Annotated in this window: 45 protein-coding genes and 2 pseudogenes; 22 read left to right on the plus strand and 25 right to left on the minus strand. The window is 71.1% G+C overall.

Going from position 1 to position 57671, the window contains the following annotated elements; all coding sequences use genetic code 11:
• A partial coding sequence (locus ACFV6V_RS23555) for a WD40 repeat domain-containing protein (protein ID WP_385568268.1) occupies window positions 1-1932 on the plus strand: 1932 nt, incomplete at its 5' end.
• A 316-nt stretch (window positions 1933-2248) separates the two neighbouring features.
• Window positions 2249-3133 carry a C40 family peptidase gene (locus ACFV6V_RS23560; RefSeq protein ID WP_385568270.1) on the plus strand — a complete coding sequence of 295 codons (885 nt, stop codon included), beginning with the start codon at window positions 2249-2251 and terminating at the stop codon, window positions 3131-3133.
• A gap of 43 nt (window positions 3134-3176) precedes the next feature.
• On the opposite strand, the gene ACFV6V_RS23565 is transcribed toward ACFV6V_RS23560, so the two are convergent.
• The 3 genes from ACFV6V_RS23565 to ACFV6V_RS23575 are packed head-to-tail and all read right to left on the minus strand — an operon-like array spanning window position 3177 to window position 6373.
• The gene (locus ACFV6V_RS23565; protein ID WP_385568273.1) at window positions 3177-4445 is read right to left on the minus strand and encodes a sugar ABC transporter permease; all 1269 of its coding nucleotides are present in this window, start codon (window positions 4443-4445) and stop codon (window positions 3177-3179) included.
• On the minus strand, window positions 4442-5227 hold the full coding sequence (locus tag ACFV6V_RS23570; RefSeq protein WP_385568275.1) for an ATP-binding cassette domain-containing protein: 786 nt from the start codon (window positions 5225-5227) through the stop codon (window positions 4442-4444). The genes ACFV6V_RS23565 and ACFV6V_RS23570 overlap by 4 nt, the downstream gene beginning before the upstream one ends.
• Before the next feature lie 36 nt (window positions 5228-5263).
• Entirely contained in the window at window positions 5264-6373 is a 1110-nt protein-coding gene (locus ACFV6V_RS23575; RefSeq protein WP_385568278.1) for a substrate-binding domain-containing protein, read from the minus strand.
• 196 nt (window positions 6374-6569) lie between these two features.
• Between ACFV6V_RS23575 and ACFV6V_RS23580 the strand changes: the two genes are divergently transcribed.
• On the plus strand, window positions 6570-6740 hold the full coding sequence (locus ACFV6V_RS23580; RefSeq protein ID WP_385568386.1) for a hydrophobic protein: 171 nt from the start codon (window positions 6570-6572) through the stop codon (window positions 6738-6740).
• A gap of 192 nt (window positions 6741-6932) precedes the next feature.
• Here ACFV6V_RS23580 and ACFV6V_RS23585 read toward each other — a convergent pair whose 3' ends face one another.
• Entirely contained in the window at window positions 6933-7370 is a 438-nt protein-coding gene (locus tag ACFV6V_RS23585) for a hypothetical protein (protein WP_385568280.1), read from the minus strand.
• Between the two features lie 424 nt (window positions 7371-7794).
• Here ACFV6V_RS23585 and ACFV6V_RS23590 point away from each other — a divergent pair, with 424 nt between their 5' ends.
• The 3 genes from ACFV6V_RS23590 (at window position 7795) to ACFV6V_RS23600 (ending at window position 14387) form a co-directional block, all read left to right on the plus strand.
• The gene (locus tag ACFV6V_RS23590; protein WP_385568282.1) at window positions 7795-10611 is read left to right on the plus strand and encodes an alpha/beta hydrolase family protein; all 2817 of its coding nucleotides are present in this window, start codon (window positions 7795-7797) and stop codon (window positions 10609-10611) included.
• 338 nt (window positions 10612-10949) lie between these two features.
• Window positions 10950-12221 carry a hypothetical protein gene (locus tag ACFV6V_RS23595; RefSeq protein ID WP_385568285.1) on the plus strand — a complete coding sequence of 424 codons (1272 nt, stop codon included), beginning with the start codon at window positions 10950-10952 and terminating at the stop codon, window positions 12219-12221.
• Window positions 12222-12260: 39 nt separating this feature from the next.
• The gene (locus ACFV6V_RS23600) at window positions 12261-14387 is read left to right on the plus strand and encodes a tetratricopeptide repeat protein (protein ID WP_385568288.1); all 2127 of its coding nucleotides are present in this window, start codon (window positions 12261-12263) and stop codon (window positions 14385-14387) included.
• A gap of 48 nt (window positions 14388-14435) precedes the next feature.
• Here ACFV6V_RS23600 and ACFV6V_RS23605 read toward each other — a convergent pair whose 3' ends face one another.
• Window positions 14436-15314, minus strand: coding sequence for a BTAD domain-containing putative transcriptional regulator (locus ACFV6V_RS23605; RefSeq protein WP_385568290.1), 879 nt, complete (start codon window positions 15312-15314; stop codon window positions 14436-14438).
• Window positions 15315-15597: 283 nt separating this feature from the next.
• The gene (locus tag ACFV6V_RS23610) at window positions 15598-17652 is read right to left on the minus strand and encodes a phosphocholine-specific phospholipase C (protein ID WP_385568293.1); all 2055 of its coding nucleotides are present in this window, start codon (window positions 17650-17652) and stop codon (window positions 15598-15600) included.
• A gap of 197 nt (window positions 17653-17849) precedes the next feature.
• On the opposite strand from ACFV6V_RS23610, the gene ACFV6V_RS23615 reads away from it, so the two are divergent.
• Window positions 17850-18977 carry a PP2C family protein-serine/threonine phosphatase gene (locus ACFV6V_RS23615; RefSeq protein WP_385568296.1) on the plus strand — a complete coding sequence of 376 codons (1128 nt, stop codon included), beginning with the start codon at window positions 17850-17852 and terminating at the stop codon, window positions 18975-18977.
• Between the two features lie 41 nt (window positions 18978-19018).
• On the opposite strand, the pseudogene ACFV6V_RS23620 reads toward ACFV6V_RS23615, so the two are convergent.
• The 4 genes and pseudogenes from ACFV6V_RS23620 to ACFV6V_RS23635 all read right to left on the minus strand — a co-directional run bounded on the left by ACFV6V_RS23620 (window position 19019) and on the right by ACFV6V_RS23635 (window position 21691).
• Window positions 19019-19697 (minus strand): annotated as a pseudogene (locus tag ACFV6V_RS23620) (class I SAM-dependent methyltransferase).
• A gap of 171 nt (window positions 19698-19868) precedes the next feature.
• Window positions 19869-20330 (minus strand): STAS domain-containing protein, encoded by a 462-nt coding sequence (locus tag ACFV6V_RS23625; RefSeq protein ID WP_385568298.1) that lies wholly within the window; start codon window positions 20328-20330, stop codon window positions 19869-19871.
• A 156-nt stretch (window positions 20331-20486) separates the two neighbouring features.
• Window positions 20487-20942 carry an ATP-binding protein gene (locus ACFV6V_RS23630; protein ID WP_385568301.1) on the minus strand — a complete coding sequence of 152 codons (456 nt, stop codon included), beginning with the start codon at window positions 20940-20942 and terminating at the stop codon, window positions 20487-20489.
• A 209-nt stretch (window positions 20943-21151) separates the two neighbouring features.
• A complete protein-coding gene (locus ACFV6V_RS23635; RefSeq protein ID WP_385568304.1) occupies window positions 21152-21691 on the minus strand; it encodes a hypothetical protein in 540 nt (179 codons plus the stop codon).
• 392 nt (window positions 21692-22083) lie between these two features.
• Between ACFV6V_RS23635 and ACFV6V_RS23640 the strand changes: the two genes are divergently transcribed.
• The 3 genes from ACFV6V_RS23640 to ACFV6V_RS23650 are packed head-to-tail and all read left to right on the plus strand — an operon-like array spanning window position 22084 to window position 25423.
• Window positions 22084-23286, plus strand: coding sequence for a PP2C family protein-serine/threonine phosphatase (locus tag ACFV6V_RS23640; RefSeq protein WP_385568389.1), 1203 nt, complete (start codon window positions 22084-22086; stop codon window positions 23284-23286).
• A complete protein-coding gene (locus ACFV6V_RS23645) occupies window positions 23268-24986 on the plus strand; it encodes an ATP-binding protein (RefSeq protein WP_385568307.1) in 1719 nt (572 codons plus the stop codon). Before ACFV6V_RS23640 ends, ACFV6V_RS23645 begins: the two co-directional genes overlap by 19 nt.
• Window positions 24983-25423 carry a response regulator gene (locus tag ACFV6V_RS23650; RefSeq protein ID WP_385568310.1) on the plus strand — a complete coding sequence of 147 codons (441 nt, stop codon included), beginning with the start codon at window positions 24983-24985 and terminating at the stop codon, window positions 25421-25423. Before ACFV6V_RS23645 ends, ACFV6V_RS23650 begins: the two co-directional genes overlap by 4 nt.
• Here ACFV6V_RS23650 and ACFV6V_RS23655 read toward each other — a convergent pair.
• The 4 genes from ACFV6V_RS23655 to ACFV6V_RS23670 all read right to left on the minus strand — a co-directional run bounded on the left by ACFV6V_RS23655 (window position 25395) and on the right by ACFV6V_RS23670 (window position 29787).
• Window positions 25395-25919, minus strand: coding sequence for a MarR family winged helix-turn-helix transcriptional regulator (locus ACFV6V_RS23655; RefSeq protein WP_385568311.1), 525 nt, complete (start codon window positions 25917-25919; stop codon window positions 25395-25397). The genes ACFV6V_RS23650 and ACFV6V_RS23655 overlap by 29 nt on opposite strands.
• 117 nt (window positions 25920-26036) lie before the next feature.
• The gene (locus ACFV6V_RS23660; protein WP_385568314.1) at window positions 26037-26933 is read right to left on the minus strand and encodes an RNA polymerase sigma factor SigF; all 897 of its coding nucleotides are present in this window, start codon (window positions 26931-26933) and stop codon (window positions 26037-26039) included.
• Window positions 26934-26976: 43 nt separating this feature from the next.
• Window positions 26977-27672: a TetR/AcrR family transcriptional regulator gene (locus tag ACFV6V_RS23665; protein WP_385568316.1), complete on the minus strand. Its 696-nt coding sequence runs from the start codon at window positions 27670-27672 to the stop codon at window positions 26977-26979.
• 57 nt (window positions 27673-27729) lie between these two features.
• The gene (locus tag ACFV6V_RS23670; RefSeq protein ID WP_385568318.1) at window positions 27730-29787 is read right to left on the minus strand and encodes a discoidin domain-containing protein; all 2058 of its coding nucleotides are present in this window, start codon (window positions 29785-29787) and stop codon (window positions 27730-27732) included.
• Between the two features lie 356 nt (window positions 29788-30143).
• Here ACFV6V_RS23670 and ACFV6V_RS23675 point away from each other — a divergent pair, with 356 nt between their 5' ends.
• Complete coding sequence (locus ACFV6V_RS23675; RefSeq protein ID WP_385568321.1) at window positions 30144-32222, plus strand: SpoIIE family protein phosphatase; 2079 nt, start codon at window positions 30144-30146, stop codon at window positions 32220-32222.
• Window positions 32223-32256: 34 nt separating this feature from the next.
• On the opposite strand, the gene ACFV6V_RS23680 is transcribed toward ACFV6V_RS23675, so the two are convergent.
• Entirely contained in the window at window positions 32257-33471 is a 1215-nt protein-coding gene (locus ACFV6V_RS23680; protein WP_385568323.1) for a globin domain-containing protein, read from the minus strand.
• 73 nt (window positions 33472-33544) lie between these two features.
• Complete coding sequence (locus tag ACFV6V_RS23685) at window positions 33545-33988, minus strand: RrF2 family transcriptional regulator (RefSeq protein ID WP_385568326.1); 444 nt, start codon at window positions 33986-33988, stop codon at window positions 33545-33547.
• 134 nt (window positions 33989-34122) lie between these two features.
• On the opposite strand from ACFV6V_RS23685, the gene ACFV6V_RS23690 reads away from it, so the two are divergent.
• A complete protein-coding gene (locus tag ACFV6V_RS23690; protein WP_361282445.1) occupies window positions 34123-34365 on the plus strand; it encodes a DUF6158 family protein in 243 nt (80 codons plus the stop codon).
• A 325-nt stretch (window positions 34366-34690) separates the two neighbouring features.
• A complete protein-coding gene (locus ACFV6V_RS23695) occupies window positions 34691-35332 on the plus strand; it encodes a cyclase (RefSeq protein WP_385568330.1) in 642 nt (213 codons plus the stop codon).
• Window positions 35333-35429: 97 nt separating this feature from the next.
• Here ACFV6V_RS23695 and ACFV6V_RS23700 read toward each other — a convergent pair whose 3' ends face one another.
• Window positions 35430-35600 (minus strand): CsbD family protein, encoded by a 171-nt coding sequence (locus ACFV6V_RS23700; protein WP_385568332.1) that lies wholly within the window; start codon window positions 35598-35600, stop codon window positions 35430-35432.
• Between the two features lie 281 nt (window positions 35601-35881).
• On the opposite strand from ACFV6V_RS23700, the gene ACFV6V_RS23705 reads away from it, so the two are divergent.
• Both ACFV6V_RS23705 and ACFV6V_RS23710 read left to right on the plus strand, forming a co-directional pair.
• On the plus strand, window positions 35882-36613 hold the full coding sequence (locus tag ACFV6V_RS23705; protein ID WP_385568335.1) for a VOC family protein: 732 nt from the start codon (window positions 35882-35884) through the stop codon (window positions 36611-36613).
• Between the two features lie 165 nt (window positions 36614-36778).
• Window positions 36779-38845 carry a SpoIIE family protein phosphatase gene (locus ACFV6V_RS23710; RefSeq protein ID WP_385568338.1) on the plus strand — a complete coding sequence of 689 codons (2067 nt, stop codon included), beginning with the start codon at window positions 36779-36781 and terminating at the stop codon, window positions 38843-38845.
• Window positions 38846-38973: 128 nt separating this feature from the next.
• Here ACFV6V_RS23710 and ACFV6V_RS23715 read toward each other — a convergent pair whose 3' ends face one another.
• Entirely contained in the window at window positions 38974-40086 is a 1113-nt protein-coding gene (locus tag ACFV6V_RS23715; protein ID WP_385568341.1) for a glycosyltransferase, read from the minus strand.
• A 199-nt stretch (window positions 40087-40285) separates the two neighbouring features.
• On the opposite strand from ACFV6V_RS23715, the gene ACFV6V_RS23720 reads away from it, so the two are divergent.
• From ACFV6V_RS23720 to ACFV6V_RS23745, 6 genes are all read left to right on the plus strand, one after another.
• Window positions 40286-41083, plus strand: a complete 798-nt coding sequence (locus ACFV6V_RS23720) for an SDR family NAD(P)-dependent oxidoreductase (RefSeq protein WP_385568343.1) — start codon at window positions 40286-40288, stop codon at window positions 41081-41083.
• A gap of 141 nt (window positions 41084-41224) precedes the next feature.
• Complete coding sequence (locus tag ACFV6V_RS23725) at window positions 41225-42013, plus strand: polysaccharide deacetylase family protein (RefSeq protein ID WP_385568346.1); 789 nt, start codon at window positions 41225-41227, stop codon at window positions 42011-42013.
• On the plus strand, window positions 42010-42774 hold the full coding sequence (locus tag ACFV6V_RS23730) for a YqjF family protein (protein ID WP_385568348.1): 765 nt from the start codon (window positions 42010-42012) through the stop codon (window positions 42772-42774). Before ACFV6V_RS23725 ends, ACFV6V_RS23730 begins: the two co-directional genes overlap by 4 nt.
• 162 nt (window positions 42775-42936) lie before the next feature.
• A complete protein-coding gene (locus ACFV6V_RS23735; RefSeq protein ID WP_385568351.1) occupies window positions 42937-43497 on the plus strand; it encodes a hypothetical protein in 561 nt (186 codons plus the stop codon).
• 96 nt (window positions 43498-43593) lie between these two features.
• Window positions 43594-45366, plus strand: coding sequence for a protein kinase (locus ACFV6V_RS23740; protein WP_385568353.1), 1773 nt, complete (start codon window positions 43594-43596; stop codon window positions 45364-45366).
• A 146-nt stretch (window positions 45367-45512) separates the two neighbouring features.
• Window positions 45513-45812 carry a hypothetical protein gene (locus ACFV6V_RS23745; protein ID WP_385568356.1) on the plus strand — a complete coding sequence of 100 codons (300 nt, stop codon included), beginning with the start codon at window positions 45513-45515 and terminating at the stop codon, window positions 45810-45812.
• Between the two features lie 26 nt (window positions 45813-45838).
• Here ACFV6V_RS23745 and ACFV6V_RS23750 read toward each other — a convergent pair whose 3' ends face one another.
• Genes ACFV6V_RS23750 through ACFV6V_RS23765 form a run of 4 tightly spaced genes read right to left on the minus strand, consistent with a single transcriptional unit; the run spans window position 45839 to window position 51844 of the window.
• On the minus strand, window positions 45839-47047 hold the full coding sequence (locus tag ACFV6V_RS23750; RefSeq protein ID WP_385568359.1) for a type III PLP-dependent enzyme: 1209 nt from the start codon (window positions 47045-47047) through the stop codon (window positions 45839-45841).
• Window positions 47044-48855 carry an IucA/IucC family protein gene (locus ACFV6V_RS23755; protein WP_385568361.1) on the minus strand — a complete coding sequence of 604 codons (1812 nt, stop codon included), beginning with the start codon at window positions 48853-48855 and terminating at the stop codon, window positions 47044-47046. Before ACFV6V_RS23755 ends, ACFV6V_RS23750 begins: the two co-directional genes overlap by 4 nt.
• A gap of 5 nt (window positions 48856-48860) precedes the next feature.
• Window positions 48861-50624, minus strand: a complete 1764-nt coding sequence (locus tag ACFV6V_RS23760; RefSeq protein WP_385568392.1) for an IucA/IucC family protein — start codon at window positions 50622-50624, stop codon at window positions 48861-48863.
• A gap of 26 nt (window positions 50625-50650) precedes the next feature.
• Complete coding sequence (locus ACFV6V_RS23765) at window positions 50651-51844, minus strand: acetyl-CoA carboxylase biotin carboxylase subunit family protein (RefSeq protein ID WP_385568364.1); 1194 nt, start codon at window positions 51842-51844, stop codon at window positions 50651-50653.
• 223 nt (window positions 51845-52067) lie between these two features.
• Between ACFV6V_RS23765 and ACFV6V_RS23770 the strand changes: the two genes are divergently transcribed.
• A complete protein-coding gene (locus tag ACFV6V_RS23770; RefSeq protein WP_385568367.1) occupies window positions 52068-52934 on the plus strand; it encodes a (2Fe-2S)-binding protein in 867 nt (288 codons plus the stop codon).
• A 22-nt stretch (window positions 52935-52956) separates the two neighbouring features.
• Here ACFV6V_RS23770 and ACFV6V_RS23775 read toward each other — a convergent pair whose 3' ends face one another.
• From ACFV6V_RS23775 to ACFV6V_RS23785, 3 genes and pseudogenes are all read right to left on the minus strand, one after another.
• Window positions 52957-54357: an MFS transporter gene (locus tag ACFV6V_RS23775; protein WP_385568370.1), complete on the minus strand. Its 1401-nt coding sequence runs from the start codon at window positions 54355-54357 to the stop codon at window positions 52957-52959.
• A complete protein-coding gene (locus ACFV6V_RS23780; protein ID WP_385568372.1) occupies window positions 54354-54971 on the minus strand; it encodes a TetR/AcrR family transcriptional regulator in 618 nt (205 codons plus the stop codon). The genes ACFV6V_RS23775 and ACFV6V_RS23780 overlap by 4 nt, the downstream gene beginning before the upstream one ends.
• Before the next feature lie 33 nt (window positions 54972-55004).
• Window positions 55005-57473, minus strand: a pseudogene (locus ACFV6V_RS23785) (SpoIIE family protein phosphatase); the annotation flags it as partial.
• Window positions 57474-57671 lie beyond the last annotated feature (198 nt).

Consider the following 57671-nt stretch of genomic DNA (forward strand, 5'->3'; position numbering starts at 1 on the left):
GAGGCCAGAGGAGCCCTGCTGAGCACCCAGTCCCAGCCCTTCGCCGCAAGGCTCGGGGACCATGGGGGGCCGGTGAACGCCGTCGCCTTCGCACCCGGCGGCGGTACCCTGGCGACCGCCAGTTCAGATGGCTCGGTGACCCTGCGGCGGCCGTCCGACCACCGTAGGATCGCCGCCTTCACCATGCCCGGACGGGTACGGTCGGTCGCCTTCAGCCCCGACGGCCGTACGCTCGCGGCGACTTCCACCGACGCACCGGTGCATCTGTGGGGTACCACCGGTCACCACGCGCAGGAGCGGCTCGACATCCGCACCAAGGGCGCCCGCGCCGTGGCGTTCGACCCCCAGGGCCGTACGATCGCCACTGCGGATGCGGACGGCACGATCCGGCTGTGGGACAGCGCCCCTGGCCACCGTCCCTTCGCGACGCTCACCGGCCACTCCGGGACGGTCAACGCGCTGGCGTACGCGCCCGACGGCCGGACACTGGTCTCGGCAGGTTCCGACCGGACCGTTCGTCTCTGGGATCTGGCAGGGGCCCGTTCCCTCGCCGTGCTCAGGGGGCATACGGGCGAGTTGCTGGGCGCGGCGTTCGCGCCCGACGGGCGGACGGTGGCCACCGGAGGCGTCGACCGGACCGTGCGGCTGTGGGACGTGTCCCGGCGCCGTCCGGTGGCCACCCTCTCCGGGCACAGCGACGACGTCAACGCGGTCGCCTACACACCCGACGGCACCACGGTCGTCAGCGCCGGAGGCGACGGCACGACCCGACTCTGGGACGTACGCGGCGGCAGGCTCACGGCGACCCTCGCCGGTCACACCGACTATGTGATGGGTGTGGCCGTCGACTCCCGTGGCACGACCCTCGCCACCGCGGGCTTCGACCAGTCCGTGGTGCTCTGGGACCTGCGGGCCTCGGCTCTGACGGCACGTCCGTTCACCGAGATCTGGCAGGCCGCGTACAGCCCGGACGGGCGGACGCTGGCCACGGCCGACGCGGACCACACCGTACGCCTGTGGGACGTCAGGGCCGGCCGGATCCTGGCGACGTTCACCGGGCACCGCGAGACGGTGCTCGCGGTGGCGTTCTCGCCGGACGGCCGTACGCTCGCCTCCGCGGGCTCCGACGGCACGATCAGGCTGTGGGACGTCGTGGGACGCAGCGCCCTCGCCGCACTGGACACGGGCCCCGACGGCCTGGAAGGCGATGTGTTCGCGGTGGCCTTCTCGCCGGACGGCCGGATCCTCGCCTCCGCGGGCTCCGACCGCATGATCCGGCTGTGGGACGTGGCCGGACGCAGTCTGCTCGCCCGCCTCACCGGTCACACCGACTTCGCCAACGACGTGGCGTTCAGCCCCGATGGCCGCACTCTGGCCAGCGCGGGTGACGACCTGACCGTACGTCTGTGGGACGTCCCGGCACGCAGTCCGCTCGCCACCTTCACCGGCCACACCGGTGCGGTGCGGGGCGTGGCCTTCAGCCCGGACGGGCGGACCGTGGCGAGCAGCGGCAACGACGGCACCGTACGTCTGTGGGACGTCCCGGCACGCAGTCCGCTCGCCACCCTCACCGGCCACACGGGTTCTGTGCGGGGCATCGCGTTCTCTCCCGACGGCCGCACTCTGGCGAGCAGCGGCAACGACCGCACGGTCCGGCTGTGGGACGTGGCCGGACGTCGGCTCTGGGCGGCCCTGACGGGCCATACGAACGCGGTGTGGGACGTCGACTTCGCACCCGACGGGCGGACGGTCGCCAGTAGCAGCAACGACGGCACCGTACGGCTCTGGAACCTGGACGTCGGGGCCCGGCTGGCGGAGATCAGCCGGCTGCGCGAAGGGCTCGCCCCGAAGGAACGGGAGGCCCTGCTGCGCGGCAGCCCGGTGTCACTCGCGTCCGGCGGCGGCGCACGCAGTCTGTCACCGAGTCGCTGACCGGACGACGGCAGACACCGAAATGGCCGCGACGAGTGCCGGGCGGCGCGGCTGCCGGCCCGGTGGTTCGCTCGTTCACCGATCCTCCGGAGCCTTCGGAAGCGCCGTGCCCGGTGGGGGTTTCCCGGGGTTTCCCGTTGCCCGTTCGCGTAGGGCGGCGCGGCGCTCTCGACCCGGTGTCGTCGCGGTCCGCAGGCTGTTGGCTGCGCAGGGAACCGGTCCTGACCCTCCGAACCGGTCCGGGCCGGTCTCTGCGCTGACATCGCACGACGCAACGGCACACGGCACAAAGGCACAACAGAACGGGGCAAGTTCCATGGATCGTCGTACCAGTCTCACCAGCGCACTCATCGGCTTACTGGCCGCCGCCCTCTGCTGGGCGTCGTCACCCGCGACTGCCGCAGCCGCTCATCCGACGAAAGCCGTTCAGTCCTCAGCACAGGACGGCGACTGCCGCGTCTTGGCGCCCGGCGCCTCCGACGCCGCCGAACGGGCGATCGCCACCGCCTGCCGGCAGGTGGCCGCGGGCGTCTGGTACACCTGGGGCGGTGGCCACGGTGCCCGTCCCGGGCCCACCTACGGGCAGGTGGACCCCACCGACCCGGCGAGCGAACACGACCCCGAGCGACTCGGGTTCGACTGTTCGGGTCTGGTCCGCTACGCCTACGCCGAGGCCACCGGCGAGGACCTGCTCGACGGTGTGGCCAGCGCCCAGTACTTCACACACCGCGCGGCCGGCCGTTTCAGCGCCGCTGATGGTCTCGCCCCGCTGCTTCCCGGCGACCTGCTGGTCTGGGGCACCTCACAGCACCTGCACCACATCGCCATCTACCTCGGCGCGGGCCGGATGGTGGAGGCCAGGCAGTCCGGTACCAAGCTCATGGTCAGCGATGTCCGGCTCACCGGGGCGTACTACGGGGCCGTCCGCATCGACCCCGGCCCGGTGACCGGCCACGTCTTCCAGACCTGGGGCACCGGTGTGTGGACCAAGGCGGCCCCGTCGACCAGGGCGGCGCGTGTCTACGCCTTCCCCGACTCGACCACGATCCGCGTCGCGTGCCAGAAGCACGCGGAGCTGGTCACCGCCGACGGCTACACCAACGACGCATGGTCCTACCTGCCCGACTACAAGGCCTGGGTCAGCAATATCTACATCAAGGGGCCCGCATGGCTGGAGGGGGTGCCGACCTGCACTTTCTGAGGCCGGGGGCCCATGGCCGGAGCCTGACCGCGCCGCCGCACGGTCAGCCCCTGCCGTGGGCCTTCTGCGAGTGCCGCGACAGCGAGTCGAGGGTCACGGCGGCGAGCAGCACACCGCCCGTGATCACGTACTGCATCGGTGTCGGGATACCGGCGAGGACCATGCCCGACGCGATCGACTGGATGACGAGCATGCCCAGCAGCACGGACCAGGTGGTGCCACGGCCGCCGAACAGGCTGACGCCACCGATCACAGCTGCGGCGATGGCGTTGATCAGCAGGATGCTGGAGCCCGAGGTCTGGCCCACCGCGGCGACCCTGGAGGCCAGGAACAGGCCGCCGACGGCGGCCAGCGTGCCGGACACCATGAAGGCCGAGATCCGCAGCCACACCACATTCAGCCCGGCGCGGCGGGCTGCCTCGGCTCCGCCGCCGATCGACACGATCCGCCGCCCGTAGAACGTACGGCGGAGCACGAAGTCGAGGCCGACGACGAAGACGAGGAACACCAGCAGGGCGAGTGGCAGGCCCTCGAAGCGGTTCAGCACATAGGCGGCGCCGAACGCCACCAGCGCCACGGCCGTGGTCCGTACGACGATCACGATGACCGGCCGGGACAGCACGCCCACGGCCCTGCGGCGGCGTGCGCCCCGGTAGGACGCGAGGAGGAACGCCGCCACGGTGAGTGCCGCGAGCCCGTAGGCGACGGCCGGATCGTGGAAATAGTAGCTGGTCAGCGCGTGGACCAGACCCTCATCAGGGAGGTTGATGGTGCCGCTCGCGCCGAGGGTGTACAGCATCAGCCCGTTCCAGGCCAGCAGCCCCGCCAGGGTGACGACGAACGCCGGCACGCCGATCCGGGCCGCGAAGAACCCCTGGAACGCACCGATCGCCGCCCCGACCACCAGGGCCGCGAGAATCGCCAGCCACTCCGGAAGGCCCTGGTGGACGTTCAGTACGGCGAACACGGCCGCGGTGAGCCCGCTGACCGAGCCGACCGACAGGTCCACCTCACCGAGCAGCAGCACGAAGACGATGCCCAGCGCGATCATGCCCGTGCCGACGATGTCCACGCTGAGGTTGGACAGGTTGCGCGGCGACAGGAACTGCGGCTGGAGGCTCTGGAAGATGATCCAGAGCACGATCACACCGGCGATGCCGGGAAGCGCTCCGAGTTCTCCGCTGCGCAGCTTGCGGGCGAAGTGTTCGAGGTAGCTCCGGAAGCCTCCGTCGCCCACAGTGGGGCGCGTGTCGGCGGGTGCGGAGCCGGGCTTGGCGGAGCCGGTGCGCCCGGTAGGTTCTGGCCTCTTCACCGGCCTCCTTCCCACGCCCGGGCATCGCGGTGAGTGACGGCGTTGTTGGTGGCGCCGGTGATGCAGGAGACGATCTGTTCCTGGGACGTGGTCGGCACGCTCAGAAAACCATTGTTGCGACCGAGGTGGAGCACCGCGACCTGATCGGCGACCGCCTTGACATCGCCCAGGTTGTGGCTGACGAGCAACACGCCGATCCCGCGCTCCCGCAGCCGGTCGATGAGATCGAGGAAGTGGGCGGACTGCTGGACGCCCAGCGAGGCCGTGGGCTCGTCCAGGACGAGCAGCCTGGGTTCGCTGATGAGGGCGCGTGCGATCGCGACGGTCTTGCGCTGACCGGCGGACAGGGAGGCCACCGGTACGCGCACGCTGGGGATCCCGATCGACAGGGTGTCCAACAGCTCGAGCTCGCAGGCCCGGCGCTCCATGGACACCTCGTCGAGGATGCCGGTGCCGCCGAGCTCATGGCCGAGGAAGAGGTTGCCGACGACATCGAGGGTTTCGCACAGGGCGAGGTCCTGGTAGACGCTGGCAATGCCCAGGCTCTGGGCGTCGCGGGGCCTGGCGATCCGTACGGTGCGGCCGTCCCACTCGATCGTTCCCTCGTCGGCCGGCTCGGCGCCGGTGATCACCTTGACGAGGGTGGACTTTCCCGCGCCGTTGTCGCCGACCAGTGCGACGACCTCGCCGGCGTGGATCTCCAGCTCGACGTCCGTGAGCGCCGAGACGGCGCCGTACCGTTTGCAGATACCACGCAGCGCCAGCAGGGGAGTGCTCCGCATGTCGGACACCTCCTTCGCCCGGCCGGCGCGGGGCCGTCACCCGGTGAGCCCGGCCTCGCGGCAGGCGGCACGGATCGCGGCAGTGCAGATCTGGTCGACCGTGTACAGACCGTTCTTGATGACCGTGTCCTCGACCGTCTCGGCCGTCACGGGGGTGAGCGGGCCCAGCACGGCCGGGATGTCCTCGTCGGTGTCATTGCTGACGCGGTCCTTGGCGACGTCGTCGAGCTTCTCACCGCGGCCCAGTGCGATGGCCATCCTGGCCGCGGCGTCGGCCTCCGCCTCGAAGGACTTGTACACGGTGACGTACTGCTCGCCCTTGACGACCCGCCGGACGGCCGCGAGGTCCGCGTCCTGGCCGGTGACGGGCGGCAGCGGCGATACGTCGGCGGCCTTGAGCGCGGCGATGCTGCTTCCCGCGATCCCGTCGTTGGCCGACAGCACTCCGTCGATATTGCCGGGGCCGAGCTCGGAGATCGCCGCCGACATGTTCTTGTACGCGTTCTCCGGGATCCAGCCGGCGGTGTAGTACGACCTGCCGATCTTGACCTTGCCCTTGAGGACGGAGAGGGCACCGTCCATCAGGTCCCTGGTGTTGGGGTCGGTCGGGTCGCCGTTCATCATCACGATCTGTCCGCCGTCGGCTTTCGGACCCATTGCCTTCAGCAGTTGCTGGGCCTGGATCCGGCCGATCTCCTTCGAGTCGTAGCTGGAGTAGGCCGCGATGGGGCCCTCGGCGAGGCGGTCGTAGGAGACCACGGGCACATGCGCGTCACGGGCTCTGGCGATCGAGGAGCGCAGGGCCTTGTCGTCCACCGGATCGAGGATCAGGACCTTGGCCCCGTTCGCGATCATGGATTCCATCTGCTGCTGCTGGGTGGCCACGTCCGCGGAGGCTTGGGCGCTGATCACCCGGCAGTCGGGACACAGATCCTTGACCCTGCGCTCGATCAGGGGCTTGTCCTTGGTCGCCCAGCGGGCTGTGTGGGTGTCCGGGAAGAGCGCCCCGACGGTGAAGCCGCCCTTGCCGGTCGTGTCAGCGGGTGTGCCGGGGCCGTCGTCGCCGTTCGACCCGCAGGCGGCGAGCGCGGGGAGTACGGACAGGGCCAGTGCTGCGGCGACAGCACGACCCGGACGGACCTTCATCCGAGGACCCTTCTACCGCATATGGAACGTCTGCGCACAGTCTGGAGTGTAATGCGAATTTCTTTCAGTATGTTTCCAATATAGGAGAAATCTCCATGCGGGGTGTCCGGTCCCGCTCATGGCGCGACGCCACCCATGACTGATGGAGTGTGAGACTCCGGGTCGGGGGCAAGCGGAGGTCCGGAGGTGCATGAACATGGTTCCCCTGCTGCTCGTTCTGATCCTGGCCGTCCTGCTCTTCGGTGCGGGCTTCGCCGTCGAGGCGCTGTGGTGGATAGCCGCCGTCGTCCTCGTGCTGTGGCTGCTCGGTTTCGTGGTGCGTCCGGCGGGTTCCGGTGGCCCACGAGGACGCTGGTATCGCTGGTGACCGCTTCACCGGGCGCCTAGGCCGTGTGTGAGAGCTCCCGCCTGGCTCGCGACGCCTGGCACGCACCGGACGCCGCGCGCCCCGCCCTTCGGGCGGACGACGCCAGTGCTCAAACACGGCCTGGCCGCATGTCACGGCCCGTCACTTCGTCTGCGAGTGACGGGCCGTGATGCGGGTTTGCGCGGTCGTCGTTCAGCCCCAGAGGGCGTAGGTCATTTCCTGCTGTGTGTGCGCGGGGCGGTCACCGGTGTAGGTGAGCTGCATCCGGGTGAAGTGCTTCAGCTCAGGGTGCTTCTGCCAGGTCTCCGGCCGGTCGAGTTTCACGGTCACGGGATAGGCGCGGAATTTGCCCGCCGCGCAATAGGGCTGACAGTCGTTCACCATGTCGATCCCGCTGCCGACGGCGGAGTTCGGTCCCCAGGTGGCCCACTTCAGATCGACGAGCCGGTTGTTGCCGTCCCCGCAGGCGAGCAGGAAGTCGCCGGGACGGGTCTGCGGGTTGGAGGAGCAGTCGACGGCCACCAGAGGCGAGGCCGTGGGCGCAGCCGTGGAAGCCGATGCCGGTACCACTGCTGTGAGGACCGCGGCAGCACACAGCATGAGTGATGTCGCGAGCTTGTGATTCACCATTGCGGCTCCCGATGGGCGGCGGACTCCAGCGGTTGTTCCAGGATCGCGATTGCTCCTGACTCGACGGTACGACCGCGCCCAGGGATGCACCACCCAAACGGGTGATAAGCCCATGAAACGCCGGCGGCGAGTCGTCCGTATCGGCGCCGGCCGCCAGCGATGACACGGCGACCGTCTCCCTGTGATTATGCACGGTCACGGTCGGTGCCGACTGAAGTGCTCGCGGTGTGTACCGGTGTCTGCGGGACGCGGAGCCGGTGCACACGGGTGGCGTGCCGGGACGCGTCGTCCGCCGGTCCGGACGGATCGAAGTCGCTTTTGCGACAACGTGCCCCTCAACAGGCAACCCGTGTCGAACAGTTGTCGTCCTCACGGAACGAAGAAGGCCCCAGGAATCCCCTGAGGTGCCCCGACGGAACCGATGATGAGGAAGACCACTGTGATACGTGTCGTACGCGTGGTGGCCGCGGCGGGCGCGATACTCGCGCTCACCGCTGGGGTGCCGGGGCCGGCGCAGGCTCAGACGCTCGCCGGCTCCCGGGCGGAGGTGCCACCGGGGTGGGCGGACGAGGACCTGCCGAAGGGATGGCGGTTCACCGGCACAGGTACGGAGAGGCAGCTGGTCTGGAACTCGCCCGGCCGGGTACCCATGGGCGACGCGCGGGTCGAGTTCTACGCCGGGGACCGCCTGCTCGGCGCACCGGTGCCGGCACGGGACGGGCGCTCGTTCCGGCTACGGCTCGACGGCGCCCGGATCGGCCCGGAAGCGGAGCTGCGCGTGCTGGCAGGCGGGCGCCGACTGGACATCGCGGGCAACACGCCCGGCGCGCCCGCTCGGCGGCTTCCCGCGCCGACCACGCCGGCACCGCGTGAGGCCGAGCCGGCCGCGAACGCCGTGGACCCCGGAACGCCGGGACCCTACCGCGCCGCAAGCGGCGAATACGCGCTGACGTCCGTGCGGCTGCCCGGCTTCCCCGAACCGGTGGAGATGCGCGCCACGGTGGTAGGGCCGGCCGACGCCCCGGGAAAGCGCCCCGTGGCGCTGTTTCTGCACGGTCGCCACGCCACCTGCTACAACACCAAGGGTGAGGCGACCGGCGGCTGGCCCTGCACGGACGGCACCAAGCCGATACCCAGCCACCAGGGCTATCTGCGGGCCCAGAAGCTGCTGGCCTCCCAGGGGTATGTGACGCTGTCCATCTCCGCCAACGGCATCAACGGGCAGGACCACCTCGCCGAAGACGGGGGCGCGCAGGCCCGTTCCTCCCTGGTGCGACTGCACCTGGCCCGCTGGGCCGACTGGGCTGCCGACCGGTCCGGCGCACCGGCCGCCGCCCGCGCCGTGGCACCTGCCGACCTGTCCCGCGTGCTGCTGGTCGGCCACTCCCGGGGCGGCGAAGGCGTCAACCGTGCCGCGCTCGACAGCCTTTCCCGGCCGCCCGCCGACCAGGACGGGCACAAGGGCCCGGTGCGCTGGAAGATCAGGGGCAACGTGCTGATCGGCCCCACCATCTTCGGGCAGAACCCGGCCGCCGACGTGCCCTCCGCGACCATCCTGCCGGGCTGTGACGGCGATGTCTCGGACCTCCAGGGCGAGATCTACGTCGACGGCACCCGCGGCGTCAGCAACGGCAGCGCACTCCACAGCGCCGTGTACATGGTCGGCGCCAACCACAACTACTTCAACAGCGAGTGGACCCCGGGCCAGGCGCAGGCACCGGCGGACGACGACTTCGGGTACGGCGACGACACACCCGATCCGGTGTGCGCTCCGGGCACGAAGACCCGTCTGACAGCCACCCAGCAGCAGGCCGCGGGGGCCACCTACGTCGCCGCCGCGGCCCGGCTGTTCGTCGCGGGCGACGACAAGGTGCGTCCGCTCCTGGACGGCACCGGCCGCCGCGCGCCGTCCGCCGGCCCCGCCCGGGTGCTCACCCACGCCGTCGGCGGCAACCGGACCACGGCCTTCCTACCCGGCCCGTCGACGACCGTCACCGGCTCCGGGCGGCTGTGCACACCGAGCGGTTCGGCCGCCACCAAGGGCTGCCTGCCGGCCACCGCGAGCGGCGGGTCGCCGCACTTCGCGTCCTGGGAGGTGCCGTCGGAGCCCGGCCGGGAGGCGGTCGCGATCCGCTGGTCGAGCCCTGGTGCCACGGTGGCCGTGCGGCCCGCCCGTCCGGTCTCCCTGGCGGGCGCCGACGCACTGGCCCTGCGCGTGATGGTGCCGCCCAACAGCAGCGGCACCCAGCTGGACGTGGCCGTGGTCGACAGCAACGGCCGGCGCGCGAACCTCGGCCGGTCGCGGATCGACGGTCTGCCGGGCAGCGAGCGTACGACCTCCTACTGGGGGCGCGAGATCCGCGTACCGCTGGCCGCTGCGTCGAAGGCCCGGCTGGACCTCAAGCACATCAAGACACTCGAACTGAAGCCCCGCAGCCGCTCCGGGCAGGCCTGGCTGATCGACGCCTGGGGATGGCGACCCGGAACACCCGCGGTCCGCGCCACCGGGATGCCGCGCGTGGACATCGGCCGGCTCACCGTCAAGGAGGGCGACTCCGGGGAGCGCACCTACCGTGTCCCGGTCCGGGTCTCCGGGCAGGGCAGCGGCCGGATCCGGGTGTTCGTCCCCAAGCCGGACACCGGCGAGTTCACCTACCGCACGGTGACGGTACGCCCCGGCAGCCAGGACATCGGCGTGCCGTTCACGGTGCGCGGCAACACCCGCTACGGCTATGACCTCATGCAGGACATGCTGGTGAAGTCGGTGCACGGCGCGGTGGTCGGTTCGTACCGGGGCGGTGTCACCGCGCGGAACGACGATCCGATGCCCAAGATCACGGTGAAGCCGGTCGCGGCCGATGTCACCGAGGGCAGGGCCCTGACCTGGCGGGTCTCGCTGTCGAAGGCCGCCGACGCCGACATCATGGGCGAGTTCTCCCTGCTCCCGGTGACCCGCGGTACGGAGCTGTCCACGACGGACGTCGACCCGCGCTGGCTCCAGGACACGCTCGGCATCAGCCCGCAGCCCTCCCGTCCTCTGTCCGCGATGTCGGATGTCACCCCGTCGCTGCCGGTGAGCGTGGACGCGGGCAAACTGAGCACCGAGGTGAAGGTGCCGACCGTCGCGGACGGGCTGCGCGAGCCGGTGGAATCCCTGCGGGCCCAGCTGGTCACCTGGGACCAGTCGTGGGAACCGGTGAAGGGGCCGGTGATCGCCGGCACGGTCCGGGACGCTTCCTAGCGCGGACGCCACGCACTCACTGAGCACGCGGCACCGGCCCCCGTACTGCGCGGGGCCGGTGCCGCGTGCTTTCCCGTACGTGAAGAGGGTTTGGCGGAGTTATGGAGAAACTATGGCGGCGATCTCCAGGATGAGTGATGCCCGAAGTTCCCGCTGGAGTGAAGGAGGTGCCCTCATGAAGAAGATCCAGATTCGCAAGGCCGGTCCGGTCCGTCTGACGTCCTCGGCTTGCAGCGTGTACACGAACCCCAACTGATCACCGATCAGCTGAGTTCCGGGCACCGGTGCACGGGGCCCCGACGCCGTCGTGTCCGACGCACCGCCCGCACGACCCGGGCATGCAGGACACGACGGCGCCGCCGTACCTGAAGCCTGAGGAGAACTCCATGGCGGAGCACGGCATCCGCGGCAACTCTGACACCCCGCTGGAGCTCCACCCGCTGGTCTACCTGGAAGACGGCGACGAGGTCACCATCGGGCGCCCCGACACCGACTCCTACGCGATCTTCCCGCCCGACGGCGCACAGCTCGTACGCCGCCTGGAGGGGGGTGCCACCCCGGCACAGGTCTCCGACTGGTATGCCGCAGAGTACGGCGAGCGGGCCGACGTGGACGATGTCATCGACGCCCTGCGCGAGTTGGGTTTCGTCAGGGGAGCCGACGAGCAGCCGGTCGCGGTGGAGCCGGTGCGCTGGCAGCGGTTGGGCCGGGCGCTGTTCTCGCCGTTCGCATGGGTCTGCTACGCGGCGATCGTGCTCTGGGCCGTGCTGCGGATGTCCATGTCCCCCGATCTCGTCCCCACGCCCCAGGACCTGCTGTTCAGCGACTACTACGCGGTGATCGGCATCGTGCTGCTGGTCGCCGCCGTTCCGCTCATCGCGATCCACGAGGCCTTCCACGCTCTGGCCGCACGTCGCCTGGGCGTCCGCTCGCGCACCCGGATGTCGTACCGTTTCTACTTCCTGGTGGTGGAGACCGCGCTGGACGGCCTGGTCGCCGTCGAACGCAGGAAGCGCTATCTGCCGATCGTCGCCGGCATGGTCGCCGACTGCGTACTGCTCGGGCTGCTGATCGCCGTGGCCGACGCGGCCCGCGCACCGGACGGTGCGCTGAGCCTCACCAGCCGGGTGTGCCTCGGCCTCGCCTTCGCGGCGCTGCTGCGCCTGCTCTGGCAGTTCTTCCTCTATCTGCGCACCGACGTCTATGTGCTGATCACCACGATGCTCGGCTGCGTGGACCTGCACACCACGTCCGTCCGCCTGCTGCGCAACCGCTTCCTGCGCCTGCTCGGACGCACGGACAAGCTGGCGGACGAGTCCCCGTGGCATCCGGTGGACCGCCGGGTGGCACGGTGGTACTCGTGGCTGATCGTCGTCGGTTACACGGTCAGCCTGGGCACCTTCGTGCTGGCGCTCGCCCCCGTGCTGGTCCGGATGGTGTCGGGAGCGGTGGACCGCTACGGCTCGGGCGGCCAGGCCGGGTGGGTCGAACTCGTCGACTCCTCGGTCTTCCTGCTGCTGACCTTCGGACAGCTGGCCCTCACCCTCTGGATCGCCGCCAGGGAACGCACGCGCGCCCGGCGCTCCCGCACCCACCACGTCATCGCCTGATACGGCTGCCCCAACGGCCCCTCTGTGAAAGGCGGGTTCATGACCGGCCACTATTGGATCTCGGCGTCCCTGAGCCATCAGCGTGACCGGCTGCGGGCCGGACTCGAAACGCACTCCCCGATCGTGGTGGTGGACGCGCACCGGCGGCTTCGCGGTCCCTATACGGCGGCAGGCGAGCTGCTGCGGCTCGTGGCCCCGCGAGCACTGCGACGAAACCCGGAGCTCGCCGCCCGGCACTACATCGAGCTCCAGGAAAGCACACCGGAGTTGACGCCACTGGTGCCTCCGATCGTGAGAGTCCTGGAGCAGAACGCCAAGGCACCGGGGGAAGCCAGCCGCTACCCGGCCCGGCTGCACTCGCTGCGAGTCGCGCACGGCCTGGTCGACTTCCTGCTGGCCGCCCTGCCCGACGGCGACGGGAACCCGCGCACCCTGGTCGTGGAGAACGTCCAGCACGCCGATGTCACGGACCGGGAGTTCCTGTCAGCGGCGCTGCGCCGGATCCCCGCCGAACTTCTCACGCTCGTCGTGTGCACGGACACCGACGCCCTGGTCGATCCGCCCGGGATGCTCTCGGTCTCGCTGCCCGCCGAACTGACCGCACACACCACCCGGATCTTCCTGCCGGCACACGGCACGGGCCCGCAGCAGGGGAGTGCCGGACCGCAGGACGCACCGAAGGCCGCCGCCCGCTATGTCGAGGGCGATTGTGTCGACGACGATCCCGAACTGATCGCCGCGTACGGGGCTCTCGCCCCCGAGGAGCGCACCGCCCTGCACGACCGCAGGGCCGAGGACCTGGCCGCGCGGGCGGAGGCGGAACCGTCATTGGCGCTCGGCGCCCTGCCGTACCACCTGCTGCACGGCAGCGACCCCGGCGGCGCGGGCCTCGAGGCCCTGCGCCGGGCCCAGGCCCGCTGCAAGTACCTGGGCTTCTACCACATCGCGGCGGAGATGGGTGACGACGGCAGGCACCGCGTGGACTTCGCCGAACGCCCCGACCTGTGGTGGACCTTCACCCGGGAGACGGGCGTGTGCCTGGCGGCTGCGGGCCGCCCCGAGGAGTCGGCCGCGGTGCAGGAGCAGGCGCGCACCGAGACCACCACACCGATGCACCACATGAGCCTGGCCTACGAGACCGGGATGCTCTACGCCCGCCACTTCCCGCCGGAACTGCGCGACGAGCACCGGGCCAGGGCCTGGGTCAACCAGGCCATCGCGATCTCGGACCTGCTGCCCGACCCCAAGGAGCGTGCCTTCTACTCGGTGTTCAACCGCAACGGCCTCGCCCTCGTGGAGGTCAGGGCCGGGCGGACCGACGAGGCACTGCGGCTGCTGGACGAGGGCATGGCACGGCTGGACCGCGAACTGGGCATCGGCGAGCGCACCTGGCACCGCGTCGGACTGCGCTACAACCGAGCACAGGTGAACGGGATGAGCGGTCGGCTGGAAGAGGCGCTCGCGGACTACGCCGGGATCATCGACGCCGACAGCGACTTCGCCGACCACCACTTCAACCGCGGCAGCATCCTGCGCAAACTCGGCCGGATCGAGGAGGCCATCGCCGACTACGAGCGCGCGCTCGCCCTCGAACCGCCCTTTCCGGAGGCCTACTACAACCGAGGAGACGCCCGGCTCGAACTCGGCGACGCCGAGGGCGCGCTGGCCGACTTCGACCGCACCCTGGAACTGGAGCCGGACCATCTCGAGGCACAGCTCGCCCGTGCCGGGCTGCTGGCCGACCTCGGGGACGCCGGGGCGGCGCTGGAGAGCGCGGACACCGGGCTGCGGCAGGATCCCGAACACGCCCATCTGCTCTGCCTGCGCGGCCGGCTCCTGAGCGAGGCGGGGCGCGCGGCCGAAGCGCGCGAGGCGCTGGCGGCAGCGCTCCGCAGCGAACCGAAGCTCGCGGAGGCCTGGGCGGTGCGGGCTGAACTCGCCTACACCGACGGCGACCTGACGGCCGCGCTGGCCGACTTCGACCGGGCGGTGGAACTGGGCGACCGACCGGAGTTCCGGTTCAACCGGGGAGTGGTCCACGAAGCGGCAGGCAGGTTCAGCGAGGCGGTGGCCGACTTCGACGCGGTGCTCGCCGTCACCGACGACGCCGACGCACGCGCCCACAAGGAGTCCTGCCTCCGCGCGGCCGACCGCACCCACGCATAGTTCCTGGTCGGAGGGGGCACCGCCGCGCGAGGCGGTGGCTCCCTCCCTTCACGCCTGGATCGCCCCGGCCGGGCGGCATCGCTCGTGACCGGCGTTTCCCGGTCGATCGCCGCTCAGTAACGCCTGCTGTGTGCCACGCAGGCCGGGCCCGGGCTCGATGCCGGTGTTCTCCACCACGGTGCGCCGGGCCCGGGCATAGGTGTCCAGGGCCTCGGCGCGTCGGCCGGTCTCGGCCAGGGCCACCATGAGCTGCTCGTGGAAGCCCTCCCGCAGCGGATGGCGGGCGCAGAGTTCCGCCAGCTCACCGACCACCTCGCGAGCCCGGCCACGGCAGATGTCCGCGGCGATCCGGTCGTGGACCAGGGCCAGCCGCTCCTCTTCGAGCCGCACCGCGTAGTGGTCGGGCAGACAGCTCTGCCCGAGGTCGCCCAGTGGGGTGCCCCGCCACAGCGACAGCGCCCGGCGAAACGCGTCGGCGGCGGCAGTGCAGTCCCGCGCGGCCATCAGCTCGTGTCCCCATGCCGCTGACCCGCGGAAGCGGTCCAGATCCAGTTCGCCGGGGCGCACCTGGAGCAGATAGCCGGACCCCGAGGTACGCAACAGGGGATGCGTGCGGGCGTCGTGGCCCTCGCGGCTGTGGCCCGGTTCCAGCGTCCTGCGCAGTCCTGACACGTACATCTGCAGGGCCGAGACCGCGGACCTGGGCGGACTTCCGCCCCACAGCTCGTCGATCAGCGTGTACATCGGGAACGGCCGGTTGGCGTGCAGCAGCAGGAGGACGAGCAGAGCCCGCTGCTTGAGGGCGGTGGGCGTGCAGAGCCTCCCTGCACGCCAGACCTCCAGCGGCCCCAGCACCAGATACGTCGCCTCGCCAGGCGGTTGCGTGCCGCTGCCTTCCGCCGTGCTTCTCTCCCGCGTGACCCGCACTGTTCCGTCACCCCCGGTACGGCGCCCGGGGGCGCGCTGTCTGATGCTCGGAGCGGCGCGCCGGTGATGTTGTGGTGATCTGCTGCGCGCATGCCATAGATAAGCGGCTGACCCAGCAGGTGTCACCGGTGCGAACAGGCCAACCGCAAGCGGAATGCCGTGGTCACGCCTTGCGCGCCGCTCCGGGCATCCGGCGATGCCGGAGCGGCGCGTGAGGTGCCCGCCGGTTGGCCGGATCAGGCGGTGGGCCGGGCACCGTGCACACAGGGGTTCAGGCAGTGATTCAGACAGTGAGGATGCCGGGGTCCGAGAGACCCGCCGAGCCGGTCTCGACATGGCCAGCGAGGCGGCGCAGGAAGTCGGCCTGACCCGCGGCGGTGACCGTCACGTCGTACCAGTTGCGGCAGCGGCTCAGATCGACACTGTGCCGCACGGCCGAGCCCGCGCGCACCGTGAGGGTGCGCGAGACGCCGTCGTAGGCGTTGGTGATCGTCAGACGGGCGTCCGAGACAGCGGAGTTGGTGAGGGTCAGTTCGAGGTTGCCGGTGGTGTTGTGCCGGGCGGTCACCTCGGGCCCCGCGCTCTTGCCGGGGTTGCGGAAGCGGCGCAGGAAGCCGTTCGGGCCGTGCACGGTCAGGTCGGTGACGCCCTTCGAGTAGCGCGTGTTCCACCTGTCGGCGACCGACTTCCCGGCTTCGGCGGTGTACGTCCAGGGCGCGTCGGTGCGGTTGGCGGAGGTGACGTGGAACTGGGCTCCCGCGGCCGGCCCGCCGCTGAAGGTGAGCCGGTACGTGCCCGCTGCGGTGTCCGCGGCACCGTCCACGTACGGCGCGTACCTCAGCGGACGGGTGGGCTTGCTGCCCCGCTCCTGGCGGGGCATGGTGCCGACGGCCGGAGCGGTGGGGCGGTAGTCGGAGTGGCGCTCGCGGTCGGGTGGGAAGTAGGCGTCGGTCGGGGGCAGTTCAGCCGGACCGGTCTCCGTGCGTGCGAAGTCGAAGGCGGACGTCAGATCGCCGCAGACGGCACGCCGCCAGGGGGAGATGTTGGGCTCGCGCACCCCGAAGCGGCGCTCCATGAAGCGGATGACGGAGGTGTGGTCGAAGGTCTCGGAGCAGGTGAAGCCGCCGGTGCTCCAGGGGGAGACGACCAGCATCGGCACCCGGGGGCCGAGCCCGTACGGTCCGGCGGTGAATCCGGAGCCGCCGGGGTGGTGGTCGAGCGCCGTCGGTGTGGTGGACAGTCCCTGGTCGGGCCCGGAGGGCGCGTACGGCGGCACGACGTGGTCGAAGAAGCCGTCGTTCTCGTCGTAGGTGATGAACAGGGCGGTACGCGCCCATACGTCGGGGTTCGAGGTCAGCGCGTCCAGGACCTGCGAGATGTACCAGGCGCCGTAGTTGGACGGCCAGTTGGAGTGCTCGGAGAAGGCCTCGGGGGCCGCGATCCAGGAGACCTCGGGCAGCCGGCCCGCCTGGACGTCGGCGCGCAGGAGGTCGAAGTACCCGTCGCCGTTCTTGGCGTCGGTGCCGGTGCGTGCCTTGTCGTACAGCGGGTCACCGGGCCGTGCGTTGCGGTACGAGTTGAAGTACAGCAGGGAGTTGTCGCCGTAGTTGCCGCGGTAGGCGTCCTCGATCCAGCCCCAGGACCCCGCGGCGTCCAGACCGTCGCCGGTGTCCTGGTAGATCCTCCAGGAGACTCCGGCCGCCTCCAGGCGCTCGGGGTACGTGGTCCAGCCGTATCCGGCCTCGGCGTTGTTGAGGACCGGACCGCCTCCGGTGCCGTCGTTGCCGGTGTGGCCCGTCCACAGGTAGTAGCGGTTCGGGTCCGTGGAACCGATGACGGAGCAGTGGTACGCGTCGCAGAGGGTGAAGGCATCGGCGAGCGCGTAGTGGAAGGGGATGTCCTCACGGGTCAGATACGCCATGGTGGTGGCGGTCTTCGCCGGCACCCACTGGTCGTAGCGGCCCTTGTTGAAGGCCTTCTGGCCGCCTTCCCAGTCGTGGTTGAGCCCCTGGAGGAACTCCATGCCGAGGTCGTCCCCGGGAGGACGGAAGGGCAGGGTCTCCTTCTTGCCGTCCGACTGGTGCCAGACCGGCTTTCCGTTCGGCAGGGTGACCGGGCGGGGGTCGCCGAAGCCCCGGACGCCCCTCATCGCTCCGAAGTAGTGATCGAAGGAACGATTCTCTTGCATGAGCACCACGATGTGCTCGACATCCTGGATGGTGCCCGTGCCTCCCTGGGCGGGGATGGCGGCTGCCCGGGCGATGCTCTGGGAGAGCAAGGTGACGGCGGCGGTGCCACCGGCGAGCTGGAAGAAGCGACGGCGGTTGAGATCGGCCATGGGGGATTGACCTCCGCTGGTGAGGGGCCCGGAATCTGCGCCCCCCAGGACAGCGGCTGCGGGGCACCGGGCGGCGGACGCCGGATGGCCGACCGGGGTACGGCGGGCGAATGCCTCGTGCGATGGGTGACGAGCGCTCGCGTCCGCTGTGACCGCGAGGAGTGGAAGTGTGCGCCCGGAGCAGGCAGGCTGATGGCATGCGGTCGGTCTTCCGCTCATCCGTGCGACCAGATGCGGGCGGTCACCACCGGGTCGTCTGGGTGCTCGCGCAGTGTCTGCCCTTCGCGATCGCGGTCCTGGTGGTGGTCATCGAGCTCACGCCCCTGCATGTCGTGTACACGGGCCCCCTGCTCACCGCGACACCGGCACTGGCAGCGGTGACGATGGGCCCCAGGGGCACCATGGCGGCGGCGGGCTTCGCCCTGGTCGTCAGCGTGATCACCGCCACCTACAACCAGGCCTGGGGCACGCAGCAGGTCTACACCAACATCCTCGCGCTGCTGCTGGTGTCCGTGGCCAGCATCACGACCAGCAGAGCCGCGCGTACACGTAGCGAGAACGCACTCAACCAGATCCGCAGGATCGCCGTCGCCGCACAGGAGGTGCTGCTGCGACCGGTACCCGCCCGGATCGGTCCGCTGCGCGCGAGCAGCATGTATCTCGCCGCCGAGACCGGGGCGCAGATCGGCGGGGATCTCTACGAGGCCGTGGAGACCCGCTACGGGGTAAGGCTGATCGTCGGTGACGTCCGAGGCAAGGGCCTTCCCGCTGTCCGCGCCGCCGCGGCCGTGCTGGGTGCCTTCCGGGAGGCGGTCCACTACCAGGAGGACCTGGTGGACGTCATGGACCACTGCGCGGCGGCCCTGGAACGGGAGCGCTGGTCGCCGGGCGTGGACCCGGACGCCCGGGTGGAGGGGTTTGTCACGGCACTGGTGGTCCAGGTCCCACGGGAGTCGGTGATCGAGGTCGTCAACCGGGGCCATCCGCCCCCGCTGGTGCTGCACCACGGCAGGGCGGAGGCCCTGATGCCGGCGAGCCCCCTCCCGCCACTCGGTCTCGAGGAGCTCATGACCCGTCCCTCGAAGGGCAAGGCGGAGTCCTATCCGTTCAGCCCCGGAGACCGTCTGCTGCTGCACACCGATGGAGTGATCGAGGCCCGCAACAGCGACGACGACTTCTTCGTGCTGCCCGATGCCATGGAAGCGGTGCGGGGCAGCAGTCCCGAGGAGTTTCTGGAGGAGCTCCACCAGGCGCTGCTGCGACACACCTCGGGCTGCCTCGCCGACGATGTCGCGATGGTGATCATCGAGAGGGTCGAGCGCTGAGAACGACCGGTCCCGGCGGGGAGTCCACCCTCGCGGGCGTGTCAGTCCTTGCTGAACAGCGCGGTCCACAGGAAGGCCTCGCCCAAGTACCGGGACCCGGCAGGCTCGTGACACATGCGGCGCAGCTCCACCTCGGTGAGCCCGGAGAAGATCCCGCGCAGTGACGCCGGTGTGTGGGCGAGCCCGCCGTGCAGTCGGGACTGCCGGTAGACGTCCGCATCGGACAGCTCGGAGCCCATCGCTCCGGCGGCGAAGCATGTCAGTGCGAAACGGCCGCCCGGCGCGAGCACTTCGTCCAGCAGGGACAGACAGCTGATGCGCCGATGGGTGCGAGGAAGCAGCCCGAGTCGCAGACCAGGTCATATATGGGCCGCCCCAGCCGGTCCCGGTCAGCTCGAAGGCACTGCCGCGGCGGAATCTGACGTCCGCGGCAGCCCGGGCTCGTCCCTCGGTCCAGGCGATCGCGGTGGAGGAGAGGGCGATGGCGTCCACCTGGAAGCCCTGCGAGGCCAGATGGATCGCGTTGCGTCCCGGGCCGCAGCCCAGGTCGAGGGCGCGGCCCGGGACGATCAGACCCCGGTCGATGGAGGAGGCCAGATTCTCGTCCGGCTTGGCGACGAAGAAGGGCACTGGCTTGGAACGGTCGGCGTGGAACTCGTCCCACCAGGTCGACGCCCGGTCCCTCCATCGGTCGGCGTCGGCTGCGAACAAGCCGTCCATCAGGTCGAGCACATCGCCGATCCCATATGGACCGGTCCAGAGGCTCCCCTCTCCCTGCCGGAAACGTACCGTCGGACCAGGAGAAAGCCCAGCTCAGACGGTATGCGGCAAAGCACTGGACGGGCGTCGGCGGGGCTCTCGCGCCTCGGGCGGGCCAAGGCGCGATCCTGCTCAAAGGTCTGCTGGCGCCCGCTCCGAACGCTGTCGCAGCAGTGCTCCGGGCGACTCCCGACCCGGCTTTCCGACCGGATCCGGACGGTGCTGCGTCTCGTGGGACCGGACGGCAGCCAGGGCCGCGTCCGTATCCGCGTGGACGGCCGTGGTCAGGCTGAGGCCCGTGATGTCGAAGAGCTTGCGCACCAGCGGGGTCGGAGCCGAGATATGGACGTCACCACCGGCTGCCCGGGCCTCCCGGGTGGTCCTGATCATGACGTTGAGCCCCGAGGAGTCCATGAAATCCAGGGCGGACAGGTCCAGCACGAGATGCCGGCGACCGTGCAGGAACTGATTGGCGAAGTGGTGATGAAGCAGGGTCGCCGTGTCCACGTCCAGCTCGCCGCGGATCCGGACGATCGCCGTGGCGGCGTCGTGGATCTCGACCTCGACGTCCAGGTTCTGTTCTCGCTGGGACATGAGCCTCCGCTTTCGCATGATTCATTTCCGGGGCCTGAACACGTGGCCACCGGGGCGTGACGGCGCCTCGACCGCCGCTGGTCGGCGTCTGCCCCCGATCCGCTCCGGTACACGTCAGAGGCGGCTGCGCACGACGTGTGCCAGAGCGGATCGCGGTCATATCAGGCCTACGAGGACCTGGATCGTCTTGCCGCCCCGCAGTGGAGTGATGGTGATGTCCCGGCACAGCCGCTGGATCAGGGGCCAGCCATGGCCGCCGGGCAGCGTGCCGTAGGAGTCGTTCGTGCGGGACACGGTCGCAGGTCGCACGCGGCTGCGGTCGGTCACCTGGAGGCGCAGGCCCTCCCGGGTGATGCGCGCGGCGAAGCGCGTCACACCGCCACCGTGCAGGATGGCGTTGGTCACCAGCTCGGAGGTCACCAGAAGCGCGTCCGCGAGACGGCTCTCCTCGATGCGGCGGGCGGATCCGCCCGCCGCGCCGGCTCCGGAGTCTCCGGTGCCGAGTCGCTCGCTCAACAGCCCTCGTACGGTGGCCCGGGCTTCGGCCGCGCTCCCGGGGCGGGACCACTCAGGGTTCCCCGTGGCAGCTGCTGCGATCTCGGATGTAGTCATGTGCGCGATCTCCCCGTTCGGCCTTACGGAGCCCCCTACGGCCTCTTGTGCCCCAAGCGGCGCTCGGCACACCGGCCTTGTGTACGCCGTCATGGAGCGGTCCATGAGGGCACCCGGGGCGGTCGGACGCGTCCCGGCCGTCCTGTGCGCCGGCAACGGGGTCCGCGTGGGACGTGAGAGCGAACGCCCCGAGCGGGGCGGATGGGATGTCATGTCTGGCCGCTCTGGCCGGTGCGGGGCACGGACATCGGGCGCTGGGCCCGGCCGCGGCGTGCCGCGGCAGCGAGCGCCCGGTCCTGAGCCGTCACCGCGACCAGCTCTTCGAAGAGCGCACGGCCCCCGACCAGTGCCTGACGCAGGGACTCGGCATCCGCCTGCCCCGATGCCGCCTCCCCGCAGGCCCGGTGCAGCTGTAGCGCACCCTGTGCCCGTTCGGGGAAGACCGCGGCCACGGCGCGGAATCGCTCCTCACGCGGCCCGGCGGGGAAGCCGCGTGCGACGGTCAGCTGGTCCAGCAGCTCGGCGGCCTTGGTCACCGCCGCTGCGGGGGAGTCCACGAACCGTTCCTGAAGTCCGGCCCACAGGGCCACATACTGGTCCCGCTCGAGATCACCCAGCGGTTTCATCCTCAGCCGGCCGAACCGGCGTTGCGGGCGGCTGGTGTCGTTCCACCTCACCGGCCGCGCCAGCACAAGGGCGACGGTGAGCACAACCGCCACCCCGAGGATGGCGAGCGCACTGACGGACATGGCTCACTCCTTTCACGGGGATCGTCACTCCCGTAGGGTCACTGTGACACCGGGTTACCGGATCACCGACCGGTAAACGCGTGGGGTGACCGCATGGCAAACAAGCGGAGGAAAGGGCCCCCGAGTGGGGGACGTGCTCCGCCGAGTTGTCCCAGCCCCGCTGACGACCAGGGCTCGTCAACCGTTCTTGCCCTGGTGAGCCCCATTAGGGGGGCGTGGTGAGCGAGTGCAATTGTTGGCCTGCGGCAAGTATTCTTCTTGTCGCCCCGCCGCTCTTCGTGGCAGCCGGGGACCATCCGGGGAAGGGGACACGAGCTGTGACCAGCGCTGTCGGTGCTCAGGGTTCGGGTGCGCGGTCGCCGCGCACCTCGACGGCCCCACTGCCATCGCCCATGCCCGCGCCCGACCTCCGTGTCGAGATGGACGCCTCCTCGACGATCCTTCTGGTGGAGGACGACGACGGTGACGCGCTTCTCGTGGAGGAGACGCTGCGGGACGGTGACCTGACGGTACGTCTGAATCGGGCCCGTTCCCTCGCCGAAGCACTGGGGATGCTGGAGCGCACCGCACGGACGCGCACCCCGTGCGTGCTGCTTGACCTGCATCTGCCGGACGCCCGGGGCCTCGACGTCGTCCAGCAGGTGCTGGCGACCGCTCCGGACGCCGCCGTCGTGGTGCTCACCGGCCTCGCGGAGGAGGGCGTGGGCCTGTCCGCGGTCGCGGCCGGGGCTCAGGACTACCTGATGAAGGGGTCCCTGGACCCCATGGTCCTGGCCCGGTCCATCCGCTACGCCGTCCAGCGCCGCCAGATCGAGCAGGCCGCGGTCGCCCTCGAAGCCAGCCGGATGCAGGCACGGGAGAACGCGCGTCTGGAGCGCGGGCTGCTGCCGTCCCCGCTGCTGGAGGGCGGCTCGGTGAAGGTCTACTCCCGCTATGAGCCGAGCCGGGCCAGCGGGCTGCTCAGCGGCGACTTCTTCGACGTCGTCGAGAAGGCGGACGGGACAGTCCACGCCGTCATTGGTGATGTCTCGGGCCACGGGCCCGACGAGGCGGCACTCGGTGTGTGCCTGCGCGTGGCCTGGCGGTCGTTCACTCTTGCCGGTGTTACGGGCACCACCGTGTGCCGGCTGATGCAACGGGTCCTGGTGGCCGAGCGTACGGGTACGGAGATCTTCGCCACGGTGACCACCGTCGAACTGCCGCCCGGGCTGACCAAGGCGAAGGTGGTACGGGCCGGCCACCCCCCACTCATGCTCCGGCAGAACGCCGAGGTCCGCATGGCCGAGACCACGGTGGGCCCCGCTCTGGGCATGCTGCCCGACGGGGCCTTCGACTGGCACGAGGACGTGTTGGACCTCCCCCCGGACGGCGCGCTCGCGCTCTTCACCGACGGCCTGTTCGAAGGCCGGATCAGCACCGACGGCCGACGGCTGGGGGAGGAGGGACTGCTCGCCCTGGCATCGGCCTGCGCGGACCGTGGGGCCGAGGAGTTCGTCTCCGCGGTGATGTCCGAAACGAGGGCGCTGTCGGCCGACCACGGAGGCCACGGTGACGACGTGGCGCTCCTGTACCTCGAATGGAGCAGGCAGAAGTGACCACCGGCCACAACGAGGCTCCACCGCACCGCGGCACAGAACCCTCCGGGCGCACCAAAGCCGCCCGGCTGACCGTGACGCAGTGGTTCTGGCTCGCGTTCACCGCCGTGCTGGTCGGCGTGTCCGGTTTCGCCTTCGTGGGAGCGCAACTGCTCTCCGAGAACGCCGCGAAGTCCGATGAACTCGTCGACCGCATCCAGCCCTCACGGGTCGATGCCTACCGGTTCCAGAAGGCACTCATCGACCAGGAGACGGGCATACGCGGATACGCGCTCTCCCGTGACTCCCGCTGGCTGGACCCCTATACACAGGGACAGCGGGACGCCGCGTCCGCCGACCGCGCCCTCCGCTCCGGGCTGGCGGACGACGACTCCCGGGTGCTCGCCTCGCTGAGCCATGTGGAGCGTCTGGCGGATGCCTGGCGCAGCGGCTACGCCGTCCCCCTCGTCGCACGCGTCCGCGAGGGCGGCTCGGTGACCAGCGCATCCGAAGAGCTCAGGGCCAGCAAGACCGCGTTCGACCGGCTGCGCGCCGGATTCGACACGCTCAACGCGGATCTGCTCGCCGACCGCAACGCGGCACGGTCCGACATGCACCGCACCCGCGCCGCCCACAACTGGCTCTTCGCCGGAATGCTGGGCGCGTTCGTGGTGATCGCCCTCGGTCTCGCCGTACTGCTGCACAAGGCGGTGGCCCGCCCGCTCACCTCGCTGCGCCTGGCGTCCCAGCGGGTCGCCGACGGTGACTTCGACCGGCGAATCGAACCCACCGGACCCGCCGACATCCGGCACCTCGCCGACGTGGTGGAGTCCATGCGGCGCCGGGTGATCACCGCGCTCGGCGAGTCCCGGACCCGTGCGGACCTGCTGGCCCAGCGCACCGCTGAACTCGACGAGCAGACCGTGGAGCTGCGGCGCTCCAACGCGGAACTGGAGCAGTTCGCCTATGTGGCCTCGCACGACCTCCAGGAGCCCCTCAGGAAGGTGGCCTCCTTCTGCCAGCTGCTGGAGAAGAGGTACGGCGACCAGCTGGACGACCGGGCCAAGCAGTACATCGACTTCGCCGTCGACGGCGCCAAGCGCATGCAGATTCTCATCAACGATCTGCTGACCTACTCCCGCGTGGGCCGGGTCAACGACGCCAGGGACGAGGTCGAGCTCGACGACGCCCTGGACAAGGCGCTCGCCAACCTCGGCGCGGCCGTGGAGGAGGCGGGCGCCGTGATCGAGCGCCCTGAACACCTCGGGGCCACCACCGGTGATCCCACCCTGCTGACCATGCTGTGGCAGAACATCGTGGGCAATGCCGTGAAGTTCCGCGCCCCCGAACGCCCGCCCGTGGTCCGTATCACCGCGGAACGCGACGACGGTGGCGATCTCGCCGGCAGTGGTGAAGACAGCGCCGGCCGCGAGAGCGACGGGGCAGGCGTCTGGCGCTACCGCGTCACCGACAACGGAATCGGGATCCCCGCGGAGTTCAGCGAGAAGGTCTTCGTGATCTTCCAGCGGCTCCACGGGCGCGACGCCTACACCGGTACGGGCATAGGGCTCGCCCTCTGCAAGAAGATCGTCGAGTACCACGGCGGCCGCATCTGGATCGAAAGCGCCCACACCGGCGGCACCGAGATCCACTTCACCCTGCCCGCAGCCGAGCCCGCCACCACCCCCATCCTCAGCAGCGCCACAGGAGACCACGCATGAACGCCGCTTCCCAGCCGATCGAGGTCCTCCTGGTCGAGGACGACCCGGGCGATGAACTGATGACCCGGGAGGCCTTCGAGGACAACAAGATCGGCAACACGCTCCATGTGGTCCGGGACGGGCAGGAGGCGCTCGACTTCCTCTACCGCAGGGGTGAGCACAGCGACGCGCCCCGTCCGGACCTCATCCTCCTCGACCTCAACCTCCCCAAGTACGACGGCCGGCAGGTCCTGGAACGCATCAAGGCCGACACCGACCTCACGCATATCCCGGTCGTCGTGCTGACCACGTCGTCGGCCGAGGAGGACATCCTGCGCAGCTACCGGCTCCACGCCAGCGCCTATGTGACCAAGCCGGTGGACCTGGAACAGTTCATCGCGGCCATCAGGAAGATCGACGACTTCTTCGTCACGGTCGTGCGTCTGCCACGTCCCTGATCCTGAGCGGCGATCCCTGCCCGCCCCCCGCACGCTGCTGCCTCCGATCCAGTGCATCGCGGAAGCCGGTGAGGCCTTCGAGTAGGGCGGCACGGGCAGCGGGGTCCATGGCGTCGATGGCGCTCAGCAGGGCCTCCTCGCGCTGCGCCCGTACATCGCGCAGATACGCCTTCGCCCGGGCGGTCAGATGCAGGGTGAGCTCTCTGCGGCTCACCCGGCTCCGGGTGCGTTCCACGAATCCCATGGTCTCGAGGCGGTCGCACAGGCGGCTCACGGATGACGGCGCCGCTCCGAGCAGCTCGCCCAGAGCGCGGAGATTGGTGCCTTCGGCCCGCTCGATGCCGTAGAGCACACGCCGCTGGGAAGCGGACACCGGAGTCGGTGCGACGCTCTCACAACCCCGTTCCCAGAGGACTTCGAGCAGCTCGACGACCTCCCCCGCGGCTCGGGGAGCCTCGTGTGACCGGTGTCGGGAGGGAGTGGGCTCCGTGTGCATATTTTGGGACACTCCGAATCGGCCATGTCTTCCGCATGGCAACTGTATCCCTACCGCCGTGCCCGGTCCGTGGCTTGTTCGCCACGCACCGGGCACGCGCTCCAGGCTCTGTCCGGATCAGGCGGCGGTTTCGAGGAGACCCTTGCGCAGTCGCTTGATGATGCGGTTGAGCAGACGGGAGACATGCATCTGGGAGATGTCCAGCTGTTCGCCGATCTGGGCCTGGGTGAGCTCCATGACGAAGCGCATGTGCAGAATGCGGCGGTCACGGTCGTCCAGCTGGGCGATCAGCGGGGCGAGGGAGTGGAAGTCCTCGATGAGCTCCAGGGCCCGCTCTTCCTCGCCGATGAAGTCGGCCAGTGCCGCCTCGCTGTCCTGAGCGGCGTCGCCGGAGAGCGCGGCGTCCAGCGAAGCGGAGTTGTAGGCGTTGGACGCCTTGCGCGCCTCGATGACCTCTTCCTCCGTCAGGGACATGAGCTCGGACAGCTCACGCACGGTGGGGGTGCGGCCGAGGCGGCTGCGCAGTTCCTCGGTGGCCTTGGCCAGCTCGACCCTGGCTTCCTGGAGCCTCCGCGGGACGTGCACGGCCCAGCTGGTGTCGCGGAAGAACCGCTTGATCTCGCCGACGATGCAGGGCACGGCGAAGGTGGTGAACTCCACCTCGCGGGACACGTCGAACCGGTCGATGGCCTTGATGAGGCCGATCGTGCCGACCTGCACGATGTCCTCCATCTCGTCCGCGCCCCGGCTGCGGAACCGGCCCGCGGCATAGCGGACCAGGGACAGGTTCATCTCGATCAGCGTGTTGCGCACGTACTGGTACTCGTGCGTGCCTTCCTCCAACACCGCCAGACGGGCGAAGAACTGGCGGGAGAGCTCCCGTGCGTCCTGGGGAGACACCAGCAGGGGAGCCTCGGGCCGGTCGAGCGATTCGAGAAGGTCGTGGCTGTGCGTGCCAGCCGCCACCGCCGTCGTGCCATCTGCCGTGGTGATCGCTGCGCTCACGGTCGCCATACCCTTCACCTCTGTCTTCCGATCCGTCACCCGTGGGGGTCGCTTACCCCCGATCACGCATCGCATTCCCGGAAATTGCTCCGGTTGGCCCGGAAGCCGTCCGGCCCCCTTCCGGCTCTCGGCCGGGCTCCCCGCTCACGAGGTGGACCACCTGGTCGGCGACCGTCTCGAGGATGTCCGCGGCGGTGCCGGCCGTGCCATCGGCCTGCTCGTCCCCGAGGACCAGGAAGTTGAGGGTCAGTCCGTCCGTCATGACGGCCAGATAGCGTGCCAGCACCGGCACCGGTACGCGGGGTTCGAACCCCATGCTCGCGCGGAGCTGCTGGATGAGTTCGGTGTACGTGGCGGAGTACATGGCGTACTGCCGCCGTGCGAGGTGCTCGAACCCCGGCTGGCGCAGGGCGTACTGCGTCAGCTCGTAGGTGAGCATGTGCTCGCCCGGGTTGGCGGACACATGGTCCCAGTAGGCCCGGAACCCGGAGAGGATGGTCTCCCGGAGGGTGGCCCTGGGCTGGATGGCCTCCTTCACCACCGCCAGATAGTGGTCGGTGATGGTCGTGATCACGGATTCGAGCAGGGCCTGCTTGGAGTCGAAGCAGTAGTGGAAGACGCTCAGCGAAACGCCCGCTTCGGCCGCGATGGAGCGGGTGGTGGTCCGGGCGACGCCGTCGCGCGTCATCGCCCGGATCGCCGCTTCTATCAGTTGTCGTCTGCGCTCGGCCGACGGCATCCGTGCCATGGGGTTCCGGTCCTTCCCGCCCGGGCTCCCGGTACCCGGGAGCCCGGGCGGGTGCCCTCAGGCGCTGTAGATCCCCACCTCATGCAGGGAGTAGCCCCACTTGGTGCCTCGCTCCTGTCCCAGGATCCGCACATAGCGGGCGGTCGTCCCCGCGAACTGCGCCGTGTCCAGACCCCCGTCACCCGTGGCCGTGGACCAGACCGACCGCCAGTCGCTGCCGTCGCCGGACACCTCGATGCGGTAGGCCTTGCCGTACGCGCGTTCCCATTCGAGGGTGACCCGCTTGATCAGACTCGGCGTGCCGAGGTCGATCCGGAGCCACTGGCCGTCACTCCAGTCGCTCGCCCAGCGGGTCCTCGCCTGGCCGTCCACGGCCCGGTCGGGAGCGTAGCTCGTGAACAGGTTCCACTCGGACGAACTGGCGGACGCCGACGAGCCCGCAGCGAGGTTCACCCCCGCCTTGTGGCTCTCGGACGCCCCCCAGGTGCGCAGATAGGACTCGGCGCCCTTGAACAGGTCGTCCAGCACATCCTGGCCGCCGATCTGCCGGATGTCCTCCAGCCAGTCCGGGACCAGGCCGTAGTGCGAGGCTCCGTCGGTATTGATGTCCCAGGTGCGTTCGCCGGTGGTCTGCTTCTCGATGACGGATCCGCCGTCGACGCTGCGGAAGGGGTAGCGCACCGGGTTCGAGGTGTCCGCCCCGCGGGGCCCCGGCCAGCCGCCGACTCCGTTCATGTCGGTCCCGTAGCCGTAGCCGACCCCGTACTTGTCGCGCAGGTCCTTCGTGCGCCGGGCCTCCGCCACGAATCCCTCGGAGCCGTTCATGTACTGGGCGATGAATCCGCCAAGGCGGTAGACCCGTTCGGTCCACCCGGCGTCCATCCAGCCGTGGGAGGAGATCACACCCGGGTACGAGCCGGATTCGGCGATGTCGAGGACCCGGCCTGCCGCCTTGACGCTCATATGGTCGATCTCGAGCATCATCTTGCGCTGCATCATCCCTCGTACGGCGTACTCACCGAGATCCGTGAGGCCCCGGGTGTTGCACTGCGCGTCCGCGGCGTACGACGGGACCTTCACCCCGGCCGGCAGCTGCTTCTCCGCCCCGGCTGCCGAGGCGAGGCCGATGGGGTTGTCATGCTGGGCGCCCGTGCACTTCTCCGTCTTCCAGAAGGTTCCGGTCGACAGGAACTGGCCCACGTTGATGGCGGTGCCCAGGGTGCCGGAGTCGAACCGCACACCGCACAGTGCGTTGTCGAACTTGTGACACAGGAACATGCTGCGGACGCCGAGGCTGTACAGCTCGTCCAGGCCGCGGTCGACGTCCTGCTTGCTGCACTGCGCGATGTCCAGGATCATCTTGCAGCCGAACGGCTCGGAGGTCTCGACCCCCAGCACCACGGCCAGCTTGCCCTGTTCGATGACCTCGCGGGCCTGTGCGGAGTCGGTGACGATCCTGAACCAGCCCTTGCCAGGGCCGCCGTACATGGTGTCGATGAACGACTGCATCTCGTACGTCTTCTGCGCCTGGAGGCGGATGGACGTCATCTCGTCGCAGCTGCGGTCCTTGAAGAAGTAGACCGAGCAGATCACGCCGTTGGTGACGAGGTCGTTGACGAGCACCCGCTGGCCGCCGCGCCAGGCGCGTTCGACCCAGGCGTAGTAGTTCTGCTGGTGGGTCAGCGAGTCATGGGCGGGCCAGTCCTTGAACGTGGGCCAGCCGTTGGGGTCGTGCTTGCCGTCGCCGCCCTTGGTGATGAAGTCGAAGATCGCGAGCGAGCCGTCGGGGTAGTGCTCGGGGCAGTCCTTGAGCGCGTCGGCGACGCCCTGCGTGGAGAAGGTCTTACCGCAGATGAGCCGGCCGCCGAAGGCCTCGTTGGACATCAGGTGGTCGTGGGCGTCGACGAAGCCGCGCACCCGGCCCTGTGCGTCCGTCCCCTTGAAGGGTTCACCCGTGACATTGATCTGGGAGTCGGGCGCTGGTCGCGCGGTCGGATCCCACCATCCCGACTGTGCGGAGGAGGCCGGGGCCGTGCCGAAGACCATGGCCATCACCGTGAGGAGTAACGAGAGGATCGCCAGGGGGCTGCGCCGGCGCTGTGGGGGTCGCGTCATGGTCATCACCCATGCCTTTTTGGGGTCAGCACGTGTCAGCACGGTCCATGACCGGTCCCGGCCCCTGGCTCGGGGGCCGGCTTGTCATGAACCATGCAAAGCGGTGCCCCGAGAATCGCGACTCCCGTCAACGGAGTCAATAGTCCGGGACGGGCGACCTGATGGCTCCAGCCTCGCTCGATCCCGGCGTAGCGATGAGTGGGCGGACGGTGACGTCTGGTGCAAAGAAATGTGCTGATTTAATCAGGACATACATATATCGGATGAATTCAGCACAATAGGGGGCGATGGGTATCCCCGCGTGGGGCGCGTCATCAGCGCTTCGCCGCCGGCAGGCAGCGGAAAGGAGTCGGCTGGTGCCATCGGTTCGACCGGGGGACGAACAGGCTCCCGGTGCGCTCCGGTCCGAGCCGGGGTCGCTGCTGGAGCATGTCTCGGTGGCCGTTTTCGGCATCGGTGAGGACGACGAGATCTGCTTCTGGGGGCCGGGCGCCCAGGACCTGTTCGGGTACGACGCGCAGACGGTGCTGACCCGGCCGGCCGGGATCCTCTTCCGCGGCGAGCCCGACGGCGACGGTGACGGCCCCCAGGCTGAGGCCGCACGGCTGGCCGAACGCGGTCGCGCGGGCTACTGGCGGGGACGGCTGCCGGCGCGCCACCGGGACGGGACCGAATTCAGCTGCGGATTCCGGGTCTTCCCGGTGGCCGGCTCATCGGGCCGCTCGGTCGTCCTCGGTCTGGCCAGCCCCAGCGCCGAACTGGACCGGGTCAAGGACAACCTGGCCTTCCTCGACGCCCTCTTCGAGGCCTGTCCCATCGGCCTGGTCATGCTCGACGACGAGCTGCGCTACATCCACCTCAACCAGGCGCTCGCCGACATGGACGGCCTCTCCATCGAGGAGCACATCGGGCGCCGGGTGGACGAGGTCATGGTCACCTCGGACGGCGGTGAGTACGAGCGGACGCTCCGCACGGTCGCCAGTGAGCAGCGGCCGGTCGTGGGCGCGCTGGTGGGACTGCGCACGGCCGGATACCCGGACCGCGATCAGGTCAGATCCATGAGCTTCTTCCCGCTCAGCGGGGCCGTCGGCACCCGCTCGGGTCTCGGCGGGCTGATGGTGGACGTGACCGACCGGGAACGGGCCATCAAAGAGGCGAGCGCCAGCCGCAGGCGCCTCGATCTCCTCGACCGCGCCGCGGCCAGCATCGGCACCACCCTGGATCTCGACGTCACCGCCCAGGAACTGGTGGACGCCGCCGTCCCCGAATTCGCCGACGCCTCCGTGGTGGAGATCGTCGAGTGGATGGACGAGAGCCTGCCCTTCCTGCCCGAGTGGCCCCTGACCACCTGCCGGATCGCCTCCGGGACCGTGCTGCCTCCGCCCGCCACCGCGGTGGTGGGCGGGCTGGACCGCATGACGTACCCGCCCGGTTCCGCCATCCACCGGATGATGTCCACCGGCCGCCCCCTCTGCGTCACCATCAACGACGAGTTCATGGCCCGGACCATCGTTCACGAGGAGCGCGCCCGGCTGCTGCGGCAGAGCGGTCTGGAGTACATCCTCATCGCTCCGCTGGCCGCCCGCGGCACGGTTCAGGGCCTCACCATGTTCGGACGCTCCGCCGCCCGCCCGGCCTTCACCGACGACGATCTCAGCCTGGCCGCCGAATTGGCGTCCCGGGCCGCGATCTGCCTGGACAACGCACGCCTCTACCGCCAGGTGCAGGACATCGCGCTCACTCTCCAGCGGGCGCTGCTCCCCAGTGCCCTGGCCGTCAGCCCGCACGTCGAGGTCGCCCACCGCTATGTCCCGGGCAGCCGTATCACCGAGGTCGGCGGTGACTGGTACGACGTGATCGGTCTGCCCGGAGGGCGGGTCGCCCTGGTCGTCGGGGACGTGATGGGCCACGGCGTGCCCGCTGCCGCGGCCATGGGGCGGCTGCACATCAGCGCCAGGGCCCTGGCCAGGCACAAGCAGGAACCGGACGAACTGCTCGCCGAGCTCGACATCTGCGCCCAGGACGCGGGCATCGAGCTGGCGACCTGCCTCTACATCGTGTACGACCCGGCGACCGGCCGCGCCAGGATCGCCAACGCGGGCCACCCCCCGCCGCTCGTCCTGCACCCCGACGGCACGGTCCATGCCATCGCCGAGGTCCTGGGCGTGCCGCTCGGGATCGGCGGCCACCCCTTCGCGACCACCGAGGTCGAGCTTCCGGACGACGCCGTCATCGCCCTGTACACGGACGGCCTCATCGAGACCCGCGGCCGGGACATCGAGGAGGGCATGACCTTGGTGAGTGCCGAACTGCGGGGGGCGTCGGGTGGGTTGGAGGACACGGTGGAGCGGATCCTCGCCCGCCTGCTGCCGCACCCGCCGGGCGATGACACGGTGCTGGTGCTCGCCCGGGTGCGCAGAGCCCGCTGCCCCTGACGTGACTGCCCGCTACTCGCGGTGCGCCGGGTCGTCAGTCCCGTCCGAGCCAGAGGTCGGGGCCGAACACCTCGTAGTGGACCGACTGGGCCGGGACGCCGCGCCGCAGCAGATCGCCGCGGAACGCGCGCATGAACGGCAGTGGCCCGCACATGTAGACGGTCACCCCGTCGGGCAGGTCCAGGGCGCCGGCATCGGCCCGGCCGGGCAGGGTCCCGGGCGGAAGGCCGGTGTGGCCGGAGTCCCCGGGGCTCTCGTACCAGAGCCGCAGCGTCGCACCGGGAAGGCGGCTCGCCAGCGCTCGTAGTTCGTCGCGGTGGGCGTGGTCGTCCGGGCTGCGGTCGGCGTGGACGACCGTCACCGTACGCGAGGAACCGGTACGGGCCAGCTCGTCCAGCATGGACAGCATCGGCGTGCAGCCGATTCCCGCGGAGGCGAGGAGCAGAGGGCCGTCCCCCGGGGGCAGGACCAGGTCGCCGAAGGGGGCGGAGACGGTGAGCGCGTCGCCCGGCCGTGCGTGTGCGTGCAGCCACGACGACACCTCGCCCTCCGGGTCGTTGCCGTCTGCCACCCGCTTGACGGTGATCCGCCAGTGCGCCCGGCCGGGTGCCGACGAGAGGCTGTACTGGCGGATCTGCCGTGCGCCGTCGGGGAGTTGGACCTGCACGCTGACGTACTGGCCCGGCTGGAACGGTGCGAGGGGGCCGCCGTCGGCGGGGTGCAGCGCCAGTGAGACGGCGTCGGATGCCTCTGTCCGGCGCTCGGCGACCACCATCTGACGCCAGACCTCGCCCTCGGCCATGCCGGCCTCACGGTAGAGGCGGGCCTCGATGGCGATGAGGGCGTTGGCCATCAGCCAGTACACCTCGTCCCAGGCCTCGGCCACCTCCGGCGTGACGGTGTCCTCGCCGAGCACCTCGACTATCGCGGCGAAGAGATGGCGGTGGACGAGCTTGTACTGCTCCGAGGTGACGCCCAGCGAGGCGTGCTTGTGGGCGATCCTCAGCAGGAGGGCGTCCGGCCGGTCATCGGGCCGTTCGAGCAGCATGCCGGCGAAACCGGCGATCGACCCGGCGAGCGCCTGCCGCTGCGCCCCGCTGGCCTGGTTTCCCCGGTTGAACAGATCGTTGAGCAGGGCGGGGTGCTCCTCGAAGAGCCTGCGGTAGAAAGCCTCGGCCACCTCGCCGATGGCAGCGCCGACGACCGGCAGGGTGGCGCGGATGACCGGGGCGGATCTCGCGGACAGCATGGCACTCCTAATTGGTAGATGATCTTCGTATTTGAAGAGTGGAAACGGGTCCCGGTGGCGAGGGGGAGTGGGGTCAGATCCGGGTGCGTCCCACCAGGGCGACCAGTACCGGGCCGGTGGGTGGGCTCACCAGGTCGGCGACGCTGAGAGGGTCGAGCGTGGCGTAGAAGGCCTCCTGGGCGTCCCGCAGTGCGTGGCGGAGCCGGCACGCACTGCGGAGCGGGCAGGGCGGATCACCCTCGCAGGCGACGACCTCGTCCTCGCCCTCCAGCTCGCGCACCAGCCGCCCGACCGATGTCTGCCGCCCCGCCTCGGTGAGTGCCAGCCCGCCGCCGCGTCCGCGTCGTGCCTCCACCACGCCGAGGTGCTGGAGTCGCGCGATGGCCTTGGCCATGTGGGTGTAGGGCACGTCCACGGCGTCCGCCACCTCGCGGGTGGTGAGCGGCTCGCCGGTGTGACGGACCGCGAGGCGCATCACGGCGCGGAGCGCCAGGTCGGTGAACTTCGTGAGCCGCATGGCTGGACGGTAGCAAATAAGCATTTGATATTCCTATTAAAGGATCGTGAGGGCGGTGTGAGCTCGGTCTCGCCCCGCTCGTGGGTCGCGGGGTGGGCGGGTCCGCCGTACACAGGAATCAGGAGGTGCGCGTCATGAACGAGCAGAGTCGCGGGGTGGCACCCCGGCAGCTGGAGGAAGCCCAGCTGCTCAAGGAGCTGGAGGCGGTCCACCGCACACGCCATGAAACCTTGCTGCACGGATCCGACGATGCTCTGGCGACCCACACGGTGCGGATGAAGGAGCTGGAGGGCGAGTATCTGCGCCGGCATCCTGACCGCGCCCCGGTGGCGGGCCGTACGCGGGCGGGCGCGCGGGCCCGCGACGACTGGAAGTGAGCTGTCAGACCCGTGCCGGGGGTCGTGGCCGGCCGTGACCGGGTGCACGGGCCGGGGTGTGGCTGTCGGGGTGAGTCGCGGGGATGCCAGGAAATTGCGCCGGAGATCCTAAGAAATCGCACAGGAACGGAGCCCTGGACTTCGGAAGCCCTGCGTGGTGACATGCATACGTCAAGCAATGCTCGCTCACTCGTTGGGCTGCCCCCGGACGGACGCCTCAGCAGCCCGGTACGCACCGCCCGTTTCGCCCGAGCATTCCCCGCGCCGTGCCCCGCCGCACGGTATCCCCGCACCTCACCTCATGACTCCATCAGGAGGATGAACGATGAGACCTGCCCCCACGCTCAAGCGCTTACCGGTGGCCCTGGCCGCCGGCGCGGCGCTCGTCGGCATCGCCGTGGCTCCCGCCTCCGCCGCAACAACGCCGTTGGCCTTCGCCTGCCAGGCGACCCCGCCCATCGGAGGTGCGCAGACCTTCGAGGTCGCGAGCGGCGTCGACGCCACCGCTCCGGCCTCGATCGCGGCCGGCAGCGCATTCCGGGTGTCGCTGGCACCCACGACCATGACCGTCCCCGGCTCCGTCAGCGGTTACACGGTCAAGAACATCAACAACATCAAACTGAGCATGCCGGTGCCCGCCAACTCCACCCTCACGGGACAGTCCCTCTCCGGCGGATCCGGTCTCGGCTCGGGCACGCCGAGCGTCGCCGTCAGCGGTGGCACCGTCACCATGACCGTGCCGGGACCGATCAACGGCGGTGCCACCTTCACCCTGCCCACGGTCAACCTGGACCTGACGGCCGGGGCGGCGGGCACCAGCATCACGACCCAGCTCGCCGGCACCAGCTACTCGAGCCCGGGTCTCACCTTCACCGCGAAGGTGCCGGTGATCTTCGTGACCGTCAACGTGCCGACGTCCTGCTATCCGGCACCGAACCCGGTGCTGAGCACCACGACCGTCAGCTGACCGAACACCGCACGAAGCCGGTGGGGTGCCGTCCACGGCACCCCACCGGCCCCATCGCCCGTGCTGCGACCGGGTCAAGTGCTCCAGCGCGGAGCCCTCAGTGCCCGGTCCTCTTGCGGATGCGGTCGGCCGCCTTCTCCGCCATCTCCTGCGCCTTGCCGAGCAACTGGTCGCTGCGGCCCTCCCGCTCCATGGAACGGCGGCCCATCGTCTTGCCGAGGCTTTCCTTGACCTTGCCCTTGATCTGCTTCGTCTTCCCCTTGTGCATGGGATCGCCGTCCTCTCGGGCTCTGAAGGGTCGGTCCGACGGGACCCAGCCCAGTTCACCGTGCGCCAGGGCGGTGGCAGCCGCAACCGGCGGCGGTTCGTGAGCCCTCCGGGTACCCGCGGGTGGTACAGCGGAAACGCCGTGTTTCCCGCCCGCCTCTCCGGCACGGGAGCGAGTAGCGTGATTTGGTTGCAGTCACGCAGTGTGCGGCGAAATGGGGTTGGCAAGTCGTGTCGACGTCAAGTCATGCGGTGTTCGGCGCTCCGTGCTGGGTCAGCCTCATGGCCCGCGACCTGCATGCCGCGCAGCACTTCTACGGCGCCGTGCTCGGCTGGGAGTTCCGGCCCACCCGGCTGGGAGAGGAGTTCTCCGTCGCGTTCTCCGGCGGAGCACCGGTCGCCGGAATCGGCGCCCTCGCCCGAAGTCTCGCGGTCGCCGTCGAATGGGTCCCTTACTTCGCCGTCGACGACGCGGATGCGACCGCCGCCCGCATCAGGGAGCGCAGTGCCACCGTCGCCGTGGGCCCGATCAGCTTCGGCACCGGCCGGGCCGCCCTCGCCGCGGACCGTGACGGTGCCGTCTTCGGCTTCTGGCAGGGCAGGGTCATCCCCGACTGGAGCGTGGGACAGGGCCGCGCCCCCGCCTGGCTGGAGCTGCGTACCCGGGACGCCTTCGAGGCGGCCATCTTCTACGCCGAGGTCTTCGACTGGGGCTGCGAACGTCCCGGCTGCGTCCAGGTGTCCTACGAGGACGAGCACGTCGTGCTGCGCCACGGGGCGGACAAGGTCGCACGGCTCACCGGCGGCGCGGTCGAGGCGGCCCCGGACCCGCGGATCCGGCCGCGCTGGCACGTGTACTTCTACGTGCCCGACATCGGCACCGCCATCAGTGCGGCGACCCGCCTCGGGGGCGGCGCCGTCACGGAGCCCGAGACGGACGACGCCGGTGACCGCGTCATGCTCCGGGACCCGGACGGCGGGATCTTCACGGTCGTCACGCGCCTCCCGGGATAGTCACCTTCCGTAGTGAACCGCTCGACTGGTTTCGTTTGCCCTCGTTTGCCCATGCGAGCGCCTTGGATAAGGTGATCTAGGGAGATCCCGAGACAGCACGAGAAGACCGCCGGGGACCACGCGGCACCCACACCGTGCCCGCTGCCCTCGGAGTGAGGCCGTTGCGTGGCCACAGACGAGCGCGCGAAGAACGTGCCGGACCAGCCCCCCACGGCGGTCGGGTACGCGGGTGTGCTCCGTGATCTCCTCCCGGTGGCCCTCTGGAAGACCGACACGGAGGGCGTCCTCATCGAGTGGTCGCTCGCCGCCCAGGACCTGCTCGGCTACGCCCCGGAACAGCTGCTGGGCCGGAACGGGATCCCGATCCTGGTGCCGGAGGCGAACTGGGAGCTCGCCGGACAGCTGAACGAGAAGGTCATCGCGGGCGACACGATCATCGGAGCGCTCCCCGTACGCCACCGGGACGGGCACATCGTGCCCATGGAGATGTGGATCTGTCCCTCCTCCGCCCCGGGAGGGGGCACGGGCATCCTGGTCGTCGCCGTGGAGACCTCGGCCGTACTGAGGATGCGGGACGCGCTGGCGGCGATGGAGGGACTCTTCACCCAGTCGCCCATCGGGCTGGCCATGCTGGGGCCCGATCTGCGCTACGTACGGGTCAACGACGCGCTCGCGCGGATGAACGGCGTCCCCTCCGCCGAGCACCTCGGCAAACGGCCTTCCGATGTGGCTCCGGGCGCGGTGACCCGGGCTCTCGAACGGGTGATGCGGCAGGCACTCGCCAGCGGTGTGCCCGTGGTCGACGTGCGCGGCACGGGCCGCACCCGCGCCGACCCCGACCACGACCGCACCTGGTCCTGCTCCTGCGCACCGCTGCTCGACACCAACGGCCAGGGACTCGGGCTGATCGCCTCCCTGATCGACATCACCGAGGGGCAGCGGGCCCAGGCCGAGGCAGAACGGGCCCGCCGGTACTTCGCGCTGCTGGCCGAGGCGGGCACACGCGTCGGGACCACACTGGACCTGCGACAGACCGCCGAGGAAGTGGTGCGGCTGCTGGTGCCGCAGGTGTCCGACTCCGCTGACGTGCAGCTGTTCGAGGAGGTCATCGACCCCGAGGAGGCCGCCTCCTCCAGCCACGGTGTGCTCCGCAGGGTCGCCGTCACCTTCCCCGATCCCGAAGCCCCCACGGCGAAACTGGTCGTCGGCATGACCTTCCAGGTCCCCGCCGGCTCGGTGTACGAACAGGCCATCGCCGAGGGACGCCCGATGAACCTCTACGAGTCGGACCTCCCGACCCTGATGTCCGGTCCGCACGGCGACCGGCTGCGCACCTACTTCGCGGGCCGGATGTGCTGCGCGCGACTGGTCCCGCTGGTCGCACGCGGCAAGGTGCTCGGGGCGGTCATACTCACCCGGACACGCGACCGCGAGCCGTTCGACGACCAGGACCGCGTGCTCATCGACGAACTCGTCGCCCGGGCGGCGCTGAGCATCGACAACGCCCGTATGTACACCGCCCAGCGGGCCGCGTCGCTCGCCCTGCGGCGCAGCCTCGCACACAGTTCACTGCCCCGGGTGGCCGGCCTGGAACTCACCGGCCGCTACCTGCCCGCGAGCGACCACGCCGTGGGCGGCGACTGGTTCGACGCCATCGCCCTGCCCGACGGCAGCACCGGCCTGGTCATCGGCGATGTCATGGGCCACGGCGTCCACGCGGCGGCGGTGATGGGTCAACTGCGCACGGCGGTACGCACACTGGCCCGCCACGGCGTCCCTCCGGACCGCATCCTGTGCTCGCTGGACGCGGCCGTGGCCGAACTCGGCGAGAACGAGATGGCGACCTGCGTCTACGCCGTCCACGACCCGGCCACGGAGACCTGCGTGATCGCCAGGGCCGGACATCCGCCGCCCGCGATCGTCGATCCCCGGGGGGCGGTCACCTTCCTCAACGGCCCGCCGGGCCTCCCGCTGGGCACCTGCGGTCCGGGCTTCCAGACCGAGCGGGTCGAGCTCCCGCCCGGAAGCCTGCTGGTGCTGTACACGGACGGCCTGATCGAGACCCGCGACCGGGACATCGACCAGGGCATGCGCGAGCTCGCCGGTGCGCTGCGGGAGCTCGACCGCCCGCTGGACGAGATCAGCGACCGGATCCTCGACCAACTGCTGACCTCCGAGGTCCAGGACGACGTGGCCGTGCTTCTCGCCCGGTCCCTGCCGTACACGCCCTGAGGGGTCCCCGTGATCCCTGGTGGATCAGCGTGCGGCGACAACAACGCAGCGTGGGTGTACCGCCCGGCGAAGCCGGGGAGCCTGCCGCAGCCGGCGTCGTGCCCCCGCTGGGGATCACGGGACAGCCCTCAGTGGCGCCCGGCACCGAACAGGGCGTCCGCGATGAGAACCGCCGCGTCTGCGCCGAACACGGCCGATCCCCGGGCCACTTGCCGGTCGCGGTCGGCACCGGACCGGGCGAGCAGTCCGGCCGCGGCCGCCAGTCCGGCCGCGTCCCGGGCATGGAGCGACAGGCCCGCGGCCGCCATCCGCCGGACACCTTCGGCGCCATGGCCGGGAATGGGGCGGTAGCCGACCACCGGAAGGCCCGCGGCCAGAGCCTGCACCGCCGTCTGCCCCGCCGCGTTGTCGACCAGCACCCGGGCCGACGCCATCAGAGGCGCCATGTCCGGCACCCAGCCCAGGGCCAGCACACCCGGAAGCCCGGACGCACGCCGCAGCAGCCCGCGGTCACGGCCGCAGAGGAGCACCGGCAGCAGGCCGTGGTGCGCCAGCGAGCGGACCGTGCCGGTGAGCGCCGAACCCGCACCCCACGCCCCCGCGGACACCAGAACCGGCGGACGGCCCGCGCCACGCCTCGCGAAGACCGAACCCCAGACGCAGCCGGGCGGTGCGGACCCGGCAGCAGCGCAGAACTCCGGTGCCACGACGGGACCGGAGACCGCCGCCCGCCGCCCGGTCGCGGCGCGGGCCGCCGCCGCGACCTCGCCGGTGACGCAGACATAGAGGTCGTTCCCCGGGTGCAGCCAGCCGCGGTGCGCTGCGAAGTCGGTGATGTACACGGCGGCCGGTACGGACAGGGCCCCACGGCCACGCAGCCGGCCGGTGATCTGACCGGCCAGATGGAAGGTGGCCACCACCGCGTCCGGGCGCCACCGGCCGACCAGTGCCATCAGCGCCCGCTCGGCGGTCACGGCGAGCGGTGTGCTGCTGGGCGCGGTGCCGCGCGCGGGGGACAGGAACAGCGCGTAGATCCCCGAGTACAGCCAAGGGGCATGACGGACCATCACCCGATAGGAGCTGCGCAGGGCGCGCCCCGTCCCCGGGGGCAGCAGCGTCAGCACGTCCCTGACGAGCACGTCGGCACCCTGTGTACGCAACCGTCGTGCCAGCTCCCCGGCCACGGCGTCGTGACCGGCGCCCATGCTCGCGCTGAGCACCAGGAACCGCCGTCTCGCCATGACCCTCCCGGGTGTGCAGGGAATGTCCTCCCGTCGCGGCGCCAACGGCACCAGAGGCTGAATGCCGTGCGTGACCGGTGGTGAATCGGCCCGTTCGGGTGGCTCGGTGGGTGCGCCGCCCCCGGTGGGCGGGCTGTTCGCGGTCCCAGCACGGAAGCTGGCAGAGGCCGGTGAGTCGAGGAGATCCGGAGGACCGACGATGCTCGAGACAGCGCCCGGCTCGTCCCCGCGCACCACCGGACGCTGCGCGGGGCGCCCCGTCGCGCTCATCACCGGAGCGTCATCGGGCATCGGCGAGGCGACCGCGGAACTGCTCGGTGCCGAGGACCGGTGGCTGCTGCTGCTCAACGGCCGCGACGAGGCCCGCCTGGCCCGCGTCGCGCGCCGTACCGGTGGCATCGCACTGCCCGGCGACCTCTCCACCGCCTCCGGCCACGAACGCCTGATCCACGAGGCGCTGGAGCGCGCGGGCCGGGTCGACGCACTGGTCGCGGGGGCGGGCATCGGCTGGTCCGGCCCCCTGGCGAGTATGCCGGCCGAGGCCGTCGACCGGCTGCTCACGGTCAATCTGACCGCTGCTGTGCACCTGGTGCGTCTGGTGCTGCCCCAGATGCTCGACCGGGGTTCGGGACGGATCGTGCTCATCGGATCCATGGCCGGCTCTGTGGGGGTCGCCAACGAGGCGGTCTACGCGGCGACCAAGGGAGGGCTCCAGAGCTTCGCGGACAGCCTGCGATACGAGCTCGCGGGCACCCGCGTCAAGGTGTGCCTGGTGTCACCGGGCGCCGTGGACACTCCGTTCTTCGCCCACAGAGGAGCCCCGTACCACCGCGAGCGGCCCCGCCCCGTGTCCGCCGAGCGCGTCGCGAGAGCCGTCCGGCGTGCCCTCGTGCGGGGCCGTGAGGAGGCCTTCGTGCCGGGCTGGCTCGGGCTGCCGGCCCGGCTGCACGGGGCCGCACCCGGGGTCTTCAGGTCACTCGCCAAACGAGCCGGCTGAGCCGGGGCCGCCGATGACCACGCCCGCGGTCGCGCCGACGCCGCTCGCGGTGCTGGGGAACGCGGGGCGGAACGCGTCCGTGCTCCGGCGCCGGGCCGCAGCCCGGGCGCGCAACACGCCCCACGAGAGGGAGGCGTCACGATGAGACCGGTACACCTGCCGCGGCCCCCGGCCCGCTCCGTGGCCGCCCTCGCCGCGCTGGCGGTGGCGGGATGGCACATCGCTCCGGCCGCGACCTGGCTCCCACAGGTACGCGCCGCGCTCGGAGCACGACCCGGGGTCGGGCTCGACGGCCGAGGACACCCCGGCCGGGTGGCCCTGACCTTCGACGACGGACCTGACCCCACCACCACCCCGTACTTCCTGCTCGCCCTCGAGCAGCTCTCGGTGCGCGCCACCTTCTTCGTCCTGGGCGAGCGGCTGGCACGGCATCCCGGCCTCGGGCTGCGGATCGTCGCCGAAGGACATGAACTGGCGGTCCACGGCTGGCGGCACGACAAACCCTGGACGCCGCGCCCCGGTCGCGACGCCCGGGATGTGCTGCGCGCCGCCACACTGGTCCACCGCGTCTCGGGTACCTACCCCCGGTGGTACCGGCCGCCCTACGGGATCCTCACCGGTGGGCGGCTCGCCGCCGCCCGGCGGGCTGGTCTCTCGACCGTTCTCTGGTCCGGCTGGGGGCGCGACTGGACGGCCCGGGCCACCCCCGACAGCGTGTTCACCGAAGCCACCCGGGGGTTGCGGGGCGGAGCGACCCTGCTGCTGCACGACACCGACGCCTGCGGCGCCCCGGGCTGCTGGCGTGCGGCGCTGGGCGCACTCCCCGCCCTGGTCGCGGTGTGCCGGGCGCGCGGTCTGGCGGTTGGCCGGCTCGCGGACCACGGGCGGCCGACGGCACCGGACGGGGACGCTGGCACACTGGCCCGGTGACGCTCACCCCCCGCGCCCCGGAAGCCATCACCCCGGACCCGCCCGGCGACACCGCCCGGCCGCTGCTCACCCAGTCATGGCTCGACCTCGCCTTCCTCCACTGGGCGGCCGACCCGGACGAGGTGGCGGGGCTGCTGCCCGCGGGGACCGTGCCCGACACCCTGAACGGCACCACCTACGTCGGGCTCGTCGCCTTCCGCATGCACCGTGTGGGGTGGTTCCGGCTCCCCGGCATCCCCTATCTCGGGACCTTCCCGGAGACCAACGTCCGCCTCTACTCGGTCGACGAACACGGCCGCCGAGGCGTGGTCTTCCGCTCGCTCGACGCCTCCCGGCTGATCCCGGTGGCGGTGGCCCGCGCAGCGTTCCGGCTGCCGTACCTGTGGTCCCGGATGTCCATCGAGCGCGACGGCGACACCCTCACATACACCAGTGCGCGGCGCTGGCCCGGCCCGCGCGGGGCGCACAGCCGGATCGCGATACAAGTCGGGGAGCGCGTCGACGAGCCCAACGAGCTTGAGCACTTCCTCACCGCACGCTGGGGCATGCACAACGCCTTCTTCGACCGGCCGGTGTACCTGCCGAACACCCACCCCCGCTGGCCACTGCACCGCGCCGAACTGCTCGCCTGTGACGAGGAGCTGATACGGGCGGCGGGCCTGACGGCGCCGACCGCCGCACCGGCGAGCGTGCTGTACTCCCCGGGAGTGCCGGTCCGCTTCGGCCGCCCGGCCCGGCCCGCCGGAATCCCCACTCCTTGAGGCCTGCCCGCGGTGGGGCGTCCGCCCCTGCCGCATCCGCTCGGCTACGGTGAGCGACCGGAAGGTGTGCGTCGGCACGGCGGAGCCCGCCGCGGAAGGGTGCACGAGTATGACCCCGATCCTGGCCCGTGCCCGAGCCGGTCTGTCCGGGCTCGCGCCGTCATGACGGAGCCCGAGCCCACGTCCGGGCCCGGTCCCGCATCCGCCCCGACGGGCAGTACGGCGGCCACGGCCGCCCGGGCCGGTGACACCGCCGCCGCACGGCTCAAGGAGCGGATCTACGCGACCCTCACCCTGACCGCCGTCGTGGTGGCGCTCGCCGAGACGGCGGTGCCCGACCACCTCGAGGCCGCGCTCACCGTGGCCGTGACGGCGCTCGGGGTCTGGCTGGCCACCGTGGTCGCCGACGAACAGGCGCACCGTGCCGTGACAAAGCGCGGCGCCAGCCGCCTCGAACTGCGCACCACGCTCTATGTGTCTGCGCCCCTGCTGCTCACCGCCGTCGGTCCGCTGGTGCTGATCGGAGCCTCCGCGCTCGGCGTACTGAGTCTGGTGCCCGCCTTGCTGATCAGTGCCTGCGTGGAGGTCGGCACCCTGTTCTTCTGGGGCTGGCGCACCGGTCTGAGGATGGGCAACGGGCCGCTGAACGCGATGGTCTCCGGGCTCATCGACATGGGGATCGGTGTGGCGGTCATCGCCGTGAAGCTCCTCGCGGGCCACTGAGCCGTTCAGGTTGCGGTGACGGCCACGGGGCACGACTCCCCTCCGGGCCGGGTCCGCTGTGCGAGTGCCGGCGACTTCCTCGTAAGCTGACGTGCCATGGACAACAGGGGGAGTGGCAGACGGCTCGTCGACGGCCGGTTCGAGCTGCTCGGCAGGCTGGGCAGCGGCGGCATGGGCAATGTGTGGCGGGCCCGCGACGTCGTGCTGCACCGTGAAGTCGCGCTGAAGGAAGTACGCCCTCCGGACGCCGCGCTCCATGACACGGATCCCGCCCGGGCGCGCATGCTCAGCGAGCGTGTGCTGCGTGAGGCCCAGGCGCTCGCCCGGCTCACGCATCCGCATGTGGTCACGATCTACCACATCGTCGACCACCCGGAGGGCGGCACGGCCGGCTCCGACCACGCCTACCCGTGGATCGTGATGGAGCTGGTCCGCGGCGAGTCGCTGCACGAACGCCTTGCCCGGGGCCCGTTGAGCTTCCCCGAGGCGCTGCGGGTCGGTCAGGGCGTGCTGTCCGCCCTGCGGGCCGCCCACGCCGAGGGCATCCAGCACCGGGACGTGAAACCCGCGAACGTGCTGCTGCGTCCCGACGGCAGTCCCGTGCTGACGGACTTCGGCATCGCCGCCCTGCACGAGTCGACCAGCCTGACGGCCACGGGAGATCTCATCGGATCCCCCGAGTACATCGCCCCCGAGCGCATCCGTGGCGAGGAGGGCAATCCCGCGTCCGACCTGTGGTCGCTCGGCATGCTGCTCTACGTCGCCCTCGAGGGCGGCCACCCGCTACGCCGCGAAAGCAGCCTCTCCACGCTTGCCGCCGTCCTTGACGAGCCGATTCCCGCGCCGGTGCGCTCCGGGCCGTTCGCTCCCGTGCTGAGCGCCCTCCTGGTACGGGACACCACGGCCCGTCCGGACGCGGAGGCGCTGGAACGGATGCTCGCCGAGGCCGGACGCGACGCCCAGAACGCCGCGGCCGCGCCGCACCCGATGGCGACGACGTCGTATCCGCTGCCGGCGCCGTCGGCCACTCCGTCCCCGGTGGCGCCTGCCGTGGCGCCGCCCTACGGCGCTCCGCCCGCGAACCCCTACGCGACGCCGCCCGCGCACACCCCGGCCGCCGGGAACCCGTACCTGACGCCGTCCCTGGGCACCGCCGCGATGGACCCGTTCGGTCCTCCGCCCGCCGTCAGGCGCCCGGGCAGGCGCTGGAAGGCACCGGTGACCGCGCTCGGCGCCGCCGCGGCCGTGACCGTCGTGTCGATGATCGCGCTCAAGATCGCGCCGTTCGACGACGGCAAGTCTCAGGGCCGCACCCAGCAGCCCGGTGCCTCCTCGTCCGCGGCCACGGACACCGGCGACAGCACCGCGGGGAGCAGCGGCGACAAGGCATCCGAGGTGGCGCTGCCGCCGTCCAAGGAGACCAAGAACCTGCTCACCCCGGACGCGGTGCGCACCGTGATCAAGGCGCTGAAGGCCAAGACCCACACCACCAAGTTCATCGAGCTCACCGTGTACGAGGAGTACGCGATCGCCGAGATCCCCGTCTCCGGCAGCAAGAAGAAGTACGACAGATACGAGTACCGCAACGGCTACGCGTCGAAGCAGGGCCCGGGCGGCACGATCGGCTTCGGGGACACCGGGCCCGTCGACGTCAGCAAGGTCAAGTGGGACCGGCTGCCCGCGCTGCTCCAGAAGGCCGACAAGGAACTGGGCATCGAGAAGGCGACGATGCGCTACGTCATCGTCCGCGGTCCCGTCTTCGAAAGCGTGCCCACGGTCAACATCTATCTGTCGGACGAGTACTACGCGTCCGGCTACCTCGCTGCCGACTTCGACGGAGCCGTGGTGCGGACCGTCAAGGCAGACTGAGCCGACGGGGACCCGGCCCGGCGGGCCGGGTCGTCGCGCGGTACCGCTGCGCGACGGCGTGAATTGCGGCCTGCGGTCTGCCGGGGCACCCTGGTCCAGGGACCGTCGGCTGCCCGGTCGCCGGTCGTCGAGGAAGGGGTGCCGCGATGTTCGCGAGACTGAGCACCTATCAAGGATCACCCGTTCCCGAGGACGGTGACCTGTCGGCGACGTCGGAAGCCGTCGTCAAGCAGGTCCAGGACGCGCACGGGTTCGTGGGCGTCTACTACTTCGTCGACCGGTCATCGGGGAAAGCGGTGTCGCTGACCCTGTGGGAAGACGAACAGGCGATGCACGACAGCGAGCAGCGGGCCGGCCGGATCCGTGAGGAGACCGCGCGCAGGGAAGGACAGCGCATCCTCTCCGTCGAACGCTACGAGGTGGGGTTCAGCCACTTCAACCGCTGACCGGGGCCCCGGCATCCTCGGCACCGTCAGCCGCCGTCCAGGAAATGGAATCCGGGCCGGGGATGCATCAGGAAGTCGTGGTGGGAGATGTTCCAGGCGTACGCACCCGCGAGCGCGAACACCACACGGTCCCCGGTGCGCAGACCGGAATCCGGTACCGGTACCCGCCGTGCCAGCACGTCCTTGGGCGTGCAGAGCTGACCGGCCACGGTGATCCGGTCCAGCCGCGCGGCGGCCCGTGGCCAGGGATGGGGCCAGTCGCTCACCGGCAGCACCGCGCACGGCTGGTCGTGGCCCTTCGTCGCCGGGGTGCGCAGATGGTGGGTGCCGCCGCGCACCACCGCGAACTCCTCACCGTGGCTGCTCTTCACCTCCAGCACCTCGGTGGCGTACCAGCCGCAGTAGGCGGTCAGGGCACGGCCGGGCTCGATCCGCAACCGCAGACCGGGGTGCGCGGCGCTGAGCCGGGCCAGCCCCGCACCATACGCCGCCCAGTCGAACCGGGCCCGCGGATGGGCGTAGTCCACCGCCATCCCACCACCGACATTCACCTCGCGCAGGGCGATGCCATGGCGCCCGGCGAGGCGTACCGCCCAGGTGACGACGGACTCGGCGACGGCGAGCTGCGCCGTTGCGCCGAGACCGCTGGCGAGATGGGCGTGTATCCCGCACAGCTCCAGGTGCGGATACTCGCCTCCGGACAGCGCACGGACCAGCTCGTCCGCCTCGGACGGGTCGATGCCGAACGGGGTCGGCCGACCGCCCATGGAGAGCGCGCTTCCCCGCAGCGCGTCCTCGGCGAGGGGCAGGTTGAAGCGCAGCAGTACGCCGACCCGCCGCCCGGGTCCCGCCGTCCCCTCGGCGAGGTGGGCCAGCATCCGCAGTTCCCTGGCGCTTTCGACATGGAAGCGCGCCACGCCGGCCGCCAGCGCGTCCGCGAGCTCCTCAGGGCTCTTCCCCGGCCCGCCGAAGGCGAGCGGCAGGTCCGGAACGGCCTTGGCGACATGGGCCAGTTCACCGCCCGAGGCGACCTCGATACCGTCCAGGTACGGGGTGAGCGCGCCGAGTATCTCCGGCTCGGGATTGGCCTTGGCGGCGTAGTACAGCTCGACCCGGTCCGGCAGCGCGGCCCTGACGGCAGCCGCGTGCTCCCGCAGAGCCGCCAGGTCGTAGAGATAGGCGGGGAGTTCGCCGGACGTCAGCGAAAGAGCCCGCTTGTACACGGCGGTGGTCAACGGGTGCTCCGGATGTCGTCGGCGGCGATCGCTCCGGACAGCACGTCCTCGGCGAGTGGGGAGGGCAGGCGGACGTAGCCTGCCTCACGGTCCGCTCTGCGGGCCCAGCGGGTCAGCAGATTGGCCTTGGCGGGCAGCGGTCCGCCCGCGAGGAGCGCGGCCAGCCGTGGCGGGCAGCCGTGGCGGTCGGCATAGCCGCGCAGCGTCCCCTGCACCTGGAGCCACAGCGCGACCTCCGCACCGGGGTGCAGATCGGCGATGGCGGCAAGCAGCTCCGCGATGTGGTTCACCATCAGGCAGTAGACCACCCGGTCCCAGCCGCGGTCGGCGTCATAGGTCAGCGGGCCCGCCACCGCCGGATCCAGGGAGGCGAGCGACCGCGCGTGATGCTCGGGCAGCAGCTTGGTGCCCTCCAGATCACGGAACAGTATCTGTGCGGGTCTGCCGTCCCGGTCGACACCGACGACGACGTTCTGCAGGTGGGGTTCGAGCACCACACCGTGGTCGAAGTACGCGGCCAGCACGGGTGGGACGAGCAGCTCCAGATAGGCGCGCCACCAGGACAGGGCCGCAGCGGGGCCGGCGTCGGCGAGCAGCCTGGAGACATGTCCGGGTCCGGTGGGGTACTCGTCGGCGACCGCGGCCGCCAGCAGCGGGGTGACCCCGGGGCGCAGCCGGCCGTCGAGCCCTTCCCGCACGATCACGCCGAAGCCCTCCAGCAGGGCGAGCACGGGTCTGCCGTCCGCGCCGGGGAGGGCGAGACTGCGGTAGCCGGGCTCGCGCAGCAGCCCGCTGTCCGGGAAGCGCGCGGCCAGGTCGTCGAGCGCGGGACCGAGCAGCCGGGTAAGGGCGACCGCCCCGTCGAGCTCGTAACGGGCGTTCTTGCGCAGGCAGTTGGTGATGCGGATGTTCAGGCTGAACTTCAGGAACGCCTGTCCGTCATAGACGGTGCGGACGGAGGCCGTGGCCGTGAACGGTGTGCGCCCCGGCCCGAGGTCGAGTACGTCACCTCGCTCCAGAGCCTCGCGCAGGGCCGGATGGTCCCGCAGCAGGGCGTACTGCCAGGGATGTGCGGGGAGCAGCCGGTAACCGTCGGGTGCCGTTCCCAGCCGGTCGAGCCCGCCCAGCGGGTCGCCTGCGACGGCGTCCTCGACGAGCAGCTCCTCACGCACGGCGAGCAGGCGCAGCGGGAAGGATGCGGCCGCCTCCGGAGCGTACGCCGCCCACACGGTGGGATCGCCGCCCCGGGCCTTGGGCGTCGGGTGGAAGCGGTGGCCCAGGGCCAGTGACTGCTCGGAGGCGAGATAGGCGGCGAGCGGCTGAGCGCTCGTGAGCGGACGCCTGGCCGCGACGGCGGCCAGGGCTGCGGACACCCCCTGGTGGCTCGACACGACCTGGGCGAGGAACTCGTCGTTGCCGCTGCCCGTCCGCAGCGTCAGCTCCGCGTGGATGTGCTCGGCGAGCCGGGGCCAGTCGGTTCGGGTCCAGCCACCGTCGCTCCGGCTCTCGTTCTGACCCTCGTTCCGCTCGGTGACCGGTCCGGTGAAGCGGTGCGCCCCCAGCAACGAGGTGCGACGCAGTGCGACCCGCAGCAGCACTCCACGGCGCGGCAGCCGTACCAGCAGACTGCCGTCGATGACGGCGGTCTGGTGCTCGGGTCCGGACACTTCGCGCAGCAGGCAGTTGAGCAGGGTGTGGGCCACGGCCTCATCGGAGGTGGGCAGCCCGGCCGGTCCGCGCCGGTGCCCCGGGTGGTGCGGAGCACGTCGGGACGGAGGGATGGGGGCGGAGGAGCGCGCGGGCGTCATCGGGGTCACACTCCCCGCAGCAGGTAGTTGGGGCCGGTGGTGTAGTGCTTGTTGATGTCGGAAGCTCCCGATCGTTGCTTGGTGAGCAGAGTGCCCGCGGTGACCATCGCCTTGACGGGCAACCTCGCTGCGTCCAGGACATGTTCGCGCAGTACGGCGCCAGCCTCACCCGGCCGGGTGCCAAGCCGTTCCGCCGCCTCGGCGAGCCGGGTGCGTATGAGTCCCAGCAGTGTGTCCAGCGGGGCACGGCCGAGCCGGGCGAGCTCGAAGGCGTAGGCAGCCGCGCACAGATGGACGGTGATGGTGGTGAACAGCTCGACCACCGGCCGGTCGCTGTCGCCGACGATCCGGGCATCGTCGAACGCCGATGGGTCCGGAGCCTGTTCTCCGAGCGCCCTGCCGAGCCGCACACGGTTGATGCGCGGGCCGTCGTTGTCCTTGAACAGCAGCCTGATCCGGGGGCGTCCGGCCCGTTGGTCGAGTGCCAGCGACACGTTCTGCTGATGGGATTCCAGGGCGATCCCGTAGCCGAGGAGCGTGGTTGCCCAGTCGATGAGCAGCGCCAGCGCGGCGTCCAGCAGCGCGAGCGGGTCACCGCCGTAGAAGCGCCCGGCGAGGTGGTCGAGCACCGTTCGGCCGCCGGGCGCCGGGCTCAGCAGCGCGGCCAGCGGTACGACGACCGCGCCGTCGAGACCGGTCGGCCAGCGGCGCACCAGCACGGCGAGGAGCTCATGGCCCGCATGGGCGAAGCTGCTCTCGTCGGCGTGCAGCACGCTGTCCTGGAAGCGCGGCTCACGGGCGATGACCGACTGGAGCAGGCGCTGGACCGCGGCGCCGTCGGTGAGGGTGCCCGGCTTGATGGTGCGCCGGTTGAGTCGGCCCAGGGACGAGGTCGCCAGCGGGAGTTTGAGATGCACCCCGGGCTCGTCGGCGAGTGCCACGGTGCGCATGGACAGAGTGGGCACCACGTCCAGGCGCGGCTGCCCGGCGAGCACGGCCCGCCCGTCGAGGCCTGCGGCGCGCAGGGCGTCCCTGAGGGGGCCATCGGCCGTCAGCGGATGGACCGGGAGCGTGAGATGTCCGGTGTCCGCGAGCCCGGTCAGGCCGAGAGACGAGGGTGTGGGGAAGGGCAGCCACCCCCGGACGGTGACCAGATCGCGGGGCAGAGCGAGCCAGCGCAGGGCGAACCGGGGGTGGAACTCAGGGGCGTACGACATGAGCGCCCCGGAACTCAGCCCGGACCTGCCACGACCGGTCGGGTAGACGGGGTGGTCACGCCGGGCGGCGAGGGTGTCATGGGCGAGAGCGCCGTCGAGCCCCGTCCAGCGCGCCGGGTCGGCGCCGTGGCGCGCCGCCAGCGTCTCGAACACCTGATCCCGCGAACGGGAGTGCAGACGCACGGTGATGAGTGTCTGCCGGCACTCATCCGCGAAGACGTCGAAGCCGGGGCGGTCCTCATCGGGCGCGAGAGCCCGCAGCGCTGCCAGGATGTCATCGCAGGTCGACAGGACCGTCCCGGTGGACTCCCGGCACAGGGCCGGTTGCCGTGCCGCCCAGTCGCACTGGAACCCGTCGCCCTCCACCGGCAGCAGCAGCGCGTCAGGACCGGGGGTCTCGAGGCGCAGCCAGGTGCCGTCCGGACGGTCGACCGCCGTGCTGCGGCTGCGCAGGCCCAGCACGTCCTCGCGCAGCAGGGCGCTCAGGACGCGCAGGACCAGTTCGTCCTCGATGTGCTGCTCTGCGCGCTGTTCCGTCTGCTGTTCCGCCATGGCGGGGTCGCCGGAAGCCGGGATGGTCACGGCGTGATCTCCCAGCGCCGTGCGGACAGGAACGCGGTCACGGCCCGGTCCACCCGCTCCCGGTCGGGTCCGGTGGCCCGGACGACTCCCAGGAAGTCGCGGTTGGTGCCATGGAGTTCATGCCGCTCTCCGACCTCCCGGAGCGGCCGGTACGTCAGCCTGACGCCGCCGTCGTGCACATCCGTGGCGGCGGGAGCCGCCACCAGCGTGCCCGCACGGTCCGCACACGGGTAGTCGAGCCGGGCGGCGCCGTCCGTGCGCGCGCCCAGGTCATCGGGCAGCGGCTCGCCGAGATGCGTCCGCAGGATGTGCTCGAAGATCGGGATGTCCAGCAGCTCGGCGAGGAGCAGATCGCACTGGTCGCCGACGGCGCGGTAGTTGACCTCCACGATGCGCGCCCGCCCCTCGTGCACGACGAACTCCGTGTGGCAGGCACCGAAACCGACACCGAGCGCGTCGAGCTGGGCGAGCACCTGGTCGCGTATCGGCCGCGGGTGCTCGGGGACGTACGTCATCCGCTCCTCGATGAAGTACGGCGGCTTGGACACCTTGGTGTGGAACCCGCCCAGCACATGACGGACCCGGCCGTCGCCCAGCGTCTCCAGGGTGTACAGCTCGCCCGGCAGGAACTCCTCGACGACCAGCGCGGCGCCCGGTCGCCGGGCCTGGATCTCCCGGCAGCGCCGCACCAGCTCCGCCCGATCCCCGACGAGTACGACGTCTTCGCTGGCCACGCCCTCGCGGGGCTTCACCACACACGGGTACGGCAGTCCGGGCACGGCGAACGCCCCGTCCGGGTCCTGCCCCGCGGAAAGCTCGGCCGAGCGGACGGTGTCCACACCCCGGACGGCGAGGTGGCGCCGCATCTCAGCCTTGTCCTTGGTGCGCAGTGCCGCCCGCCAGTCCTTGCCGGGCAGGCCGAAGTAGTCCGCTGCCAGCGCTGCCGGCGTCTGGAGGTGGTCGCTGTTGGTGAAGACCGCGTCCGGTGGCCCCTGTGCGGAGATCCGGCTGATCACCGCACGGAAGTCGCGCACCTCACAGTCCAGCACCTCGAGGTCCGGGTGGCGTGCGCGGTGCGCCGCGGGCTGGTCGGTGAGCACGGTGACATCGATGCCGAGCCGGTCGGCGGCGGGGAGGAAACCCTCGGTGACCGAGTCGGTCGGGTTCAGCGCCAGCAGGTACACGCGCATGAGGGACCACTTCCGTGCGAGAAGATGCGTGGTCCCGGGCTGGGACCGGGACATGAGCCGAGAGCCTAAGTTAGGTACACCTAACTCTGTCAATTCGCCGCGACACGGGCCCGGTTGGCGCGAAGGGATCTTCGTATGGTTAAGGTGAGCCTTGCCTTACCTCGCGGTGCGCTCCGTACGCGCCGCGTATCTGATGTGTTCGTCGTTCTCCTGAGGAGCCTCCGTGACCCTGGCCCCGGCATACCCGTCGGCCGGATCCGCCGTGAGCTCCTCCGCGCTGCTGGCGTCCCGCTACCGGGAACTCGGCGCGTCCTGCCCCGCGTGGCAGGCGGAGGTCCTGCCGCCCGGCCCGCCGGCCCGTCAGGGATGGGCCGACGGCATGGAGCTGGCCACGCGTCAGGGGTGCCTCGACACCTACCTCGAATCCGAGGCCCTGGGCATCCGGCGGCAGTACGACCACATCGCGCGCGCCGATGTGGTCGCGTCCCGCGCGCTGCACGGCTACCTGTGGTCCGTCTCGCTGCTCATGAGCGGACCGTGGTACCTCGACCGCCGGGTGCCCTGGCTCCGTCCGGCCGATGTCCGGGTCAGCCTGACCGCGGGGGACCTCGCCGTCGTACCCGGGGGATTCACCTGTCTGCCCGAGGACCCCGCCGCGGGGCTGCCCGGAGTACGCGTACTGCCGCACGAGGAGGCCCTGCGGGGAGAACTGCGCGCGTCGGTGGCCGACCTCGTGCGGCCCCTCTTGGCGGCGATGGGTCCCCGGCTGCGCAGGGGACCCCGTGCGTTGTGGGGCATGGTCGGCGATGATCTCGTCTCGGGGATCTGGTACCTCGGGCGGGTGCTCGGGCGGGAGGAGCACGCGGTGCGCGCGGCGGGCGAACTGCTGCCCGGACCTCTGCCGCCGTTCCCCGGTGGTGCGGACTTCCGCCGCCTGGCCGGGCGCGACGGCCGGTCGTATCCGACCCGCACCCGGCTGGGCTGCTGCCTGTACTACACGATCCGCCCGGCCGAAGCGTGCGGCACGTGTCCGCGCGTCTGCGACGCCGAACGGCTGCGCAGACTCGAGCCGTCGCCCGCCATGGACTGACGCCGCACGGCGAGCGCGGCCCTCACGCTGCGTCAGCGGGGACGGGGGAGGGTTCGGGCTTCGCGCTCTTCTCCGTGGAGTCGCGCGGGAGTCCGGTGGCGATCAGTGCCCCCGCCGCGGCCACCGCGGCCAGCGCGACAAGCGCGAACGCCATCGCCGACGGGCCATGCCCCAGCAGCGCGGTGGCCGCGGCGATGCCCAGTGCCGGGCCGACGTTCATCACCGTCTGCTGGAGTCCGCCCGCCACTCCGGCGTGCCGGGCGGGCGCCCGGCGCACGATGACGGCCGTCGCGGTGACCATCACCGTGCCGAAGCCCGCGCCCAGCAGCAGGAACGCGCCGCCGACCGCCAGGGACCCGGATGCCGCGCCGAGTCGCGAAAGGGCGAGGACGCCGAGAGCGAGCAGCGACATCGCCGTGACGGCGGTCCGCCGCGGGCCCCAACGGCGTTGCAGCCAGACGGCCAGCGGGGCGCTCAGCAGCATGGCGGCGGGGCCCGGCAGTCCGGCCAGGCTGCACCGGAGCGCATCCATGCCGAGGACGTCCTGAAGCAGATAGGTGCCCACGAAGACAGCTCCGAACATCGCCGCCGAAGCGGCCAGCAGGACGGCGAGTGACGAGGCGACCGTCGCCGTGCCGATCACGTCCGCGGGTATCAGCGGGCTCACGGTGCGCCGTTCATGCCGGAGGAACACGCCCGCGCTCACCGCCGCCACGACAGCCGCGGCCGTGGTCGCAGGAGTCCAGCCGGTCCGGGGGAGGTCCGCGAGCGTGTGGACGAGGCACACGAGTGCCAGCGCGAGCAGACCGGCGCCGGGCAGATCGAGCCCCGTGGTCCGTTCCCGCCGCGCGGGGGTCCGCGGTACGGAGAGGCGGGCGCCGAGTGCGAGCGCGCCGATCAGCAGCGCGGGTACGACATTGACGAAGAACACGGCCCGCCAACCCAGTAGCGTGGTGAGGGCTCCGCCGATGACCGGACCGGCCGCGGCTGCCGCGGCGATGGCGCCGGTGCGCAGCGCGATCGGTGAGGCCAGCGCGTCCGGCGGATACGCGGACCGCAGCATCCCGAGGGTCGCGGGCTGGAGCAGGGCGCCGCAGATCCCCTGGGCGACCCGCAGCCCGATCACCCAGCGGATGTCGGGGGCGATGCAGATCCCCGCCGAAGTCGCGCCGAACCCGATGGTCCCCAGGGCGAACACCAGACGGTGGCCGTAGCGGTCGCCGAGCCGCCCCGCGAAGACGAGCAGGCTCGCCACGGCGATGAGATAGCCCGTACTGGTCCACTGCACCTGCTGGAACGAGGCATCCAGGTCTCGCTGCATGGAGGGCTGGGCGACGGTCAGCACGGTGCCGTCCAGGGCGACGATCGCGGCTCCGGCGATGCTGCACGCCAGCGTGGCCGTTCGCCGGGGGCTGCGGCTCATCGGCGCACCGGCCCGAGATGGGCGTCGAGCGCGGCCTGGAGCAGGGGTTCGATGTCGTCGAGGCCCGCCGCGAGGGGAAGGCTGCCCCACAGCCACAGCTGGGCGATGCCATGCAGATTCGCCCAGAGTGCCGCGGCCACCACCGCCGACGGCGCCGGGTCCGTGCCCGTGGCGGAATCGGTGGACGGGTTCCGGCGCGCCCGGGTGACGAGGTCGGCGAGCAGGGCGAAGAGCGGCAGCGAGGTCTCCCGCAGGCCGAGCTGATTGCTCTCCAGCAGATCGTGACGGAACATCAGCTCGAACATGCCGCGACGGGTGAGCGCGAAGTCCAGATAGGCGCGGGACAGCGCGGCCAGCTGCTCCCGGGGGCCCCCGGGAGCCGTTGTCGTCGCCATCGTCCGCTCGGCCCTGTCCGCGAGCTCGGCGAAGCCGCGCCGGGCGATCGCGGACAGCAGCTCGAGGTGGGTGGGGAAATAGCGCCGCGGGGCACCGTGCGACACCCCTGCCTGACGGGCGATCTCGCGCAGGGACAGGGCCTGAGCCCCCTCCGTGTTCACCAGTTCGACGCCGGCATCGATCAGACGGGCTCGCAGTCCCGTGTCCTGTTCGCTCATAGACAGTGTCTACCAAAAGGGCGTAGACACTGTCTACTCCGGGGGTCCCGGCAGCTGCTCCCGAGGCGCCAGCGGGATCTCGGCCCACACCTGCTTTCCACCGCTGAGCGGCACCGAGCCCCACGACGCCGAACTCGCCTCCACGATCAGCAGCCCGCGGCCGCCGGTTGCCTCCCAGTCCACCGCGGCCGGCTTGACGGGGCTGCGGGGCGAGGCGTCGTTCACGGCGATCCGCAGCCGGTCTGCGGAGAGCGTCAGCTCCAGCCGTACCTCGCCCTGGGTGTGGGCGATCGCGTTGGTCACCAGCTCCGAGACGACCAGCAGAGCCGCGTCGAGCTCCTCCACCACGCCCCACTGGCGCATGGTGCGCGCCGTGTAGCGCCGGGCGTGCAGGACCGCGTTGGGCAGGCGCCAGACCGTCCAGTGCGTCCGCATGGGCCGCAAGCGGGTGCCGTCGTAGCGCAGCAGCAGCACGGCCACGTCGTCATCGCGCCGGTTGGCGCTGACCAGCAGCTCGTCGGCCACCCGTCCCGGCTCCGACGGATCGGCCGCCTCGAGCACATCGCACACCCGCCGCATGCCGTCCTCGACATGGAGTGTCGAGGATTCGACCAGGCCGTCCGTCAGCAGGATCAGCAGGGTGCCGGGAGCCAGACCGGCTTCGTTGAGGGGAAACTCCTCGTCCGCCAGTACGCCCAGCGGGGGGCCTCCGTCGATGGCCATCACCTCGGTGCCGCCGTCGGGATAGCGGATGACCGGTGGCAGATGACCGGCCCGCACCAGCCGGGCGATGCCCTCCTCCATGTCCAGGTCGACATAGAGACAGGTGGCGAACAGATCGGTCTCCATGCCCACGAGCAGCCGGTTGGCGCGGGCGACGACCACATCGGGAGGATGGCCCTCGACCGCGTAGGCCCGGACGGCGGTGCGCATCTGGCCCATGATGGTGGCGGCCCCGGCACTGTGGCCCTGGACGTCCCCGATCACCAGCGCCACGTGGCCGTCGCGCAGCGGGATCACGTCGTACCAGTCGCCGCCCACCTCCAGACCGGCGGTCGCGGGCAGATAGCGGGCCACGGCCTCCCCGCCCGGCAGCTCGGGCAGCTTCCGGGGCAGCAGACTGCGCTGGAGCATCGTGGCGAGCTCGTGCCCGGCGTCCAGCGCATGGGCCCGCATCAGGGCCTGCCCGGCCAGACCGGCCGTGGCGGTCAGCAGCGAGCGCTCCTCGGGCCCGAAGCGGTGCGGTTCGTTCCACCCGACCAGGCACACCCCGACCATGCGTCCGTCGGACGGCAGCGGTAGCACCGCCAGACCACCCGGGCCGATCCCGCCGAGCCCGGGTTCGAGGTCCGCGCCCGGCGGCCACAGACTCACATGGCCCTCGCGTAGCGCGCTCTGGAGCGTGGGAAGTGCGTGGACCGGGGCGTCGGGCCACTCGGAGCGCCACTCGGACCGCCAGAGGTCGGGCCAGGCGTCGGGCTCCGGAGGGTCGAGCAGGGTGACCACGAGCCGGTCGGACTCCAGCTCGGCCAGCGCCACCCGGCTGGCTCGCAGCGGGTCCCGCAGCGAGTCCACCACGAGCTGGCTGACGTCCTTGATGGTCCGGGCCCGGGCCAGGGTGGCCGAGAGCCGCTGCACGATGGACACGTCATCGGCGCTGGGGCGCAGATAGGCCGCGTCGGCGACCACGCCGAGCACCCGCACCGGGGTGCCTTCGGCGTCCACGTCGACCCGGCAGCGCAGCCCCAGCCAGCGCAGCTCGCCGCCCGGGCGGCGGATACGGAACGCCAGCTGCTGGGCGGTGGCGGACAGCCGGTCGGGCTCCACGACGGCCATCAGGGCGGGGATGTCGTCCGGGACCGCGCAGGCCAGCAGGGTCTCCACCCGTCCGTCGAAATGGTCGGGTGCGATGCCGAGCAGGTCCAGGACGTGCTCGTGCGCCTCCATGCGACCGGTGGCCAGCTCCAGGATGAACGCCCCGCCCCGCAGCGGCACCAGGCTCTGACCCAACTGGGGCCGGGGCGCCGTGCGTCCGGGGGCATGGGCGGCGACCGACTCGAGTGACGCGGCGACCTGGTCCGCGTAGAGCTCCAGCAGTGCGCGGCGGTCGGGGCTGAAGCCGTCGGGTACCTCTCCGGCCACCACCAGGCAGCCGAGCTCCTTGGCGCCGCGTCCGAGCGGCACGGCCCCGAGGGAGACCCTGGCGGCGGAGGTGCCCACGGTGTTCCGCATGATCCGCCCGGGGAAGTGGTGGGGATCGCTCTCGATGTAGGCGGCGAGTTCCTTGGGGCTGAGCCAGAGGGAGCTGCCGGCGCGGAAGGCGTCGGCCGCGGGGGAGTGGCCTTCCACCGCGAGGATCGCGGGGAGCCCGTACAGCACGCTGCGGTCACCGGTCATCTCGGCCAGATGGAGCTCCCGGCCGCCTTCGGCGAGCACGTAGACAGCCGCCAGCTCAGCCCCGCAGAACGCAAAGCTTTGCCTGGTCACTGTCTGTAGCTCCTGCCTGGGCGGGCAGCCACCGCCGACGGCCTCACCCCTCCATGCTGTCCCGCCTGCGACTCAATGGGCGACTCAGAGAGCGAATGACCGGTCCCGGACAAGGCCATCCGGTCCCTTGCGACCTTCGTACAAAAGGGCCGAACGGGTGGTCGTCCGCCCCTTACGCAACCACTCTCACCTGCCGGAGCCTCCTGGCAGTCA

The sequence above is a fragment of the Streptomyces sp. NPDC059828 genome (genome assembly GCF_042731955.1).
GTDB lineage: Bacteria > Actinomycetota > Actinomycetes > Streptomycetales > Streptomycetaceae > Streptomyces.

Coding starts and splice junctions, on each gene's coding strand:
- ACFV6V_RS23700 (WP_385568332.1), bottom strand. CDS start 35,600: ATGCACAAGGGGAAGACGAAGCAGATCAAGGGCAAGGTCAAGGAAAGC.
- ACFV6V_RS23560 (WP_385568270.1), top strand. CDS start 2,249: ATGGATCGTCGTACCAGTCTCACCAGCGCACTCATCGGCTTACTGGCC.
- ACFV6V_RS23735 (WP_385568351.1), top strand. CDS start 42,937: ATGACGGAGCCCGAGCCCACGTCCGGGCCCGGTCCCGCATCCGCCCCG.
- ACFV6V_RS23680 (WP_385568323.1), bottom strand. CDS start 33,471: ATGCTGTCCGCGAGATCCGCCCCGGTCATCCGCGCCACCCTGCCGGTC.
- ACFV6V_RS23755 (WP_385568361.1), bottom strand. CDS start 48,855: ATGACGCCCGCGCGCTCCTCCGCCCCCATCCCTCCGTCCCGACGTGCT.
- ACFV6V_RS23575 (WP_385568278.1), bottom strand. CDS start 6,373: ATGAAGGTCCGTCCGGGTCGTGCTGTCGCCGCAGCACTGGCCCTGTCC.
- ACFV6V_RS23655 (WP_385568311.1), bottom strand. CDS start 25,919: ATGCACACGGAGCCCACTCCCTCCCGACACCGGTCACACGAGGCTCCC.
- ACFV6V_RS23570 (WP_385568275.1), bottom strand. CDS start 5,227: ATGCGGAGCACTCCCCTGCTGGCGCTGCGTGGTATCTGCAAACGGTAC.
- ACFV6V_RS23720 (WP_385568343.1), top strand. CDS start 40,286: ATGCTCGAGACAGCGCCCGGCTCGTCCCCGCGCACCACCGGACGCTGC.
- ACFV6V_RS23780 (WP_385568372.1), bottom strand. CDS start 54,971: ATGAGCGAACAGGACACGGGACTGCGAGCCCGTCTGATCGATGCCGGC.
- ACFV6V_RS23635 (WP_385568304.1), bottom strand. CDS start 21,691: ATGTCCGTCAGTGCGCTCGCCATCCTCGGGGTGGCGGTTGTGCTCACC.
- ACFV6V_RS23590 (WP_385568282.1), top strand. CDS start 7,795: ATGAGGAAGACCACTGTGATACGTGTCGTACGCGTGGTGGCCGCGGCG.
- ACFV6V_RS23610 (WP_385568293.1), bottom strand. CDS start 17,652: ATGGCCGATCTCAACCGCCGTCGCTTCTTCCAGCTCGCCGGTGGCACC.
- ACFV6V_RS23775 (WP_385568370.1), bottom strand. CDS start 54,357: ATGAGCCGCAGCCCCCGGCGAACGGCCACGCTGGCGTGCAGCATCGCC.
- ACFV6V_RS23705 (WP_385568335.1), top strand. CDS start 35,882: ATGGCCCGCGACCTGCATGCCGCGCAGCACTTCTACGGCGCCGTGCTC.
- ACFV6V_RS23615 (WP_385568296.1), top strand. CDS start 17,850: ATGCGGTCGGTCTTCCGCTCATCCGTGCGACCAGATGCGGGCGGTCAC.
- ACFV6V_RS23695 (WP_385568330.1), top strand. CDS start 34,691: ATGAGACCTGCCCCCACGCTCAAGCGCTTACCGGTGGCCCTGGCCGCC.
- ACFV6V_RS23760 (WP_385568392.1), bottom strand. CDS start 50,624: ATGGCGGAACAGCAGACGGAACAGCGCGCAGAGCAGCACATCGAGGAC.
- ACFV6V_RS23595 (WP_385568285.1), top strand. CDS start 10,950: ATGCAGGACACGACGGCGCCGCCGTACCTGAAGCCTGAGGAGAACTCC.
- ACFV6V_RS23600 (WP_385568288.1), top strand. CDS start 12,261: ATGACCGGCCACTATTGGATCTCGGCGTCCCTGAGCCATCAGCGTGAC.
- ACFV6V_RS23660 (WP_385568314.1), bottom strand. CDS start 26,933: ATGGCGACCGTGAGCGCAGCGATCACCACGGCAGATGGCACGACGGCG.
- ACFV6V_RS23725 (WP_385568346.1), top strand. CDS start 41,225: ATGAGACCGGTACACCTGCCGCGGCCCCCGGCCCGCTCCGTGGCCGCC.
- ACFV6V_RS23645 (WP_385568307.1), top strand. CDS start 23,268: ATGGAGCAGGCAGAAGTGACCACCGGCCACAACGAGGCTCCACCGCAC.
- ACFV6V_RS23670 (WP_385568318.1), bottom strand. CDS start 29,787: ATGACGCGACCCCCACAGCGCCGGCGCAGCCCCCTGGCGATCCTCTCG.
- ACFV6V_RS23640 (WP_385568389.1), top strand. CDS start 22,084: ATGCCCGCGCCCGACCTCCGTGTCGAGATGGACGCCTCCTCGACGATC.
- ACFV6V_RS23585 (WP_385568280.1), bottom strand. CDS start 7,370: ATGGTGAATCACAAGCTCGCGACATCACTCATGCTGTGTGCTGCCGCG.
- ACFV6V_RS23625 (WP_385568298.1), bottom strand. CDS start 20,330: ATGTCCCAGCGAGAACAGAACCTGGACGTCGAGGTCGAGATCCACGAC.
- ACFV6V_RS23715 (WP_385568341.1), bottom strand. CDS start 40,086: ATGGCGAGACGGCGGTTCCTGGTGCTCAGCGCGAGCATGGGCGCCGGT.
- ACFV6V_RS23740 (WP_385568353.1), top strand. CDS start 43,594: ATGGACAACAGGGGGAGTGGCAGACGGCTCGTCGACGGCCGGTTCGAG.
- ACFV6V_RS23630 (WP_385568301.1), bottom strand. CDS start 20,942: ATGACTACATCCGAGATCGCAGCAGCTGCCACGGGGAACCCTGAGTGG.
- ACFV6V_RS23690 (WP_361282445.1), top strand. CDS start 34,123: ATGAACGAGCAGAGTCGCGGGGTGGCACCCCGGCAGCTGGAGGAAGCC.
- ACFV6V_RS23765 (WP_385568364.1), bottom strand. CDS start 51,844: ATGCGCGTGTACCTGCTGGCGCTGAACCCGACCGACTCGGTCACCGAG.
- ACFV6V_RS23745 (WP_385568356.1), top strand. CDS start 45,513: ATGTTCGCGAGACTGAGCACCTATCAAGGATCACCCGTTCCCGAGGAC.
- ACFV6V_RS23685 (WP_385568326.1), bottom strand. CDS start 33,988: ATGCGGCTCACGAAGTTCACCGACCTGGCGCTCCGCGCCGTGATGCGC.
- ACFV6V_RS23665 (WP_385568316.1), bottom strand. CDS start 27,672: ATGGCACGGATGCCGTCGGCCGAGCGCAGACGACAACTGATAGAAGCG.
- ACFV6V_RS23650 (WP_385568310.1), top strand. CDS start 24,983: ATGAACGCCGCTTCCCAGCCGATCGAGGTCCTCCTGGTCGAGGACGAC.
- ACFV6V_RS23580 (WP_385568386.1), top strand. CDS start 6,570: ATGGTTCCCCTGCTGCTCGTTCTGATCCTGGCCGTCCTGCTCTTCGGT.